This window comes from Parashewanella tropica (genome assembly GCF_004358445.1).
GTDB classification, from domain to species: Bacteria; Pseudomonadota; Gammaproteobacteria; order Enterobacterales; family Shewanellaceae; genus Parashewanella; species Parashewanella tropica.
This window is the reverse complement of sequence record NZ_CP037951.1, coordinates 3,292,672-3,350,342: the sequence shown is the minus strand read 5'-3', so window position 1 is coordinate 3,350,342 and position 57,671 is coordinate 3,292,672. Positions and strand designations below refer to the sequence as shown.

The window sequence follows — 57,671 nt, the reverse complement described above, 5'->3', positions numbered from 1 at the left end:
AAGCATCGAAGACAGCGTAAATTGGTCACTTCTGCTACGTTATCGTTTATTTATGTGGAGCAACCACACCGCACAAACTCTGCCTTGCATAAGATGACCAATTTATCGCTGCAAAAATAAACACGAAAGATTAACAGGCCCTAGAATTTATTTTTTTCATTTTTATGTAATCAACATATCGCTATTAATCGTATTGTCATAAGAAATGAACAGCCTAGATATATGGTGTGTCATTCTGTATTGTTGATTTGACAGTTTTGGCTATTACTTCGCTTTTATTAATAAAAAAGCCAATGTAACAATTACTAATGAGTAAATTACCTTTAAAAATAGTGGATTACCCTAAATTTATTTTTGTGAATGTTGGTTTTTTAAACTGAAAAATAGGCGTATAGTGAGCAAAATCTAATATCAGCTGGTGTTTCTTCGCTAATGCAAATTGGTAATTAGAAACAGGAGTTTTCAATGATCCTTGATGAAGTTGTCGAGCTCTCTCGTTGGCAGTTTGCAATGACTGCTATGTATCACTTTCTATTTGTCCCTCTGACCTTAGGTCTTTCCTTTATTTTAGCCATTATGGAGTCACTGTATGTGATGACGGATAAAACCGTTTATCGTGACATGACGAAATTCTGGGGTAAGTTGTTTGGAATCAACTTTGCATTAGGGGTGACAACCGGTATTGCCATGGAGTTTCAATTTGGAACCAATTGGTCCTATTACTCTCATTATGTTGGCGATATTTTTGGAGCTCCGTTAGCACTTGAAGGCTTAATGGCGTTCTTTTTGGAATCTACCTTCGTTGGTATGTTCTTCTTTGGTTGGGAGCGCTTTAGTAAGCGTCAGCATTTAGCGGCGACATGGCTAATGGCACTGGGCACTAACTTATCAGCGTTGTGGATTTTGATTGCTAATGGTTGGATGCAAAACCCTGTAGGTTCGGTATTCAACTTTGAAACCATGCGTATGGAGATGACCAACTTTGCAGAGGTGATTTTCAATCCTGTCGCACAGGTTAAGTTTGTTCATACTGTGGCGGCGGGTTACGTAGCGGGCGCCATGTTCGTTCTGGCGGTGAGCTCGTATTACATCCTGAAAAAACGCGATTTACCTTTTGCACGTCGTTCATTTGCGATTGCAGCCAGCTTTGGTATGGCATCCATTTTGTCTGTCATCGTACTTGGAGATGAATCTGGCTACAAAGTGGGTGAGGTGCAAAGGGTCAAATTAGCCGCGATTGAATCCGAATGGCACACAGACACACCACCTGCTGATTTCACCGTAGTGGGGATTCCTAATCAGGAAAAGCAAGAAACCGAATATGCGGTCAAGATCCCTTATCTGATGGGGATTATTGCGACTCGAAGTATTACCGAAGAAGTGACGGGGCTTAAAGATCTCATGAAAGAACATGAGCATCGTATTCGAATTGGTATGAAAGCCTACGGATTACTAGAGAAAATTCGCAATGGTGATCGCTCCCCTGAAACCATCAAAGCCTTCAATGAAGTGAAAGGCGATTTGGGCTATGGCTTATTACTCAAACGCTTTACCGATAAAGTCACTGATGCGACAGAAGAGCAAATTCAAGCGGCAACGCGAGACAGTATTCCGAAAGTGGCACCTATCTTTTGGAGTTTCCGTGTGATGGTTGGGCTTGGCGTGATTATGCTCTTCGTATTTGCTGCGGCATTTTGGCAAAGCACTAAGCATAAAATTACCGAGAAAAAATGGGTACTTAAAGCCGCCTTATATAGCTTACCTTTGCCGTGGATAGCAATCGAGGCGGGTTGGTTTGTTGCGGAATATGGTCGTCAACCTTGGACCATTTCAGGCATTTTACCGACTCACATGTCGGCGTCTTCCCTCAACCCAAGTGACATTTGGTTCAGCATTATTAGTATTACCGTGTTTTATACCATTTTGTTGGTGGTTGAAATATTCCTAATGCGTAAGTTCATTTTAAAGGGACCAAGCAGTTTGAAGACAGGGCAATATCATTTTGAAACTCAAGAGCAGAACTAGATCAGGAGAATAATTATGTTTGATTATGAACTACTACGCTTGATCTGGTGGGCATTGATTGGAGTGTTATTCATTGGGTTTGCGGTTACCGATGGTTTTGATATGGGCGTCGGAGCGCTGCTTACCATCATTGGTCATGATGACACAGAAAGGCGCGTGATGATCAATACCGTAGCACCTCATTGGGATGGTAACCAAGTATGGTTGATCACAGGTGCTGGTGCCTTATTTGCGGCTTGGCCGATGGTATATGCGGTGGCTTTTTCAGGATTTTACATCGCCATGATGTTGGTATTGTTCGCCTTATATTTACGTCCTGTAGGCTTTGATTATCGCTCGAAAATTGAAGATCCACGCTGGCGCTCTGCTTGGGATTGGGCATTGTTTGTAGGAGGGTTTGTCCCTCCGCTGATCATCGGCGTAGCTTTTGGTAATTTACTGCAAGGCGTACCGTTCACTTTTGATGAGTATTTACGTGCCACTTATCACGGCAGTTTCTGGGCGCTATTAAATCCATTCGGACTGCTTGCGGGCATCGTTTGTGTCAGCATGTTTGTGACTCAAGGAGCAACATGGCTACAAATGAAAACCGAAGGTTTACTGAGAAACAAAGCCGAAATGGCAGCTCTGTTAAGCTCAGTCGTCTTCTTCGTGGCTTTTGCAGGGGCAGGCTGGTGGCTGCTTAATGGTTTTGATGGCTATGTGGTTAAATCAGGGTTATCGCCTGAAGGAATATCTGATCCACGTCTTAAGCAGGTTGCTGTTGAAGCTGGCGCTTGGCTAAACAATTATGAGCTGTACCCAATAACCAAACTGTTCCCTATTTTAGGTTTAGCATTGCCGTTATTGACTATGGTGTTCAGTAAGTTGAATCGAAGTGGATTAGCATTCTTTTCTAGTTCGTTAACCGTAGCCATGGTTATTTTAACTTGCGGGGCTTCAATGTTCCCATTTGTCATGCCGTCATCACTGATGCCAAATTATAGCCTCACCATGTGGGATGCTACGGCGAGCCAAATGACGCTAACCATAATGACCATTGCGGCTGGAATAATGGTGCCAATCGTTTTGGGTTACACCATTTGGACCTATAAGAAAATGTTCGGTCGGTTATCAAGAACCGATATCGAACAAAAATCAACGTCATTGTATTGATGAACTAAGGAGAAGCTTATGTGGTATTTCAGTTGGATTTTAGGAGTATTATTAGCCTGTGCCTTTGGGATCATCAATGCATTGTGGCTTGAGAATACAGAAAATATGGACCGTGAAACGGATGATGATTAGCATCTAGTTTTACTGTTAGTCGTCATTATTTTTTATGAGCCAGCAGATTCAGCTGCTGGCTTTTTAGTTGGTGAAAACTTACTCAGACAGTGCGCTTTCAATGTATTTTTTACGTTTTTTGGGCTTCAATGACTGTAAATCAACGAGAACGACACCATCAATGCAGTAGCCAAAGTCGTCATCGACACCAAAGTCTAAAAACTTCACTCCATCGCTTTCACACAGCTCACTGTACTGCTTGTATAACGTTGGGATAGCAACCCCGAGTTCTGCCAAAGATTGTTTGAGTACTTTAAAATTAGCAGAGTAGTTTTCTTTGCTGTTTAGATCGTAAAGGTTATCCAGCTGGGTTTGACGTTGCTTACCAATGACAAAAGGTTGGTTTGAATAAGCTAACGGTTCTGTTGGTTTGAACTGGTTTTGATAAAAATGTACCAGCATTTCTTTAGCGTCTTGTGGCAGCTCACCTGAGATAGTGACAGGACCGAATAGGTAGCGATATTGGGGATTTTTAGCGATAAAGGCGCCAATGCCGTACCACAAATAATCTAGGCTACGTTTTCCCCAATATTTGGGTTGCACAAAACTGCGACCGAGCTCTAAGCCCTGTTCAAAGTAGGGAGTAAAAGCTTTGGTATAGGTAAATAAGGATTGGCTATATAAAGCTTCGCTACCGTGATTTTTGTGAACGTCTTTAACTGGTGCAAAACGATATGCGCCTACGATTTCTAGATCTTTTTGATCCCATAACACTAGATGTAGGTAATAAGAGTCGTATTTATCGGTATCTCGGCGTTGCCCTGTACCTTCGCCGACTGCGCGAAACGCAACTTCTCGCAGTCGTCCGATTTCACGCATAATAGGGTTCGATTCTTTATGCTCATAAAGATAAATTTGTTTACCATCAGCGGTTGAACCTAAAAGTTCGCATTGTGTTAATGCAGTTTGTAATTCGGAACGAGAGACGGGGTGGGCTATTGGGCTTAGTGTGGTAAATAGCCCCGGTCGGTTTTTAGCGACACGGTAAAGGTGATTCTTCAATAGTTTTACTTTCACTTTAAGAGGAAAGTTGTTGTTGGTTATGGCTGAGCTTGGGATCAACTCTCCAATTCGAACTGGCATGGTCTTTTTAGCTTGTTTGAACATTTCCTTTACTAATAGCAGAGTCGCTAACGGCTTATAAATCATCGATGCGCCGTAAAATGCGGCTGAGTTTTTGGCATCGGCAAACATAGGTAATAAAGGTGCGTCGCAGGCACTCGCCATTTTTAAAAAGCCTGTTTGCCATGCTGTATCTCTTACACCTTGTGGGCGAAGACGAGAAACTTCACCAGACGGGAAAATTAATAATGCTCCTTCATTTTTTAAATGCTGGTGGATGTTTTCTAAGTTTTGTTTAGGCGTACCGCCTGTCATATTACGAACAGGTAATAAAATGTCATGCATAGGCGTTAGCGCCATGAGGAGCTCATTAGCAACGACTTTTATGTCACTTCTTACTTCGCTAATGAGTTTGATCATCGCTAAGGCATCGAGTGAACCAATCGGGTGGTTGGCAAAAATCACCACACGACCCTCACAAGGAATATTTTCGATTTCATCACTTTTTACTGAGTAGCTGAAATTAAAACTTTCCAGTACTTTTTCAACGAAATCAATGCCTGATAAATGTGCATGTTCCATAGCTATTTCGTTGCATTGCTTTTCATTAAGCAGATAACGCAACATGGCTTTAGTGGGTTTGGCTAGCCAAGGTTTGTTTTCAATTTCTGGAAGGTTTTCTTTTACGACATTATCAACAGTAAAAATCATAGTATTGTCTCGTTAAGCTACTTTGGTAGGTCGTGACTGGTCTGTTTTTGGATTTGGGTGAAATTGGGCTATTGGAGAGGGGATGGTTTTAAGTATTTGAGTATTGTTGGATGCTTCATCCCATTGCAATAATTGCAGCTCACCAGCCTCAGTTTCGACAAGCAAGGTACAGTTTTCTATCCAGTCTCCTTGATTGCCATAGATGATGTCTGATTGTTCAATCAGTTCAGGCTGATGTATGTGCCCGCAAAAAATGGCATCGACCTTTTGAGCTTTGGCGTGATTTATTGCGGCATACTGATAACGTTCAATCGCTTGCTGAGCTTTGGTGACTCGACGCTTGATATAACCTGCTAATGACCAGTAAGAGTGACCAAATTTTTTACGGATAGCATGCAAGCTACGGTTGAGAAATAAAATAAAGTCATAAAGATGATCGCCAAGTTTGGCGTAGTAGCGAGAGACACACACCTGAGAGTCAAATTGATCGCCGTGCAGCATCAAGAGTTTTTTTCCAGCAATAGTGGTATGTAAGTATTGGGGCTGAATTTCAACATTGCAGAAATTGAAATAGTGGTAGCTTTTTAATAGCTCGTCATGGTTTCCGGGGATGAATACAACTTGAGTTTGGGTTTGGGCAATGGCGATGATTTTTTGCAGTACTTTATGATGTGATTCTGGCCAATGGAGTCGGTTCTTTAATGCCCAGAAGTCAATGATATCGCCGACTAAAAACAGTTTATCGCAAATCACATTGTCTAATAATTGCAGTAAAAATTCGGCTTTGCAGTCTTTACAGCCAAGGTGAATATCGGAAAGCCAGAGGGCATGATAACGTTGAGGAGTAGTTGATTTAGGTGATGCGGGGACTACGATATTTTGTATTGGCTGATCATCAGGCGTATTTACCGAAGCCATTGGTGTTCCTTCCAAGTCTAGGCTACTAGCTATGATGTAAGCCTAGTAACCTAAATTGAAATTCAAATGAATGTTTTATGACCAAATAATGACAAATGATGAACAAAGCTTAATCTTCATATTGAAAAATCGATTCAATGCTGACAGCAAATAATCTCGATAGTTTAAACGCTAAAGGCAGACTCGGGTCGTATTTTCCTTTTTCAATTGCATTAATGGTTTGCCTAGAAACTTCCAGTTTTTCAGCTAAATCAGCTTGCGTCCAGTCGTGTTCTGCTCGGAGTACTTTTAATCTGTTTTTCATGCGTAGCGTACTCTTCCTGCAATTAAGCTAACGACATAAGACAATGAGATGGTGATCATGATGTAAGAGGTTTTCAGCTCCTCAATCAGTTGTGCTTTTTCTAATATTGAACCCGCAGCAAATACGATAATAACCATTCCTACTGATATCGCTAATGCATCCAGTTGGATTTTCTTCTCCATTTCATCTAATGCATTAAGCATGCGTTTATATGAAACGACCATGGTTAATCCAATTGCAGCATTGGAAACTAGAGCGACAACGATAGAAAAGGTCGATGTAATCCATTGATTATCAATGGCAGCAATCACTAGCCAAAAGCTTAAAGCCCAAGCAAATCCCCATAAGTTAACAATATTGGCATTGCGAATATCTCTTTTGGGTAAACCACCGCAAGCAATGGCATTCAGTATTTTTCTCATGACTAGCATCCTTGTCATTTTGTAAAGTGTGATTTACTTTAGGTCGAAAATTATTCAGTGTCAAGCTAGGTGTTCAATAAGTAAAACTAACTTTACTTTTTGGGGAGTGCTCAAAATCTCCTAAGCAACACGTATGGATGTGGTTTTTGAAATAAGAAATATTACTCATTTTTATAAAGTGCGACTCCGTTAACATTTTTTATTTTCATTGTGAATTTGACATGGTTACGATGGTTGTTTTGACACTTGTGTTGTTATTTTGATTTCTTGTAAGTTATTGATTTTATTGTGGGTGCGTCATCTTGTCGCACTTTTGTAATTTGATTTTGCGGGTGTGTTTTTGTTCTGAGAAAATCCAGTTTCTACAAGTTATCAGGATGTAGTTCAATGAAAAAAGTACTTACTCTCTCCGTTGCTATTAGCACTGCTCTTTCCAATTCAGCATTTGCAGAAACTGACTTACTTGAACAAGATCATAAAGCTAAAAATGTTGTTGCTTCAAAACACCAAACCACTAAAACAGAAGATATCGAACATATTGTGGTGACGGGTGAATACATGCAGCAACCCACTACAGTATCGACCAACCCTAAACAACCAAGATTACCTTTACCTGCTTATGATGGCGCAGGATATTTAAAAACCATTGCTGGGTTCAGTATTGGGCGCAAAGGCGGTGCTGGTGGTGAGCCTTCATTGCGCGGTTTAGGTGGTTCAAGAATTAACATCATTGATGATGGTCAACATACCTATGGCACTTGTGGTGGTCGAATGGACCCACCAACTGCTTATGTATATCCAGAGTCTTATGACAGTATCGAAGTGATCAAAGGTCCGCAAACGGTTAAGTATGGTCCGGTAGGTTCCGCGGGAACCGTATTATTTGAAAAAGACCATGTCGGTTATACAGAACAAACCGCCGAAGGGCGAGTTACTGCCACGGGGGCAAGTTTTGGGCGTGAAGATTATCTTGCGGAATTTCGTGGTGGTAACAAAACAGCTTATCTCGATTTTGAATTGAATAGTTCTAGAAGCGACCACTATGAAGATGGTAGTGGTAATAAAATCCAATCCAAATATGACAGAAAAAATTCAAGTATCGCTCTAGGTTGGACGCCATCAGAAGATACGGTGGCAGAGCTTTCTTATTCTCGCTCTGACGGTAGTGCCGAATATGCGGATAGAGCAAATAAAGGGCGAGTGATCGAAAACAAAAGCACTAACTTGTTAATCCAGCATGATGTGAATGGCAAAGTGTTCGATAGCTTTGAATTCCAAGTTTATGCCAATCGAACCAACCATATTATGGATCAGTTTGATAAAGGAAAGGGCTTAGGGATCAATGTTCGTCGTGCTACCCAAGGCGGTCACGCTTGGTTTGATTTATCACTATCTGAAAGCTTTAGCTTGGTGACGGGTGTCGACTTTATGTTGAGTAAACATGAAGGGCGTGTCGTCAGACCAACGGATGAGAAAAACAGCTTAGATGACTTGCTGCAAAAGCCATTTAACGACAATGCAAAATACAGCTCTTATGGTGTATTTGCCGAATCTAACTATGAATTAGCGGGCGGTAATCTAATCTCAGGAGTTCGTCTTGATCATTGGAAGACTGAGTTGTTTGTGGCTCAAAAAGGGAAGCGCACCGATGATCTCTTCAGTGGTTTCACTCGTTATGAGATCTCAAAAGGCAATCATCAATACTATGCTGGTGTCGGTCACTCCAATCGTATTCCTGATTATTGGGAGATCATGAAAAAGAACCAGAGTGGTGCGGGCAAGGCATTTGATTTAGAGACTGAAAAAACCACTCAATTAGATATTGGTTGGATTTACGATGATGAAATGACAATTTCGACTTCACTGTATTTTGGTAAGGTTGATGATTACATCGCGATTAATGATAAGTATGTTGCTCGTAATGTCGATGCCACGATTTTCGGTGGTGAGCTTGCCATTAAATCACCAATTACCGAACACATTTCAACTCAGGTAATTGTGAGTTATAGCCATGGTCAAAACGATACCGACGATAAGCCGTTAGGTCAGGTATCACCGTTAGAAGGCAAAATTGCACTTGATTACAGTAAAGATGAATGGTCATTTGGCTTATTGTGGCGCCTAGTGGCTGCGCAAAATCGAGTTGCGATTGGTGATGGTAATATTTCAGGACGTGATTTAGCTAAGAGTAAAGGCTTCGGAACTCTAGCGGTATTTGGTGGTTGGAAAGCGAATGATGCGTTTTCAGTAAACTTTGGCATTGAGAACCTGCTTGATAAAACCTATGCCGAGCATATTAGTCGTCCTGCTGCGGGGAATGATATTCCAGGCAGTGAACCACTATTTCAAGTTAATGAACCAGGGTTGAATGGTTGGGTTAAATTGAATTATGCATTTTAAATCGTAAAGTCTTTGAAGATCATAGGGTAAATTAACGCTTGTCAAATAAGCGTTAATTTACCTGTTATCGTCAAATGTTCGACGGTATTAACTTAGTGATTACCAATACGTTAGCAATTAAAGATATATCTTATTGGCACAAATAGAGCATTTTTCTACAAATTGAATCTGATTTAATAATGCCTCCTGATTTTTAACTATTTAATTTAAAAAGAGTTTTAGAATTGGCTGCCCCTAGAACTCAAAATTCTTCTACGATTTTTCAGTAACTCATTAATAAAAATAAGAATATTTGCTCTGGTACGAACAGAGAATATTCTCTTGATACCTCTCTTAAACACCCGATAATCCCCCCATCAATAAGAGTGCATCTTATTTTTATTAACTTTTTATCTTAGATAAATGAGAGAATGATGAAAAAACTATTACTTTCGGCATTAATTGCAAGCGCACCAATTGTTAGCTTTAATTCTTCTGCGGCAACCATTGATGGATTCGGTTTCCCTTATAAGCCTCAGTTTGCCAATAGTAAGCCATGTAAAATATTTACTGATGGTGTTTGGGCTATTAGCGTTTTTGCAGACATCCTTCCAAAACAAGGTGTAAACCCAAGTGAAAGACGCCCTTATGATTATGTTTATAAGTATGACTCAATCATTATGGAAGGGTGTCGTGGTGGTCGCACATTCCAACTTTCAATGGGCTATCCGAATGATGGTAGCGGTCAAATTATATATGGTACATGGCGTACTGACCGTAGACACCACACCTTTATCAATGACTTGCCGAAAAATGAGCAAGATATACTAACGAAAGTGGCGGCTGACATCAGTTCAAAAATCCACTCTATCCCACAGTATTCAGATGTACTTGGGCGTGCTGCTATGCTTCATCAAAAATATTTTGATGAGCGTGGTGGTTTCGGTGAGTTAAGAACGAGAATTGGATTTTCTACTTCATTCAAAAGCGACATAGATGACTCGTGGGCGGCTCAAGCGCGTTTTGGTGATCACCAAACAAGCACTTGGATTGATGAAAAAATTGATGGAGCTAAGCATTTAATGCATGGTTATCTTCAACAAAACCCTAATATGAATGATTTGTTTGGTGACATGGATTATGAAATTGAAGTTCATGGCCAAAAAATTAAGTTAGCTACTGCGAAATTAAAAAGCCGTAGTTTTGCCTTAAAGACACCATCTCAGAATAATATGTGTTTAACTGGAACGGGTGGCAACAACGCCAACGTGATTGTTGCTCAATGTAATGGCTCTGATAACCAGCAGTGGGAATACATCGCCGATACACAGCAGCTTAAAAGAAAGAATAGCGATCAATGTTTGTCATTTAGTACCAGTAACGTACAAAATAATCCGATTCCAAACGGAACCAACATTAATACTTTCGCTTGCTTAAGAAAAGGGCATCCGAGTATTGGCAGGCAGCGTTTTGTTATTGATGGTAAGTTCATTAAGCCAGTGATTTTTAATACTAATCGAGTACTTGATATTCATGGTGGAAATAAAACTAACGTGATTTTATGGCAAAAACACGGTGGTGTTAACCAGCAATGGGTTCGCTAATGTATCTTCCTCATTGGGATTATAGCTAAAGCGAAAAAACAAAAAAACAAACCCTGCATTAAAGTGCAGGGTTTATTATTAATATATACCCTGATGTGTGAATTCAAAGGTATATGACAGTACCATAAAGTGATAGTTGTCTAATAAAGCATCTTATGGTTTGTTGGTCATGTCTAGTTTCGATTTTATTATTAGGCCTTCCTCTTAGATTGATAATCTATATATAGAGAAAATTAAAGATCCACTCCGTTCATCCGTCCATAATCCAAATATTTTAGAGCCTGCAGCCATCGCGATGGAAGTTATTGAAAAGTAGTATGGGTTTCATGAAGATAAGTCCAAATTGAGTTACTTTTCGCAACAATGGAATGAGCTATTGCCCAAATTTCTTGTACGTTAGAAAACTGAATATTTATATAATGTAAAGTAATAGATGCATGCAAATCTATGTCGAGCACTGAATGCCTAACTGCGTGATATCCACTTGATTAAAGCAAAGATGAATGGTCGTTTGGTGTACTGTATCGTTGAGTAACTGCGCTGAATAGCGTCACCATTGATGATGGAAATATCTCAGCTCTAGGTGAGCTAAGAGCATAGGGTTTAGTACTTTATTAGTGTTTGGTGGTTAGAATGTTAATGGTGTCTTTTCGATATAGTTCGGTATTGATAACTTCTTGATAAAACCTATACCGAGCATATGAGTCGTCCTGCTGCGGGTAATGATATTTCAAGAAGTGAATCATTGTTTCAAGTGAACCAAACGGGCTTTAATGGGTGGGTTTAATTGAATTACGTATTCTAAATATTTAGAAGTGTGTCTCGTCCTAAAATACGTTGACGGTTTTAATGTAAATCCAAGAGCATTTGCTCTTGGATTTTTTTATGCACTTGGTTCGGTGTTTTCATCTCTAAACTTAAATGCGGTCTCATATCGTTGTATATCGCTATTGATTCATCGATGAGCAACTTTAATTCATCAATATTTTTACATTGATATACAAGGAACTCCTGCTTCAGTATACCATTCACCCTCTCTGCGAGTGCATTTTGATAGCAGTCATAACCATCAGTCATTGAGGGTATTATATTATTTTGCTTAAGTTTATTCTGATAAATAGCAGAGCAATATTGTAACCCTCTGTCTGAGTGATGAATTGCGTTACGTCTATAACACCTATGGCTAACAGCCATATCTAGCGCTTTAACCACGTCTGTCGCTTTCATTCCATCACTTAATTCATAGCCCATTATTTTTCGACTATAAGCATCAGTGACAAGCGAGAGATAATGCACACCATCATCACTTTCCACATAAGTGATATCACTTACCAAGACTTCTTCAGCTCTTTGTGGCGTGTAATCCTTTAACAAATTCGGATGCTTTTTCATCCAATGCTTACTGTTAGTCGTTTTCCTATAACTACGCTTGGGTTGAATTAGCAGGTGTTCTTCCCTCAGATAGTCGAATAGGCCATCTCGCCCGAGCTTTATGCCTTCCTCCATAAGTTGAGGCTTCAGAAGATAGTACAGTTTCCTACCGCCTAATCGTGGCATAAATCGCCGTAACGCTAGCACCATATTTTTTACTGGAGCTAACATGATAGCCCGTTTTTTATCTCTATATTCCCTTTGATAAATTGATTGCCTCGTCATGCCAAGAAGCTTACAAGCCTTGCTTAAACTTACTTGCTTTTGTACCTGAAGGTTTCTTGCTCCTTGGCTATAAGCTTTTTTCGCAACCCTATACCATGTTCAGCATCAATAATATCGACGACTTCATTAAGTAATAGGTTACGTAACTTTTCATCCTTCAACTCTCGCTCTAAGCGCTTAATCTTTTGAGCTGGTGTTTCTTTGGCTTTAGGTGATTTAGACATGGTTATTTTCGGTGGTTGACACCAATCTAGCTTACCGTGTTTTCTCAACCATGTAAGTACTGTTGAGCGACCTTGGATACCATAGATTTTTTGAGCTTGCTTATAGGTCATATCACCTTTTTCAACAGCTGCAACAACCTGCAATTTAAAGCCTAATGAATAATCACGTTGTGTACGTTTTATATAGGTAGGATCTGGGTTTGTCATAATAAGTCCTAAATGTGTAAACACATTTCAGGACGGGACAGTGAAGTAATAAAAAAGGCTACTTAAAATGAAGCAGCCTTTTTCGTTTTTAGAGTGAAAAATTTACTGAGAGACTCTAACTGAGAATTTAGAACCATCTTTACACTCTGCGGCTCTATCTTCACCATCAACACCTTGAACTAAGTAAACGGTATTGCCTGGTTTGAAGTCAGCGTGTGCATCACTCGCACCTTCTTGAATACGTAATGTCAGTTTGTTGGCATTATTGGCATCAAAATCACCGACTTTGATCGCTGAATCATCCAAGTTACAGCTCATAAAATCTTTACGATTCACTGCAAATAACTCACCTGCTTTTTGAGCTTGGATGACATACTCATCACCTAAAGCAACAGGTTTTGAGTTGACGTCAATGAACGCTTTTTTATCAGATTGCTTAATGTCAGCAGTGTGTTCATTTTCATCGACGAGTTGAAGTGCAAATTTTCCCTTGCCTGTTCGACATAAATCACTAGGAATTAAACGAGTCTGAGCTTTATCAAAATCCCCATACACAAAGTAATACTTATTTTCAGGATGAGACTTGGTGAACTTATCACTTTCTAAGGAATAATCGCCAAGAATACTAATCGTTGGACCTTGTGGTAATAAAGGACCTTGGTTTATTGCGACAGTATTTTCTCGGTTACCCTTGAAGCCGAATTTACTGTAATCGGCAAATTGACAACGTTCATACATTTTTGGCGTAACTTGAAATACAGAGCCATCTCTAGTTTCATCACTGGTTACGAATTGGACATTTGCATTTTTTTGAATGGTAAGAGTGTTCCTGTGGCTAGAGTTAACTAAGTTAACCCCAACAATATTTAGTTTTGTTTCGTGCAGAGATACGTTATCAACTAGGGTATCTGGCCAAGATCTTGGGCTTTCTACACCAGTAATAGATATCGTTGAGGTGGCAAGTTCTGGCTTAAAGGTATATTGAGCAGTTTTCCATTGTTCATCACCTTTATTATCTACGGTAACTGTAATGGCGTTTACATGTGGAATACCAACCATGAGCTTTGTTGGACCATTATTTGCCATAGTGTGCAACGCATAATCAAAACTTAAGGTGTAGTTTTTGTTTGTGTCTAAATTATATAGTCGTTGATATACATTACTTGGGCTACCTACTGCGAGGTGTTGTGAGCCTGTCGCTCCAGCCAAACCAAAGCGATGCAAAATATTACGATGAACATAAACAGGAGGCCGTGCTAGACCTGTATACCATGCGCCAATTTGGTTTCTTCCATGAAATCCGCTATAGGCATTGAAACGGTGTGGATTGTTTAGCTGTACTTTTGGATATTCAAAGTCACCATCTCTAAGTAAGTTTTTCTTACCTAATGCTAAAGGCTCTGCTGAAACCATGCTAGAAGATAATGAAAGAGCAGCAAAAACTAAAGATAATTTAAATTTCTTATTCATGATAGGCACCTAATAATTATCCTTTAATTACCTTTTATTTAATTTAAGGTTTGAAATTAAGCGCACCCTAACTTATTTGATGTAGTTATTAAAGTTAAAAGTTGAAGCTAAAAAATGACGGGTGTCATAATTATTTTTTTAATTTCGCAATCTATTGTTTTAAATGGTTATTGTTGTTTTTTTGTAATTAGAGTAAAGCCACTTGTCGGATCAGTTATATGTTTTTTGTTTGATTTTAATTGGTAGTTTTTATTCTAATTTTAATATTTGTTTTTGTCAGTTAATAATCTTTATTTCTAAATGGATTATTTAAATAAATAAAAGTAATTACTCTGGTACGATCAGAAGATTTAAAATAGACATGGAATATTAAAAGCTTTACCTTTCCCCAAAATAAAGTGCGTTATTTGGAGAAGTTTTAAAAATGAAAAAACTTACAAAAATATTAACAGCTGTAGCTCTACTTTCTTCAACCCAGGCTGTAGTTGCAGGCCAAAACCCATTCCCTACAAGAGATATTGGCAAAATCGTTGACTGTAAAACTCAAGAGTGTCAGCCACTTGAGCAGATTTACGTTAATTTGAAGTATAAATACTATGATTATCAAAAGTTCTCAAGACCTCAGTTATCAATGGAATTTGCCGGTAATAACGCAAGTATAGGTCCGTATAAACTTCAGTTTGATGAGCAATATTGGTTAAGAAAAGATAGAAAGTTTATTTTTGAGCCAGGACCATATCAAAACTTAAATTACTATCCATTTCCTATTACAGGAACTTTTGAACGCGGCAGTTATACTTACGACCGTAATAATAATATACCCGTAGAAAAGTTTTTACAGGCTGATAAAATTCGTCAGCAAATCATTAATTACTTTATGACTAGCCCTTCTTTTTCAAATTATAGAGATTTAGCTATGGTTCGCTCTATTCAGAAAAAGCAAGATGTTTCAGTTCGAGTAGATTTAAGACAAGTGCCAGTTAAAAATAACCCAAGTAAAAACTACTGGGCCGGTTATGTCCAAGTTTGGAATAATACAACTAATCAAGATGTTACTGATGTTGGAGCATGGAGCTTAACGTTTGATCAAGGCATAGTAAATGGCATCTGGCATATGAGAGCTGATATTCCACTAACGGGTGGCTATCACGGAAACACACTTTATGGTCGAGACGACAGTCAAGGCGCACAACGTTTTGCTGAGTTTATTGAAAAGAAAACGGACTTTGGTGAATTCTTGAACTTTATGCACTCTAAATCATAAAGATATGCTTTAGAGTAAAGCAACTTAACTTAGGCAGTCTTTTAGATTGCTGACAAAGTCCTAGACCTAGCGCTAGGACTTTTTTTTATAGCACTATGGTTAACTCATTGGTTATTTTGAATAATACAATACTAGCTATTACTAGATCTGATAAGGTGAAATATCGATGATGCATAAAATCAGCAATGTAACCGTAAATTAAAGCCCCGATATCTAAAAATATGGGGCTTTGCCATTTTAGTGGTTAAGTAATAATTATTGCAGTTAAAGTACAGTGTTTATTTGCTTCACTTCTTTAAGCTTCTTTATCAAAATATAACTTAAGCAACTGAAGAAAATACCAATCACTAAAGCACCAATCCATTGAATCTCAAGAAAATTAAACTTAAACAATAAAGTTAAAGCGCTTAGAGCAACGATATTAAGTGCAATGTATTTTACTTTTCCTAATTTCGATACGGTTAAGCCCAAATTATCGGTATAAAGACGAACTAAAGAGTCTAGAGAGTTAATAACAAAAGTGATACCAACAAAGACCATGGCGATATTGTAAAAACCTGAAGTATCAATCTGATGTAAATGGTAGTAATACAATACGGTAAACCAAATAGCGATTGGCAATGATGGGAAGATTAGCATTGCAGCTAGTACTTGCCATGTTTTTAAACTGCCAACAAAACGAGAGGTAAATTGACCGATCATAATGCTCCACGCAAACCACCAATAAAGATAGAACTCATGGTAATCGTTAAGTGGGAACACAAACTTATCTAAGTTGGTGAAGTAATTTCCAATTAAACCAAAGGTTGATGCAAACTCTCCTAAACCATTTTGTTTGGCGAAGGCTCCAAACCACAATATGGCGATAAGAGCGATAAATAATCCCGTTGAGCCAAGGCTCAAGTAGCGTACGTAGATTAGACGAGTACTCGAATATACGGAAACAGCAATAGCAGCGAACACAATTAAATAGAAAGTTGGAATGATGGTTTCACCGTTGCCCATTTCTGGTAGGTACCAAGGCAAGTTGGTCAGTAATAAGTGGGCGGTAAAGGCACAGGTTCCAATAATTACAATGTTGTTTAACCATTTAATCATAGGAATTTCGAAGAACTTTACTTTGGGTTCGATAACGCAAAAGTAAAAGCAAGTTAAGAAATAGAATGCCCAAATTAAAAAGCCCCAGTAGCCAAATTCAATGGCAAGCGGATTACTGAAAGCATATTCTGGGCTAGCTCCAACATCTGCATAACCACCGAACTCTGTTAATGGAAACATAATCAAGCCAACATCAAGTCCTGAAGTAAACAAGATGGCAATGAAAGTGAAGGTTTTAACAGGAGTTACCCCTACACAACGTAAGTTTCCCCATTTCAATAAAATAAATAAGATACTAGCGAACGTAAAAATTATCCCAGCACTGAGCCAAGTAGTCATAAATAAAGCCTTTTTCTAGTTTTTGTTATCTGCTTGATTAGTTGTGCCAAAACGCTTTCTTGTAATATTTCTGGGACAAATAGAACATCCAAACAGGGTTTAACTCGCCATTCAATCAGAATGGCAAGTACGCTTTCACTGAGGGAGTGATGATCCCTGCAAAAGGATTTTTATCTTGATTTCTGTTTACTCTCCCAAACATCAGAAATAGTAACTTCGGCGTTAGATGCAGGGAGCATTGTGTTACCTAAAATCAAATCCGCCGCTCTTTCTGCCACCATAATAGTGGGTGCGTTTAAATTGCCGTTTGGAATGGTTGGGAAGATGGAAGAGTCAACAACTCGCAGCCCGTCAATGCCACGAATTTTTGTCTCTGGATCCACAACCGCCATGTCATCCGTTCCCATTTTGCATGAGCAGCTTGGATGATAGGCACTTTCAACCGAGCTACGGACAAAAGCATCGATTTCTTCATCAGTCTGAATATGAGTACCAGGCTGAATTTCATCTTCACGATATTCATTAAATGCATTTTGATTGATGATTTCACGTGTCAGACGTACGCATTGTCTGAAACCTTCAATATCATCTTGGTGTTGCATGTAGTTGAATGTGATCTCTGGATGAACCTTAGGATCGGCACTGACTACATGCACATGTCCACGACTTTTGGGTTTGTTATGCCCAATGTGAACTTGAAAGCCGTGACCATCAAACGCACTGCGTCCATCGTAGCGCATTGCCGCAGGTAAGAAGTGATATTGTAGATCTGGCCACTCAACTCCTGCTTTAGAGCGAATAAAGCCACAAGATTCAAAGTGGTTGGTTGAACCTAAGCCTTTCTTGGTAAAGAACCAACGTGCACCAATTTTGAATTTACTCCACAGATCTAACTCACCATTAAGCGTGATAGGTTGTTTACACTTAAATTGGAAATAGAACTCTAAGTGATCTTGTAGGTTTTCACCTACGCCATTGAGTTCGTGTTTGACTTCAATGCCCGCCTTTTCAAGCACAGCTTTATTACCAATACCAGATAGCTGCAAAATATGCGGTGAACCAATAGAGCCAGCTGAAAGGATCACTTCCTTATTACAGTGAGCTTCAATGGTTTTGTTATGTCGTTGATAGCGAACACCAATCGCTTTTTTACCTTCAAGTAGGACTTTTTCCACTTGGGCGTGAGTCACAACCGTTAAGTTTTGGCGAGGTAGGGCGGGCTTTAAATAAGCATTAGCCGTTGACCAGCGTACACCATCTTTAATGGTCATATGCATGGCGCCAAAGCCTTCTTGCAACTTACCGTTGTAATCTGGGGTTTCGAAATATCCCGCTTCAACACCAGCATTGATAAAGGCTTTGTATAACGGATTCTTCATTTCATTGCCGTTATTGACGGCTAGAGGTCCTGAATCACCTCGGTATTGATCACCCCCAAACGCCCAAGTTTCGGCTTTTTGGAAATAGGGCAGGCAATGGCTGTAATTCCAATTTGTGGCGCCGTGTTGTTGCCACTCATCAAAATCACGAGCATGACCACGTACGTAAACCATGCCATTAATGGATGAACTGCCGCCTAACACCTTACCGCGCGGGCAATGCATTTTTCGGTTATTGAGATAAGGCTCTTCGATGGTTTCGTATTGCCACGCATACTTTTCTGTATTCATGGGAATAGAAAGCGCCGTTGGCATCTGAATGAAAATGCTTTTATCACTGCCGCCCGTTTCAATGAGCAATACTTGGTTGTTACTGTCTTCAGAAAGGCGATTTGCTAACACGCAACCAGCAGAGCCTGCACCAACAATGATGTAATCGTAGTTTATGCTCATCTTAAAAAGGGCTCTCAAGTTTATTCATGCCCATATACACCGCTTTGACTTGGGTATAGTGTTTGAGAGTTTCTACGCCATTTTCACGGCCGATACCTGAAAGCTTGTAGCCACCCACAGGCATTTCAGCAGGGGAGGCACCATAAGCGTTGATCCAACAAATACCTGCTTGCATTTGGTGAATAACACGGTGAGCACGAGTAATGTCTTGAGTAAATACGCCAGCCGCTAAGCCAAGCTTGGTATCATTCGCACGGCCAATGACTTCTTCTTCGTCATCAAAGACTAAGAGTGCCATTACTGGACCAAAGATCTCTTCTTTAACGATGCGCATATCATCATTACAGTCGGAGAAGATGGTTGGGGCGACAAAACAGCCGTTTTCAGCACCTTGAGGCTTTAACGCTTCACCGCCACAAAGCAGCTTCGCGCCTTCATCACGGCCGATTTGAATATAATCCAACACTTTTTGCTGATGGTCTTTTGAAATCAAAGTGCCAAAGTTGACGTCTGGATTCATTGGATCGCCAGCAATAATGTTGTTTTGAGTACGTTCTAGCAGTTGCTCAACAAATTGCTCGTAGATATCACGCTGAACAAACACACGCGTTCCGTTGGTGCAAATCTCACCTTGGGTGTAGAAGTTACCTAGCATGGCAGCAGATACTGCATTGTCGATATCGGCGTCGTTGAATACGATAAGTGGTGACTTACCACCGAGTTCCATAGTGACATCTTTAAGCGTGCTTGCGGCCGCTTGCATCACTTTTTGTCCAGTAGAAACTTCACCAGTGAAAGAAACTTTAGCGATATCAGGAGAGTGAGTTAACCATTGTCCAACTTTTGCATCACCATGTACTACGTTAAACACACCAGCCGGTACGCCAGCTTCAATAAAGATTTCAGCCAGTTTTACCGCGCCCATTGGGGTTTCTTCAGATGGTTTAAAAATCATGGCGTTACCACATGCCAAAGCAGGAGCTGATTTCCAGCATGCAATTTGCAATGGGTAGTTCCAAGCACCAATACCCGCACAAATACCTAAAGGCTCACGGCGGGTATAATAAAAATCACCACCTAAATCCTGCTGATTCCCTTCAATAGACGGTGCAAGCCCTGCAAAGAATTCGATTGAATCTGCACCAGTCACAACGTCAACAACAGATGCTTCCTGCCAAGGCTTTCCTGTATCTTTAACTTCAATTTCAGCTAACTCGTCATTGCGTTCACGAAGTAAGGTGACAGCTTTATGCAGAATGCGAGCTCGCTCCATTCCTGTCATGGCTGACCAAGTGGCAAAACCTGCTTTAGCACTTTCGACAGCCGCTTGCTGGATATGCTCATCTGCTACTTCGACTTGATATATCACTTCCCCAGTTGCAGGGTTTGTTACGTCGAAAGTTTCACCTGTTTGGTTATCAAGGAGTTGGCCGTTGATAAAGTTTTTTAAAAGCATCATGGTAATTCTATTTTTCTTACTGATTAAAGCATCAAAAATGCTTTAAGGATCTATATTGATAGCGATATAATTTTTCCAGTTAAGTTCAAGAACATGAATCATGGAAAAACACGAAGAACTGTTTACATCGCTACGTAAAGTTATTAGAGCGATTGATTTACACTCTAAAGCCCTTAGTAAAACCGTTGGCCTCACAGGGCCACAATTGGTCATTTTGCAACAAATCGCACGAGTTAAAGGCATTTTAGCCAGTCAAGTTGCGCAAGATGTTAATTTAAGCCCTGCAACTGTGACGAGTATTATCGACCGCCTAGAAAACAGAGGCTTAGTGTTTCGGGTTCGAAGTAATGAAGATAAACGTCGTGTTGGCCTTTTCATCACTGAAGAAGGTCAGCAAGTGCTGATTACTGCACCTCAACCTTTACAAGATCATTTCATCGAAAAATTTTCGGCGCTTGCCGAGTGGGAACAATCATTATTGCTGTCTTCTATGCAACGTATCGCAGGTATGATGGATGCACAGAATTTAGATGCCGCTCCAATACTTGAAGTTGGCGCAATTGATCCCGTTTCAAGCAAAAAATAGGCAATCAACTGATTGCCTATTCAATTTATTCTCAGCTAAGACTAAAAATAGAAATCGATCGTTAGGTACAGTGCAGAGAAGTCACCATGCTTCACTTTACCGTCACGGTCGATGTCACCGTCTTGCTTTAAGTATTCAAGGTATACCCAGCCTGGACCATAGTTGTAGGTCACACCTGGCGCGATAGCATAAACAGAATCAGAGTTATTGCCTTTGGTTTCTGGCTTCGCAGTCATTAGGTCAACGTAGAAGTTCCATTTATCCATTTTATAGCCAAATTCAGCCGCGATGCGCTGGTTTTCAACTTTGGGCTCAACTTTAGATTTGGCAACGTAGGCGTTTGGTAAGTCACGAGACGTCTTCATGAACTCTGCATTGGCATAAAAGTTATTGATTTCAGTTTTGTAATAAATAACCCAAGCAGAATGTGAACCATCAACATCTTTACTCGGCGAGCTTAAGTCTTGCAATTTACCGCTTTGTGCAGAAAAACCTATGGTGTGACCTTTTGCGACTTCATAATTTAAATCAGCCACGGTTGTTTTCACTTTGCGATACGTTTTGCTGCTGCCCCAGTGACCGTTATCGTCCACAGTATCGGTAGAGTCATCACCAAAATCATCAGCAAGGAAGTAAGCCACAGAATAATTAAGCTTGTCGATATCCGATGTTAGCTTTGCGCCAACGTCCATTTGATCGCCATAACCACCTTGCAGCATATCGCCCGGCCAGAAGTTAACGGTTTTCCAACCAAAAGGAACTTGGCTTTTGCCCACAATGAGTTTGTATTTTTCTGCTAAATCAAATCCAACCCAAGCTTGGTGCATAGCCATAGCATCACCCGTTGAGTTGTTGGCTTTGTCAGTAAAGCTGCCAGGGCCTACACGAAACTCAGCGGCATAAGACCAGTTGCCTTTACCCTTTTCAGCTTCGCCATTGGCATAGAGCACAAATGCTTCATCACCGATTCGACCATTGGTTTTCTTGTTCGTCTTATCATCGGGCAGGTAGGTGTAGTTCAACCAAACTCCGCCAGATAAATTGTTAGATGCATGAGCGATGGGAGCGAGTAGCGTGAGTCCTAGAAGTAAACTGCTATGTTTTTTAAGCATTATTATTTTGTGTTGAAATTGTTTGAGAGCAAAGCATTCTAATGATGTTTGTGATCAATGTCTAATCAGAAGACAACTAGCAGTGTGACCCATGCTTGACTCTAATGTTGTAACTGATTGTTAATTAACATTTAGTTGTATTTTGTAAAAATCTGGGATTGGGGCGTGATTGATACTTGTGTAAAATGCTCAGCATTCATCAGTAATTAAAAATATTATGAGTACGAATTTTTTGTGTTCATACGAATAAATATTCGTACTCATAATATTTAAATATAAGAGAGGCAAGATGACCAAAGGAATTGATAAATACAGCATTGATAGTACTGACTATCAAGTTGGGCAAGATAATGTCCAGAAATGGGGGTTTGATGTTCATAACGCTGTTTTTTGTATCAGTGCAGGCATATTGATTTTATTTTTAGCAGCAACAGCTTTGATTGATGCAGGAACCATGAAATCGGCTTTGGACGGCCTTAAAACAGACATCATTAATAACTTTGATTGGTTATTTATGTGGTCGGGTAACTTTTTTGTCGTCTTTTGTTTGGGGATGCTTATTTCTCCATTCGGGAAAATCCGAATTGGGGGGACGAATGCCAAGACGGAATATTCTTACGTGTCTTGGTTAGCTATGTTATTTGCCGCAGGCATGGGCATAGGTTTAATGTTTTGGGGTGTCGCTGAGCCAGTGGCTTACTTTACGGGATGGTTTGAAACCCCTTTAAATGTCGAGCCTAATACACCCGAAGCTGCGAAGTTGGCATTAGGCGCAACCATGTTTCACTGGGGACTTCACCCTTGGGCGATATATTGTGTTGTGGCATTATCGTTAGCTTTTTTTGCCTATAACAAAGGCTTACCGCTTTCAATGCGTTCAATTTTTTATCCCATTTTAGGTGACAAAACATGGGGTTGGCCTGGGCATATCGTTGATATTCTTGCTGTTCTGGCAACAATATTCGGTCTGGCGACGTCATTAGGTCTGGGGGCGCAGCAAGCGGCAAGCGGTATACATCATGTTTTTGGTATTGAATCAGGTTTCGGCTTACAAGTTGCTGTGATTTGTTTTGTTACGGCAATCGCTGCGATTTCAGTATTAAGAGGCATTGATTCTGGTGTTAAGCTACTCAGTAATATCAATATGATCATCGCTTTTGGATTATTGATATTGGTCGCGATCATTGGCTATCACGTTTCATTTAGTTCAATAGGGACAACGTTAGCCGCTTACATTGAAAATATCATCCCGCTAAGCAACCCTGTTGGGCGTGAAGATTCAGCTTGGATGCATGGTTGGACTGTGTTTTATTGGGCATGGTGGATTTCTTGGTCTCCATTTGTCGGTATGTTTATTGCCCGTGTTTCAAAAGGACGTACTGTTCGTGAATTCATTACTGCCGTACTGTTCGTACCCACAGCTGTGACTGTCATTTGGATGTCTGTATTTGGTGGCATGGCGATTGATCAAATCGTTAATCACATTGGAGAACTTGGGACGAATGGATTAACGGATGTGCCTTTAGCTATGTTCCAGATGTTTGATCAATTACCTTGGGGACAATTACTTTCTGTTGTGGCTGTAGTGCTTGTTTTAGTTTTCTTTATTACTTCTTCTGATTCAGGTTCATTGGTAATTGATAGCATTACTGCTGGTGGAAAGCTTGAATCTCCAGCTCCACAACGTGTGTTTTGGGCTGTATTGGAAGGCTTAGTTGCAATAGCATTGCTTTGGGTTGGTGGTAAACAGGCCATTGAAGCACTTCAGGCTGGAACCATTTCCACGGCATTACCCTTTACTCTTATTTTATTGGTTATGTGCGTAAGTTTGTTAAAGGGAATGAAGACAGAAAAGCTTTAAGCATTCTTTAAAGCCAAAAATCTTTAATGGGTTGCTTTGAGTCAAAATGATGCGAAATTTGGGCTTGAAGCAACTCTGCTGTGGCAATGGCATCTGTTAATGCATGATGTGGAGTATAAGCGGGTAAATCATAGCGTGCTCTGCATTTTCCTAGTCTCAATGATGGCGTTGGCTGTTTGTGTAACCAACGATTAAATCGTTTCATCCAATGATTTTGGTGCTGGTTTTCAATTAAAAACGTATCTACTATTGGAAATTCGATGTCTTCATTTAGCCTAATTTGCATTGCTCTTTTAAAGAACAGTCTCTCGATTTGATGAAAATGAGCGACGACGACTTTTCCCTTTAAGTGTTTTAGTACCTCAGGATATACCTCGATAAAGTCAGGTGCGCCAATGATATCGTCATGAGTAATCCCATGAATCACCACAGATTGATTCGCTAGAGGGATCCTTGGTTTCAGCTTCCACTGTTTTGCTGAATTTAACAATATACGTCGAAGGGTGAAAGGCACTAAACCGATTGAAACAATTCCGTCGCTTTCAGGGTTTAGCCCTGTGGTTTCAAAATCCATAGCAACAAACTCTATGTTAGCTAGAGATTCAAGGCTGTCAGGCAACTGAGCATCATAGAAATCTTTTAAAATAGGGTTGGATACTTGAGCGTGTCGTGTATGGAAATCATTGTGCCAATCGCGAGGTTTTGAAAAAACGCTCATGATTAGTTGACCGCTTGGTATCGGAATTTTATGAAATTTTGAGCATTACTGAGCACCTGAAAGGCATCCTTTAACGTTCGGCGTTCAAAGTCAGATAAGTTTTCAGGCTCAATGTTGTTATCTGGAATGATTCGATTTTCAATGTCTATAGCTTGGTGTCGAATCCGTACCATTGAAATAAACTCAAGCGCATTTTTTAGATCTTGTCCACGCCCCGAAGGCAATATGTTGGCTTCAATAATGTCGTCTAAGCGTTCGAGCGAGTTTTGAGCTCGGGAGCCGACGGCTAATGCATGTACTCTAATAAGGTCAACCAGTGGTGCAGTTCCACGACGCTTTAAATTGATTGAGTTATTATGGCGACCGTCTTTTTCCATCACGAAGCCTTTAAAAAAGCCCAATGGTGGAGTACGGTTTAATGAGTTTCGGGCTAAACAAGCTAAAAACTTTGGACTTTTTCTGGATTTTCGAACAATAAAAGCGTTCAATTGCTCAGCCCACTTTAGTCGTCCATAAACTCCATCCAGATCGAAAAAAATTGAAGCATTAAGTAGCGCTTTAGGATTTGGATTATCTATCCAATCTTCAAAGCATTGCTCCCATTCATTTTGAGTCATGCGCCACATAGAGCTTGTCGCCATGATACCTCCAGTGCAGTAACTGTATCCGCACTTAGCAAGTCCATCGCAGACAAATTGAGCTAGCTTTTCAAAATAGCTTTCGTGAATACTGGCGTTGTAACTATTATCTAAAATGATAGCGTTATCTTGGTCTGTAACAATCAATTGCTCATCGCGTCCCATTGAACCTAATGCCAGAAAACAGTATGGAATAGGGGGGGAACCCAGAGTTTCTTCGGCAAGTTCAATGAGCCTTTGTTTAAACGAACGCCCGATCACGGACATGGCACTGCCTATCATGTGTGAATTGGCATCTTCGTTAACTAAGCGATAAAAACAGTCTTTTACTTGCTCTGATAATGTAGCCAGATCATCAATAGTGGTTTGCTGAAAGATGCTGTTGACTAGTAATAATGAATTTTGTGATTCATTATGAACAATGTCACTGACACTCAATACCCCAATGGGATATTCACCTTTTAATATTGGCAGGTGGCTGATGTTATTTCTGAGCATGATCAGCATGGCTTCATGGACGTAAGCGTTATGATCGATGTGAATTAATTCATCACACATAATTGTGGTAATGGGTAATGACGGAGATAGTCCTTTGGCTAGTACTTTTGTACATAGATCTCGCTCTGTAACCATTCCTAGTAGTGGATACCCAGATTCTTCTGAATGAGTAACTAATAAATACGATGACAGCTCATCTGACATTTGAATCGCGGCTTGTTCGATAGAGCGGTTTTTATCGATAAAATTGGGCGCATTAGTGATCAAAGTTGTTACTTTGGAAGAGGTCAGAATGTTTTGTTCTTTGGTTTCTTTGACGGCTTGTTTCAGGCGAACGTCTTTTTCGGTTTCAACAAATGACGCGAACTTTTCGTCGTTATCGTAGAGGTTCTGAAATACAGATTCAGGTATGCAGTAAACCAAAGTATCTTCGATGGCTTTGGCTGGGAATTTTACTTTATTGTTAGAAAGTAACCCCATTTGCCCAAACATATCGCCTTCATCAATACGGTTATACAAAGCTCCGTTTCGTCGTGACACTTCGACAACGCCACTGCGGATCACATAGAGATCGTGTATATTTTCATCCAGTTGAATGATGTCTGAACCAGAGCGAAAATACGCAATTTCTACTTGATGGCTAATTTGGTTAAGAGTGGTTTCTTCGAGCTCATCGAAAGGTGGGGATAGCTCTAAAAACTTTTTTATTTCGACAAGTTCGGCTTCCATTATTCTTCCAGCATAAAAACATAGTTTAGAGGGGACGCCCTTGTGGTACGTCTCCTAAGCTCTCCAGCCCCCTTGTTTTCTGTAGGGGGGCTGGCTGCGGTGTGTTGCCCATGTTCTATCAAAGCTTTTCGGGTTGTTAGATAAACAATCTGTTAACACGAGATGAGCTGGTCGGCCTATCCCTGTTCTTAATCTTACTAGAAAGCTCGGTGTAAGTTCACAACATTTTCTCTCATTTAATCGTAATTCCATTTCGCCACTTCTTTTCAGTTTGATAGACAATTGCCCTGAAATCACTTGTAACTGTGATTGGCTTAATACTAAGGCTTGTTCAGAAGCGGTTTTTTTCCACGGTAAGGCTCGCTTGTTTTTTGTACCACTGATCAATCCTGCTCTTTGCGCTGTAGCATGGGTTGCTCTTTGAATGTCAGCCTTCATTTCTTCAGGGCTTAACCATAGTCGCCCTAACATTTCCTCTTGTAATACTGGAAGCAGGTTTAAAAATTTATGTTGTTGTTCCTGAAGTATGAGCATGGGAGGGTAAACCTTTTCATGTAAGGTGTTCATATAAATATGAAATAATGAAATTTCTTGTTCACCGTATGGTAGCTCACTCATGCTGTTCAAATTTCTATACTCTCTGGCGTTCGTCTGTAAGTTTGGTAGGTAATTATTTAGTGCTCTGGGGTACTCTGTTGGAGACGTTCTTAATAAATCAAAGATGATTTCGTAATTAATTTCAAGCATGCTCTTTTGTTTTTCAGTTAATGAATCGATTGGATAGTGATCCCGGATCCATTTAATGGTACTGAATGCATTTTTTGGCGCTGCTATTTGTACGATTCCCTCTTGTTGTTCTTTTGCTAAAGCCGTAACAACTACTCCATAGAATCCGTTTTCTTCAGTAGATTGCTGCGCAGGTGTAATTTTTAATCTTTGAAGCTGATTGAAAATAGGAAGAATGTAATTGTTTTTATCTTGATCAGAGAGTTGGCCTTGATTATCTAAAGTAAGCAGTTGTAGAACTGAGGTTTCTATGATTTTTAACGCTTTATCACTCTGGTTGACCTCATGAACTGTCGAGAATTTTTTTAGTTGCTCTAGACATCTAGAAAGAGAAGCAATTATTTCTGTAGGTAAATAAGATAGCCCAGTGGGATGGGATGATTTAGGAAACGCTTTTTCAGTGAGTGGTTGTAACTGAAAAAACCACTTTACTATGCAAGAGTCTGGCTGAGTTAAGCTTCTTATTCGTTCATTAAAGGGTATGTGGCTTAACAGGGTGAACATGGATTCTTTTAACTCACCTGTAGCACTGACAAAACTTAATTGAACTTGTGCTAAAGCCTCTGCTAATGTCTTAAACTCTTCTAGGTCTTCTGTTTCTCCTTTTATGGCATACCGCCGTAGTTTTCCAACGTTTTCAATCCACTGTCGGTGATAAGTTTCCAGCTGGTAAAGTTGCTCTTTTGTGATGAGGTATTGTTCGGTATCAGCGGCGTGAGTCATTCGAAACACTGTCCTTCCTTGGGAACTTCTATAGGCAGCTGGGTCTGGATTTTGAGATGCTATTTGCTGTGACACGCTGAAAATAAAATGAAGATACTGTTCAGTATCAAATAAAAAATCATCGCATTGACATGATTGAAGACTGAACCCTTCATATGTTGGCACTAAACGAAGTCGTGTTAAGTAGCCTACTTGTGTAATAGCTAATACTGAGCTTTCAGGTAAGGAGCCTAAGCAATCAGAGAAGGCGGTTTGGGCTATAGCATCGATAAACTGTTTGATCCGCCTGTGATATGTAAACTTAACGATTTTTTCACTGTCCTGAAACAGGTATAAGTGACTTTGATCACTGGTTACCAAGATTGGAGGTGTATTGCCTATGCATGGAAACTGACTTAGCAGTGACTCTAAGGAGCCGATTGTGCAAGTCAGATCAGGTTGTTGAAGCACAAATTGCTGACCATCGATTCGGTACGGGTCAAAAAATATCACTCTTCGATTTAACTTATTGGCCAATATTAGCACATTAGTGACATTAGCTGATGTTGATGTTGGCCAGGGAGTGGTTTGTGTTTTTTTTGCATCTTGTATTAGCACGCTCTTGGGGACTTGAACTGTATTGAGAAAACAACGATTTTTATGCCCTGTCGAGAGAAGTGAGTTGGCCATTAGCTGCTGTTCTGCATCGTATTCTCCACAAATATCGGAAATTGGCGTGCCTTCATAAATAGCGTCTGTATCTGTTGAAGTGGTCAATTTAGTGAATGTAGGATCCAAAATATTCCTCGAACCTTGGAAGATCTCACCCGGGTGGATAGGAGCGGCAGTAAATGTTATCCCTTTAGATTCTGCTTGTTGGGTTAGTAATGAGATTCGAGTGGATTGTCCTGAGCTAACTTGTGTTTCTAATTGAGCTAGCGGTGTTATTGCATACCGGACTAATCCCTTGCGGTATTCATCAGATAAGGTTGATTTAATAGGCGGTATGACAACGGTTTCATTTCTGTCACTTGAGGTAGGACTAGCATATGCGTAGCTATTTGTACGCGGAGGAGGATATTGAGGAATACCACCAGATGCCATTGAATATAATGCCTAGAATAGAGGACATAATATACAATCTACATTATTTGTTCTGAATAGAAGCTGAAAATGGTGATGGCTTGCCATCACCATGTATCATTTTTAGAAAACCAGATGAGATAAGCCAACAATCACTGGTAAACAGACTAATGTACGGAAAATAAAGATTAAGAATAGGTCAATGAAGTTTACTGGGATCTTACTGCCAATCAACAATGCACCAACTTCACTCATATAAATCAATTGTGTCACAGACAAACAAGCAATGATAAAGCGAGTCATATCCGATTGAATGCTTGATGCCAGAATCGCTGGTAAAAACATATCAGCAAAGCCAATCATAATGGTCTTGGACGCAGCTGCCGCTTCTGGTACATGCATCAGTTCAAGTAGCGGAATAAATGGCATACCAAGGTAATCAAACAATGGTGTGTATGTGGCTAATATTAAACCAATAGTACCGATTGCCATCACAACAGGGATGATACCTAAAATCATATCAACGACGTTTTTGATACCTTCTTGGAAGAAGGCTTTAACGCTTGGTGCTTTACTGGCTTTATCTAACGCTAATTCATATCCCCAAGATAAAGCGCTGCGCCCTGCTGGGATCACCTCTTTATCGTGTTCTCTGGCTTCACCGGTAATAAACAAGTCGGCTTTACGAGACAGTGGTGGTAATTTCGGTACGATGATCGCAGCCACAATGCCTGCCGCACATACAATTAAGTAAAAAGGTACAAACAAGTGAGCTAAGTTAACTTGGGTGATCACCACCAAACTGAAGGTAATTGAAACCGCGGAGAAGTTCGTTGCAATTACTGCCGCTTCACGCTTAGTGAAGGTATGGTTTTCATATTGCTTCGCGGTCATCAAAATTCCGACTGAGCCATCGCCCAACCAAGAAGTAATACAACCAATAGCGCTACGACCCGGTAGTTTAAATACTGGGCGCATGATCTTTGCCAGTAAAGCCCCCGCAATTTCTAGCAAACCAAAATTGAGTAATAGTGGTAATAACAGGCCTGCAATAATGAATACTGAGAACAACACAGGCAGTAAGTCATGAAAGACTAACCCCCCAGTATCACCCGAGCGGATCATTTCAGGACCTATTTCTAAGTAAGTCAAAACAATGAATAAGCCACCCACACATCGAGTTATTGACCAAAACCAATTAGGGTTCAGTAACTCATTGAGAAAGTGATTATTTAAAATTGCTTTGGGTTTAATGGCTTTTACTGTCAGAGTTAACACACTCATGGCAACCACACATATCACCAATAAAGGGTGAATAATATGGGTAAATTCACTTTGTAGAAATTTAGCAACGACCGCAATCGGAATAGTGATATTGCCATCGTATTGTACGGGAGTCATAAAAAACAATAACCCAAGCAGTGAAGGAATGGCAAAAGTAAGTATGGTTTTTATGTTGTGTTTTTGTTTTTGTTTTGACACTGGTTTTACACCTCAGTTCAAATAGGCTGTAACTGTTTTGTTTAAAGCTCTGAGTAGTTATGCAGCGGATTTTCCCTTTGGCAAAAAAATCAGGCTTTAAATTATGGCGCAAGCTTACCGAGTTATCATTACCCTGTAAATTATTAATATTGCAAATGGATTAAAAGTGCTACTTATGCTTTATTTTTGAATAAAAAATCCTTTTTGGTGTGTTAAATATGCGTAAAATAGGTTACCCAAAGGTATGTCTTAGGTTTTTGGCTTTATCAACTTGGTGCTTAACGTGTACTGATGCTTGCTCAATCACTTCGATGGCTTGAAAGTTATCTCGACTAAGAACCCTAATTTTTTGCATATTTTCAGAAAGCTCTGTTATCACTTGGTTTTGCTGAAGTGCGGCAACCGCATTATCTTTTGCAAATTCATTTATGGTATTCATGCCATGATAGATTTTGTCGATTTGTTGGGCTGATTCAGAGATCAAATTGACGCAATTGTTTGCCTCTTGTTCGCTTTGTTTCAGTTGAGTGACCCAATTATTCAACATGCCAAAGGTTCGTTCGATGCTTTCAGAAATGGTGCTAGTAGATTGTCTTGTTCGATTGGAAAGTGCTCGAACTTCATCAGCAACGACAGCAAAGCCGCGACCTTGGTCGCCCGCACGTGCGGCTTCAATCGCAGCGTTTAATGCTAGTAAGTTAGTTTGTTCAGCAATGGCATCAATTTCAGACATAGCACTGGCGACTTGCTCGGCTTCATTATTGAGAAGTACCGCATTGTTAGCTGCATCAGAAACTTCTTTTGATAGACGTTTAATATTCATTTTATTGTCATTGATGGATTGCTGGGAGCCCTGACACCAAGTGTTTGCTTGCTCTAACTGCTCAGAAGTTGAGTTGGCATTTTGGGCAACATCAGCAATAGTCGATTGCATTTGTTCAATCGCAGTGGCAATCGAAGACACTTTATGTTGTTCGTCTTCTAAACTGACGTGAACTTTTTGGGTTGAATAAACAAGATCATCGGCAATACTCTGTAACTGTTCGGCTTGATCGTGTGTTCGTCCTAACACGCCTTTAAGTTTGCTGTTCAGCATTGAGATTTGAAATGCCAGAGTAGACGAGGTGGTTTGTCCGCAATAAACCAAACGGCTTACGGGATCGAGTTCTTGTTGCATTTTCAATACGGTAGCTGGGACTCGAAAAGCTTCATCATAGAAAATGGCTAAATTAAACGCCATTAATGCTATACCAGTCGGTATTACCATCCAATCAATGAAATATCCCGCTAACAAAAGCCCAACAGTTGCAGATATCCCAGAAAATATTCTTTTTTGGGTTAAGGATATTCCTGTATTAAGGGCTTTCCCTTGATTTAATTGTTGAAAAATTTGACTGGCTTTGTTGATATGCTTTTGCTGAGGTTTAGTGCGAACGGACTGATACCCTTTAACTTTACCTTGCTCAAAAATTGGAGTCACAAAGGTGTCAACCCAGTAGTATTCCCCTTGTTTTGTCTGATTTTTTACAATTCCCCGCCAAGGCCTGCCTGCTTGAATCGCTTCCCACATACCTTTAAACGCGGCTTTAGGCATATCTGGATGACGAATAATATTATGGGGCTGCCCAATCAATTCTTCTTCTGAATACCCTGAGACCTCAATAAACGCTTGGTTAACATAAATGATGTTACCTTGTTCGTCTGTCGTGGAGATCAGTTCTAAGTCTTTAGAAAAGGTGGTCTCTGTATTTGTGCGGTTTAAGTGATCTGAAGATTGCGAATTCATTGTAGGGCTTAATGTTGTCTTTTTTACAAATAGGCCCGTATGCTATCAATCGTTTAGCGATGAACTTTGATTGAGATCAATAGTTTATGTGGATACTGTGTTGAGAACAATGTTGTCGCTATGACGAACAGCAAGTACCTGACCATAAGTTTCAAAGAACTTATCGACAGGCACTTAGATCATAGCGACGGTTAGATGATACCTATTATTAACTGTGATATTGCAAGCAAGCGTCCACCTCGTTACTTGAGCCCAAAATTACCGCGACACGCTGGTGGATTTCAGTTGGTTGGATATCCAAAATATCTTCATAACCTGTTGAAGCTTTGCCTTGTGCTTGTTCAACTAACAATGCCATAGGATTGGCTTCGTACATTAAGCGCAGCTTAAATGGTTTTACTGGGTTCTTAGTATCGGTTGGATAAGTAAATAAACCGCCACGAGAAAGCACACGATGTACATCACCTACCATGGCTGCAATCCAACGCATATTAAAGTTTTTACCACGAACGCCAGTATCGCCTTTTAGAAGATCGTCAATATAGTTTTGCATTGCTGGTTGCCAGAAGCGCTGATTAGACATATTGATGGCAAATTCTTTTGTGTCCGCAGGAATGGTGACATTCGATTCCGTCAACATAAATTCATTGCTATCAGGGCAAAGGGTAAACATAAATACGCCATTACCAGTGGTGAGCGTTAACATGGTTGATGGACCATAAAGCACATAACCAGCCGCTACTTGATTACGACCTGCTTGTAAAAAATGCTGCTGAGTCAATTCACCATCTTTAGCGGGTAAAACTGAAAAAATCGTACCTACTAACGAGTTAATATCGATATTTGAAGAACCATCAAGGGGATCAAAACTTACTAAAAACTCACCGTTAGTATTGGCTGCGACGACATCATCTTCTTCTTCTGAGGCAATGCCTTTTACCGTTGAATCTTCGGCTAATGCGTCCTTAAGCATGTCATTGGTAATAACGTCTAGCTTCTTTTGGGTTTCCCCTTGCACATTTTCTTGTTCGGTTGCTCCAAGTACGCCTGCCAAAGCACCATGTTGAACAGCATGGCTGATCTCTTTAGAAGTTATAGTAAGGGTATGAAGTAACTGGCTTAATGAGGGAGAAACTGACGTTTCTGCTAAAAACTGAGTAAAGGTTTGCATTGACGATCCTTAAAGCAAAAGAGGGGCTTTTGCTTGCGGATCATACATTAGCTTTAATGTAATTTCATTTTGAAAATGTTATTGATCAGGAATACTTTGTTTTATATGCAGAGGCAACAAAGAAATCTATTTCTACGCTGCCGATTTGGTGCGTCTTGTATATTGTGCAGTCTATTATTAGGGAGAAGTGGGGTTACTTCGTCGGCTCGCCCATTTATTTCTGTGACAATCGGGATCCCTTGGTCTTGGCTAGCTTTCAAATATTGACGTATACCCATCTTCTCAGGATCGAGGCCATTATGTGAATCGTCTTCTTGTTTATCAACTCTGTACTTTTTATTGTATTTTTCAAGACGTTCAGCTTTTTGGGCGACACAATCTTGTGGGTGTTGTTCTAGCATGCCGAGTAAAACCACACCATCGCAGGCCATACAAGAAACATTAATGTCATTCACTGTGGTTTGCGTATTTTTTTCTTCTATGAGCCTTTTTGCATCGGCGATAGGGACTTCTCTACGACAATTTGGACATGCACGTTTATCATCCCAATAAACACCTTCGGGTCTTGTGTCGATGTGTTTATCTATGCAAGGTTTACAAAAAAAATGCTTATCATTTTCACAGAAATTCAGTATAGCTGGGCGTGTAAGACAAATCCCACAACGACTAACACCATCCTGATGTGAAAACTTCCAACGTCTACCGTATCTTTCGAAAATATACCCTGTATCATCTTCTTGATCTTTTTGATTGGGATCCAGTTTAGGTAAAAAGATGGTATTTAAGACGATAGATGCTTCAGGAGTATGTGCAGTAGCCATGGTGTTATCCATCAATAAATAATACTCAATGTACCTTTTTATATAGAGATTTCGTACAGTTATGAAAAAAGCTTAATTCCTAGTTTACCCACTTTTACAGATTTCTCTTTTAAACCTGTTCTGGCAGAATAACGACAAATTCTAACTAAGGTTATAACGATGAAACCTACATGGCTTAAGACTGCACTTACGGGTGTAGCGTTATGTTTAAGTGCGCAATTGGTCTCTCCACAGCTTCATGCGTCTGAATCAATGCTAACAGGTGGTAAGGAATCACTTACCATCGAACGTATGAATGCCTCTCCTGCGTTAGCAGGTAAAAGCCCTAGAGGGCTAAAACTTTCCCCAGATGGCAGAAGAGTAACGTATCTTGCTGGTCGTGCTGATAACCAAAGCTTTTATGATTTGTGGCAAGTGGACGTTAAAACAGGAAAAACCAGTATTCTGGTTAACGCTGACAAATTAGCTTCTGGTGAGTTGTCTGATGAAGAAAAAGCACGTCGTGAGCGCCAGCGCATTTATGGCCAAGGGATCATGGAATATCAGTGGTCAGCGGATGGAAAGTTCGTACTGATCCCAGCTAGCGGCAAACTGTATTTATTCAGTTTATCTAGCGGTAAAGTTTCTTCGTTGCCAATCGGCGAAGGCTTTGCAACCGATGCCAAGCTATCTCCTAAAGGTCACTTTGTTTCGTTTATTCGTGATCAAAACGTATTCGTTCTGAATTTAGCCAATAAAAAGCTCACCGCGTTAACCAAAGACGGTGGCGGCGCGATCAAAAACGGTATGGCTGAGTTTGTTGCTCAAGAAGAAATGGGACGTTACACAGGCTACTGGTGGTCAGCGGATGAGTCTAAAATTGCCTTTACTCGCGTTGATGAGTCAGGCGTAGAGTTAGTAACACGTAATGAAATTTATGCCGATGGGATTAAGCTAACTCAGCAGCGTTATCCCTATGCGGGCAAAACCAATGTAGAAATTGCATTAGGTGTGGTCGAGGTGAAGTCAGGCAACACTCAGTGGGTTAATTTAGGTAAAAATAAAGACATTTACCTGCCTCGCGTGAAGTGGTTACCTGATAGTAAGCACTTGTCTTATCAATGGCAAAGCCGTGATCAACAAGACTTACAGTTACGCGTGGTTGATGTTACTAAACCTAAAACCTCAAAATTGTTGGTACAAGAGCGCAGTAAAGCGTGGATCAATCTTCATAAAAACCTACGCTTTTTGAAGCAACAGCCGGATTTTTTATGGACGTCTGAGCGCGATGGCTTTTCTCATATCTACCTTTACGGTGTTGATGGCAAGCTAAAGAAACAACTCACTCAAGGTCAGTGGGCGGTTGATGCCATTTCTCATGTAGCTGAAAAGTCAGGCTGGATTTATTTTACAGGTCGTAAAGATACGCCAGTTGAACGCCAGCTTTATCGTGTGAAATTAACGGGTGGCAAGATAGAAAAGCTGAGTAAAAAACACGGTATGCACAATGCGGTGTTTGCTAAGAAAAAGAGCATTTATTTAGACTACTTCAACAGTTTGACTCAACCACCGCAAATCAGTTTACACAACTCAACGGGTAAACTCATCTCTTGGATTGAGCAAAACAAAGTGGCGAAAGGTCATCCGTTATATCCGTATGCAGGCTTATGGCAGGTTCCGCAATTTAAAACTTTAAAAGCAGATGATGGACAAACCTTGTACTCGCGTTTATTTAAGCCAGTGCCGTTTGACGCTAACAAAAAGTATCCGGTTGTGGTTCGAGTTTATGGCGGACCTCACGCTCAGCGCGTAACCAATAGCTGGTCATCTCAAGACTATTTTACTCAATATCTAGTGCAAAATGGCTTTGTGGTTTTCCAGCTGGATAACCGTGGAAGCGCCAATCGTGGCACTAAGTTTGAGTTTCCAATTTATAAACACCTTGGTGAAGTTGAATTAAACGACCAAAAAGTGGGTGTTGATTATCTAAGAACCTTGCCGTTTGTTGATAAGAAAAACGTTGCGATTTACGGCCACAGTTACGGTGGTTATATGGCGTTGATGGGTATTTTCAAAGCGCCTGATTATTTTAAAGCGGCGATTTCAGGTGCTCCTGTAACGGATTGGCACTTGTATGATACTCACTACACTGAGCGCTATTTAGGTAACCCAAATACCAATAAAAAAGGTTATGAGCTCAGCAGCGTGATGCCATATGTGAAAGGCTATCAATCTGGACTGTTGATGTATCACGGTATGGCAGATGATAACGTATTATTTGAAAACAGCACTCGAGTTTATAAAGCGCTTCAGGACGAAGGTAAGCTATTTAAAATGATTGATTATCCAGGGTCTAAGCACTCGATGCGTGGTGAAAAAGTTAGAAATCACTTATATAAATCATTGGCTGATTTCTTAAATCGAGAGTTGAAGTAATACTCTTTCCCCCAGCTACATTTCTTGTAGCTGGGTACATTCCCAAGCTACACTTAAATTTATCTGAATCATTTTTCAATATTTTTGGACAAGGAATGTTCTATGAAAACGGCTTCTCTAGCACTTTTACTGTCGATCCTTTATATCCCTTTTTATGCTCAAGCGGATAGAAACTTAATAACCATAGCGGAATCCGCACTAAGGGAGTTAGAAAAGGGGGAGCAAGTTGGGCTCATCAAAGGCAAGCATGAGTATAAATGGCAGATAAAGTTGAGAGAGGCTCGCTTGCTAAACCCTGATCTTGTATCGAAGAAAAAGGCTTGGGGTGACTGGGCTAAGTTTTTAGAAACTAGATTGACAGACATACAAAAAGGCTATGAAGGCGGGACGTTATCCATGATTGATATTTTGGAAATGAAATATGAATTAGCCTACGCCAAAAAAATGTTGGAGTGAATCATCGTCTCTCACCGATTTTGTTAAGCCCGCATTACTAAAGCGGGCTTTCTTTTTGGTCATACGGTTACGATGTTCTTTTATAGTCCATTCATTTGTATGCTCAGGCTAACGACAATACAAACATAAGACAAAAAGCACCAGATATGGCACTATCCATCGCAGAGTTGTAACAATAAAAATAACGGTGGAAGCATGTCAGAGCCAGAAAGCAAACATAAGCAGCGTCAACAAAAACTCAAAGCAACGGTGGATGCAAAAATTGAAGCCGCCCAAGAAGAAAAAGGTATTTTGTTGGTACTTACTGGTAACGGTAAGGGCAAATCTACGGCTGGATTTGGCACGGTAGCTAGAGCCATTGGTCATGGAAAAAAAGCCGCTGTGGTGCAGTTTATTAAGGGCACTTGGGATTGTGGTGAGCGAAATGTGTTGGAAAAGCTGGGTGTTGAATTTCATGTAATGGGTACAGGATTTACGTGGGAAACTCAAGATAAGGAAAAAGACACGGCAGCTGCAGTTACTGCTTGGGAAGCGGCAGAAAAACTGCTAACGGATGAATCCATTGACTGCGTGTTACTTGATGAATTGACCTACATGCTCAGTTATCACTACTTAGATGTTGAACGAGTGATCACGGCGTTGAATCATCGCCCTAAAATGCAGCATGTGATCATTACGGGGCGTGCTTGTCATCGTAAAATTATTGAGCTTGCCGATACCGTTAGTGAAGTCAAACCGATAAAGCACGCGTTTGAGGCTGGGATAAAAGCGCAAGTTGGGTTTGATTACTGATGAAACTCCTTAAATGGATACTGTTGGCCTTGGTTTTCGTCACAGTATCAGCCATTGCTAAGCCTGCTGAGCGTATTATTGCGTTATCTCCACATGCTGTTGAATTACTTTTTGCCATTGGTGCAGGGGATTCCATCGTAGCAACGGTGGAGCATGCTGATTTTCCTGAACAAGCTAAACAAATCCCCTCTATTGGAGGATATCACGGTATTCAATTGGAACGAGTGTTAGAGCTTAATCCAGATCTAATTGTGGTATGGGGAAAAGGGAATAAACCTAAAGATATTCAGCGCCTCAAACAACTCGGATTTAAATTGTATGACAGCAGCCCAAGTACGCTGGTCGGCATTGAAACTGATTTACTTAAATTAGGGAAATTAACAGGGCATCAACAGCAAGCCAAAGCTGTAGTGACTAAGTTTCAACAGCAGTTGAGGAGCATTCGAACTTCAAATGCCAATAAACCTAGAGTCAAAGTTTTTTATCAACTGTGGTCAAAGCCATTAATGACAGTGGCCAAAAACAGTTGGATCCAACAACTTATTTCGGTGTGTAATGGTGACAACGTCTTTTATTCTGCCAGTAGTGATTATCCGCAAGTCAGTATTGAAAATGTGTTACTCGCAAAACCGGAAGTGATTTTACAAAGTCAAGACGAAGGAAATATTCAAGGGATTGACTGGAGTAAATGGCCGAGTATTCCTGCGGTCAAACATCATCAGATTTATCAGCTTGATGCTGACTTATTGCATAGGCCGACACCAAGAGCTATTGACGGTATCAAGCTTGTGTGCAGAACATTAGATAAAGCGAGAAGTCAGAGGTTTTAACTCTGACATCTTGATTTTAAAATAATTCTTGATGGATAAAAGGCACCATAGCTAAGGTTAACGCTTGCTCGTAGCTTTGCTGACGGCTGGATAATCCTTGTGTTAACAGCCCAATCGCTCCTCCTTTTTGCTTAATATTTTCAGTACCAAATAATTCATCCATTACATGGCCGAGCTCTTCGCCGTGAGTCAATTTTTGATAGACAACAGCTGGAAGTGGCAACATTGCACTTTGGTTTATTCGTTGCTGTTTTAGGTTATCAATGACGACATAAGCAAAGGTAAATACGCCATCTTGATTTTCTTCAACACCACCTTCAATCGCAACATAAAAATCGGCTTGGTGGTGCTGTTTACAATATTCCACTCGATTAATCGCCCCTAAGCGGGTTTCATTACTGGTCATGGGTTGGTCGGCCACTAAAGAAGGGGCGTCTACCCCTACCGTTACAATTTCAGTATTTGGAAAAAACGCTTGGATTGCTTGTTGGCTAGCATTGATTTTTACTGGGTTTTTAGAACCGACAATGACATTTAAGGCAGGCATATTTTTTTAGAAAATTTGAATGGTGGCTAAATTTTAAAAAACTCATCTGCAAAATCATATCGTTAATTTCAATATGTGCTAACTCTACAATCCTACGAGCTGTCAAATATTGACTACACTAAATTTAATGTATTTGTATTGCCGCTTTTTGTACTAGGGATAGGTCAAGATGCTCACCATAGATTCTTCCGCAAAGTTTGCCTTATCTGTTGACGACGTTTGTCAGATGTCTAGACACCAACTGAGTAACCCAAAAGCCTTTAAACAATTCCATCAAGGTGTAGAGCTTAACCCTAACGTTTTGTTATCTGAACGTTGGTCGAATATTAATTCGGGCGTATCTCAATCACTGGCTCATACTGTCAATTACATCATGCTTGAGATGTTGCCTAACTTTTACAGTTTGGAAGAGTTGGAAAAGCAGGGCGGAGTTATCGGTTTTCAAGTGCTCAATGTTGGGAGTTATACCCTTTATAGCCTTAATCAACGAGTCGTAGTGTTAAACGGATTGCCTTTCAATATTGAAACACAGAAGCCTAATATCGATATAGCTATTACCGCCGATATTTTTATTGCTTATTTAAGAGGGCTGTTACTCAGTATTTCTGACGACCTATTAGATTCTGATGATGAAAACGAAGATAGAGAATTAACCAATACAGAATTGCAACTTTACGGAATGCCTGCGGGGGGTATTGATAGTTTTATTGGTGGGCCTGATAGCTTTGGAGCAATGTCTCCTGGAATAGCTGGTGGTATTGGTGCAAGTGTTAGGGATGAGCTTGTGGCCGAAGCTTGCAGTATTGATAAGGCTGTTGGTTCGCATTGCGTTGCCGATGCAGATGCATGCGGTAGAAATTTTAAAGCGGGCTCTCTATGTACTGTAGATAGTGATGCTTGTGGTTCAGATACTGCGATAGGAACGGTTTGTGCTAATGATGCCGGTGCTTGTGGGGCAAATGTTGAGGCTGCTCATGCTTGTAATGGTGACGCTTCAGTATGTGGTGGTCATGCTAGTGCTGCTGAAGCTTGTATAGGAAATGTAGGTGGCTGTGCGGCTGATGCGAATGCTGCTTCAGCTTGTGCGGGCAATGCGGATGCTTGTGGAGGTCATGCAGGGGCGGCAAATGCCTGTGCCGGAGATGCAGATGCTTGTGCGGCTGCGGCAATGGCTGGAGATTTATGTGGCGGTAAAGCAGGAGCTTGTGCCGCTGATGCCGGAACAGGAACCTGTGGTGCGAACGCCGATGCTTGTGCCGTGAATACCCTAGAGTTATGTGGAGGTCATGCAGGGGTATGTGCAGTTGATGTTGACGATGGTGACATAGTGTCTTGCTGTGCCATTAATGTCATTCCCTTACTCCCGTCATGCTAGTCTACTAAACAGGAATTGAAACTTATGCAAACGGCAACTAAGCAACAAATTAAAAGCCTAGCCGAAAGAGTCTCAAAATATGATGTGCACATTGATGCTTCTCAGTTAGTGCTTTCTCAATACAATATTCCTGTGCTCTTAAAAAATGACGATTATTTATTATTTAATAGCCATACTCGTGCTCTGACAAAGCTAACCGCCAGTGAGTATCAGCTGCTCAATGACATTTCATCGCTTTCTCCCGCTCAAATAAAATACTATTTCGCCAATGGTTTCATGGTGTATAAAAACGCTAATGAGCTTGAGCAGCTAGAGATGCAATTTTCACGTATTCGCACCGATGACTCTTCATTACCCCTAACTCTTGCGCCCTCACTAGGGTGTAATCTTGCATGTGGATATTGTTTTCAAGGGGTGGAAAAAGCGCAAGATAAGTTTGATGCTAAAGTCAGTCAGGCCATCATTGATCATTTGGATGTTCAAAAAAATCATTTGAACAGCCTTTCAATCACTTGGTATGGCGGTGAGCCATTAATGGCGAAACCTGCTTTGTTAAAACTGGCCGATCGCATGATTGCTCTTTGCGATATGAATAAAATCAATTACAGTTCATCCATCATCACCAATGGCTATTTGCTAACGGTAGAAACTGCATTAGAGCTTTACGCGCGTCGATGTACTTGGGCACAGATCACGATTGACGGCCCACAAGAAATCCATGACCAAATGCGCCCCAAATTAAATGGTCATGGCAGTTATCAAAAAATCATCGAGAACATTCAAGCGGTAGTCACACAAACGCCAATGGCAATTAGCACTCGTGTTAACGTCGGTCAAAATAATATCGAGCATTGTGAAGCGTTACTTCACGAATTACATCAATTAGGTTTAGCTGAAACGGGACGTTTTAGTTTGTACTTTGCTCCCATTGATGCATCAACAGCCGAAAGTGGTGATGCGTTTAATCAGAGCCTTTCTAAAAAAGTCTTTAATCAAAAAATTTTAGAGTTTACTCGCCTAGGGCAAAAACTTGGTCTTATTCGACCTAAATCGGCGCCTAATTCATTCCTTGGTATGTGTGTCGCAGCCAAAAATAATGGTCTTGTAATTGCGGCAAATGGTGATTTACATAAATGTTGGGAAACCATGCATGATCCTGAGAAGAAGATAGGTACCATTTTTGACTACAACAAAGCATTAGAATCGAGGAATAATCAACTTTGGCGGCAGTGGTCTCCTTTTGATAATGATACGTGCCGTGCGTGTAAAATCCTGCCTCTATGTGGTGGTATGTGTAGTCACCGCTTTGTGTACCATGGTGAAGGCGATCAGCAATCTACACCTTGCCCTGATTGGAAATGGAGTACAGCTGAGAATATTTTTTCACGAGCACTCAATGCTGGAGTAGTAAAAAAAGAAGATTGGCTAGATTCTCAAGCGACGATTGATACAAAAGTATCGGGAGAACGACACAACACGACAAGTTTAAAAAAATCTCAGCAAATCTTGCGAACTAAACTTAACACGCTGGGCTACAAAGACGGCGCGATTATTCATATCCAATCGGCAGGGTAAGTATGGCAAGGTTATTTCGAAAGTCTTTTATAGACCAATATGAAAAACATCAATCCCTCTCGGTGATTTTGCCGGAAAGAGCATTTCGTTTCTTCAAACCTATCGCTTATCTCTTTTGCGGATTTATGACTGTGCTGGTGCTTTGGGTGTTATTTGCCAGAATCGAAGTTCATGTCAAAGCTAAAGGCATGATTTTACCCATTGGCGGTATTAGAGAAAGTGTTTCCCTTGGTGAGGGGAGGGTTATTGAATCTTTTGAATATGATGACGGTAATATTGAATCAGGAGATCCGTTACTAACATTAAGTGATCCTATTGCTGAAAAAGAGTACCAATCGGCAATGACGCTTTATCAAGCGCAATTTGATGTGATAAAGGCGGAAGAGAAAAAGGCACAGGCGAAATATGATGAACAAGTGAATTTATATCAGCAAAAAATCGCCAACAGCAAAGATAAAATCGATCGATTAAAAGAACTAAAGCATACCTTTGAAGCAGTATTAAAGAGTTACAAATTGGTTGGCAAGAGTTCTTTAAAAGACAGTAAAGCTGAATTAGCGAAAACCAAACAAATGTATAAGCGTTACATTAACAAATTAAAAGCCTTGCAATCAAAAGGCTACAGCAGTGAAAGCACTTTGATCCCCTTACTGAGTAAATATGAATCATTGGCACAATCGCTTTCAACACTTGAAGAAGCCAAACCAAAGCTCAATTTGAACATCACTCGTCAAGAGCAACAAATTGCGACCCTCAATGATGATATCACTCAGCAGTATCTTGAAATACAAACCGATTTAAACGCCATTGAGCAAGAAAAATTCGAGCATGAAAATGCACTAAACAAAATAGCACTTAAGCAGAAAAAGGCGGCGCAAGCACTCATCAAGCTTGAGCATAAGAACTGGGTTCAACAAAATATTTTTACCGAATACGACGGGAAACTGATCGATACCAAAAAGCGCGTTGGACAGATTGTTGCGAAAGGAGAAACCATCACTCTGCTTAGTGTCAAAGTGCAAAAAAAGAAAAAAATGCTGATTGTTTCCCCTCATGCCCGCCATGGCACTTTTGATTTTAAAGTCAACAAACAGCTCTCTTCATTGTTTGTAGAAGGAGAGAACCATCGTGCGTTACTCAATGATTTAAAACAACAACTCGAAGATATTGATGGCCTAACTAATGTAAAAGTCAAAGGTGATTCTGTTGTTTTCGAATTTAACGAGCAAAAGATACTGATAGAAAACTACCAATTACACTCTGACAACAACATTCCAGTATTCAGTAGCTTGGAAACCGTTGGAGAAAACTGGACAGATGATCAACTGGTGAATATTGCAATATTGCGTTATCAAGATGCCAAATTGGTCAATGAAGGGGATAAAGCGCTAATTCAACCTTTGTTTGAAAAAGCGATAATTGGTGCAAAGTTATCAGCTGAAATTCAGTCAATAAGCCCATTTGCTCTAACTAAAGTACAGTCTTATTCGTTAGTTGGGGATAAAGATTTAGCCAGCAAAATCATTGGAAATGTCCCTGGTGAGGTAGTGATTCTCAGTTTAGATAAAACTGCAAAAGGTGCTTACGACTGGGGAGGAAGAAAGCCTGTTAGGCCAATATCTCCCGGAGTACCTACCAGTGCAGTCATCACTATTGATGAATTAGCGCCAATAGAGGTGATCATTCCCTACGTTGCCAGAATTTTTATCGGTAAGGATTATTAACGGAGTTGATGATGGGAAACAAGGATGTGTTACAAGAGAAGGTAGAGCCTAGATTTGATTTAACGATTTTGAATCGGTTATCGAATACCAGCAGTATTCGTCGAACCTATGATGATATTCGAGCTTACTGGCAAAAAGATCCTGTGTTGAAAAGCTTGAGTTTATCAACACAAATTAAGTCATTAAAATTGTCAAAATCTGAGGACCAAAAAGCGGCCTTAAGTTGTTTGGATTATCACTTTGAACGCTTCTATTTGCCGACAATGAGTGTGACGCAAGCGGATGCTTATCTCAACCACATTACATCAGTCATTGGTTTTCCTGATGAAATCCCAAATTATGCTGGTTCAGTGATTATTGAATCAGTACACCATCAAAGTGTATTTTCTATTTTTTACTGTTTAACTCGTATGTTTCACCATAAAAGTGGTACATCTAATGTGATTATGATGTACCAGCAAAGCGTACCTGATCCTAGGTTGGTTTATATCAAAGATCTTTTAAGAACCCTTTATAAGATTGAGGTAGAGCTGATCCAATTTGATGGTGGTTCAAATTGGTACAAGCAGTTAAAGCGTTCAACAAAAGAAAACACCTTAATTGTTTATCTGGGTGATATGTCACCAAGCGTTTTTCAGGGGAAAGCCAGTAATAGCTCAGAATACAAGTTAAAGTTAAGTTTGGAAAATGGAAAGTCTATTGAAGTAAGTCGACTCAGTGTTGCAGAAAAGATCAGTGAAAAACTCGGCATTACCCATTTTATTGCCAATGTTGATGATGATCAGCTTTTGATTGAGCCTGCAAATAACTCAAATCAGCTGCTGATGTGCCCTCTACAATCTTGGGTTTTTTGGCCAGCAATTGGAACCGTTTATGGAGAGTAATCACCACTCTCTTAACTTAAAACGTTTGCAACATTTTATTGAGCCTGTTGCATACATTGATTGGTCATCGAAATCTAGGTTGTCGTTGCCAATCGGCAAAACGGACAAGCCGTGGCTTTCTACTTTTAAAAAATTAGGTTTTGTATCTACTACCTGTGAATTTGAATCTATAGAACTAATGAATGCGCCGCTTTTGTTTGGGGTGCATAAATCTTTTGGGCCTGTGTTAATCCGCTCAACGGCGAAAATACTGAGTTTATCCTCTACCCACGTTTTAGTATTAAATACTGGGGAAGAGTTCAGTGTTAGCAATACCGATGATCTGCTTAATCAACTCCAAAGCTTTCATCTACTGATAGATACTTTTTCATGGCATAAAGAGGTTAAAGCTGAATCGTTAGCGGATTACATCAATGCTCCAATACAGAGCTTTTTGTCGCAATTTATGAAGCTCAATTTTGCGGTAAGTTTGATGGTAAGTATGCTGTTTATGTCAGGTATGGATACATTAAAGTATATTGTGCCCACGCAGTCAGTAATGACTTATTTCAATGTGGGTTTTCTTATCTTCGCGGTAATTATTAGCTTTATCTTTGGTAAATATTTGATGCAAAGAGCGCAGAGTTGGATTGATTCTGTTTCTCAAGAAAGACTAACCTATCTTAGGCTGTCAATGCTCTGGTCTTTACCGGTAGATAAGCAGAGTGAAATCGCACAACTCTGTCGTAGCGCCCAACACCTTGCACAATTAAATATTTCATATCGGCAGATGTTGGGAAGCTGTGTTGCATTAGTTCCTTTGGCTATGTCAATCTTTTCACGAGCCCCAATTTGGTTAGTACTTGTGCCAATCATTTTGACATTTGTAGCGGCAATAATAAGCATCAAGAACAGGGAACAAATCACTTCACTAAAAGAGCAAACTCAACAGCAACTTATTTCAAGTCAACAAGCATTGAATAAGTTTGTTCAAAATATAAAGCCCGATCTTTACTATCAGCGAATTAATACAGCTATTGCCCAATATCAGCAACAGCATGTTGATTATTTAGCCAGTAGTAGAGAACTGAGCGAACATACTCAAAGCAGCTTATACCATCAACACTTTTTCCAAGGGTTAGCGTTAAGTGTGGCTATGTTGGTGAGTGCCCATTTAGTGAGTGATGATTTAAAAGGCTACAGCCTAAGTATCAGCAGTGCATATATGATTTTGTATTTGGTTAATACTGTATTCCGCTCTTTCCCAAAAATAGTGATTATTTTTGATTTAAAAAGAAGTCTCAATAATGACATCAAAAGTATACAGCAGCTTATGACGCCTATGTGCGAAGCCATTGAGCCAGAGACGCTTAGACTGACGGCTTTGACTGTAAGGTTTGAGCAGTTAAAACTTCCCCACGATTGCCACTTTAAAGACGGTGAGAATTTTTCAGCTGAATTTTTACCTCACTCAATTATTGATATTAGAGGAGCGTCAGGAGCAGGAAAAAGTACTCTGATCCGCTGTATTTTAGGTAGTGAGCGTCCTTATTCTGGAGAGATAAGGATCGCAGGTGTAGCCTCTCATTTACTAACTGAGCCTGAAAGAAAAAGCCTATTTTCCTATTTAGGACAAGAGTCTCGTTTATTTGTTGGCTCATTAAAAGATAATTTGTCGCTTTTTACTCAAGAAAATATTTCAGATCGCAAGCTTTGGGATGTGTTAGAAACGGTTAAAATGGACGAGAAAGCCAAACAGCTTCCCTTAGGGTTGGATACACCCATTATGTCGGCTGCTGCGTCATTTTCCACGGGAGAGTGCCAACGAATTTTATTAGCACAGTTACTGTTTAAACCATCAAAAATATTGATTTTGGATGAAGCACTATCAGGTATTCCTGAGCAGATGGAGTTGGAGATCCTCTCTGAGCTGAAATCAAAATATGAATACATTATTAGAGTTAGCCATAGAGTTGAGCTGCAACATATCGCTGATGAAGTGATAGAGCTTGGGGTGACAAAATGACAGATAAACTCATCACTGAAGTTCGATTACAGCAACATCCAGCAGAGTGTGGAGCGGCATGTCTTGGTATCGTTTTGGAATGGATGGGGAATTACCAGTCAACCAGTCATTTAAGAACTTTATGTGGGGTAAATCGAGATGGCGCCACCGTTGCACAATTGCAAAAAGGTGCCTTTCGACTTGGCTATAAATCGGTCGTGAAAAAGAAAGGCTTAAATGCGCTTAGAAAGCTAGAGCGTCCAGTAATATTACACTGGAATTTAAGTCACTTTGTGGTATTGGAACGGGTTGTAGGGGAAAAGGCATACATTAACGATCCTGCAAGGGGAAGGCGGATATTATCCATTGATAAGCTGGGTGAACACTTTACCGGTATTTGTATCGAAATTGAGGATAAGTTAAGTAATGAGCAAGAGGAAATCAACAAGTCGTCATTTTATGACTTCTTATTGCCTGTCTTTAAGCAAAGAGCTCTCAAGTTTGTACTATTACCCGGTATTATCTTCATGGTGTTGGAAGTGATATATGCCGGACTTTTTCACGCCTATTACGACATCGCGATTGCCAATAACCTCAAAGGTTGGGTGGCAATAATAGGGTTGTCTGCAATCGTCACTATTCTTTTGAGTTGGCTGATTAATCGCATTAGTTTACGAATTCAACTTTACCTCAATCAAGATGCCGAATATCGGTTTAATCAGAGTTTAGTTCAAAGTCTCAGCAGCAAAAATATCGACTTTTTTGATTCTCACTATGAAGGAGAAATCAGTAATAAAATTTCTGGCTTAAGAAGTTTATCCAGTAAGCTCGGACAAGCTGTGTTTACTTTTTTTGATTCTATTAGCTTTGCAGTCATATCACTTTTGCTGATTTTATTGATTAACCCTCCTCTTTTTATCGTAACCATCATTCCCTATTTGTTGTTACTGCTTTATAGAGTCAAAATTAAGAAGCAAGTGAAAGAGCTGACCATTGAAAAGGCACGAGTTGAAACTCAATTTAATGGTCACCTCAATCAAAGGTTATTCGATTTAAAACGCTTTGCATTAATGGGAATGCGATTTGAAATCCTTTCCTCGATGATGGGGCGAGTATTTCCTCAATTCACACCAGATTTTGAATTAAAAAAATTCCTTTTTCGTTATCAAACACTTTCACAAACCATAGACTCAGTTACGCCAGCCCTGATGTTGTTTTGTTCTTGCTACTTATTGATAAAAGGCGAGTTGAGCTATGGGGCTTACTCATTCACCTACATGTTGAGCTTGACGGTTTTACCTAAAATCAAACAGTTTCAAGGGCATGTTGATGATTACTTAAGTAACAAAGATACTGCGATAGATTCAGCCACATTTTATGAGGTTGAAACAGAAGCTGTAGATGAAGCAGTTGAAATTGAAGCTAAAGACGATCAGGCGGTGTTTCAGTTAATTGATATGGGGTTTGGTTACAACGGTATTGATTGTGATTTGTTTCAGCGAAAGAACTTAATCATTTATAAGAATGATATATTATGTTTGGTTGGTAATAGTGGCTCAGGCAAAAGCACTTTGTTTGATATTTTGTCAGGTCAAAGAAAACCAATAACTGGTCTCGCACTTTTCCAAGGTAAGCCTGCTTATAAAAATGTCGATGTCGGTTTTGTTTTTGCCAACGAAGAAATATGTGGTTCATTGACGGAGTTTTTATTTTCGGGACGTAAACCTAATATCGAACAAATGAAGCAAATATTAGAGCTGGTTGAACTCGATAGAAGGCTTGGATTTCATGCAGAAAATAATAGCAATACGCCATTAGAGCCTGAACAATTTAGTGCAGGTGAGTTACAAAGGTTAAGTTTAGCACGAGCCTTATGTTACAACTCAGAAGTGCTCTTTTTTGATGAAGCGTTTAGCCATGTTGATGCAGACACCAGTAAGCGCATTATCGATCGCTTAAAGCAACAGGGTATTACTTTAATTATGGTTTCACACCGAAGTGAAATCAGTCAATTAGCAGATTATCAATTTGAAGTCTGAATATGGCATCTTTAAAGCCCACGTTCAAAATCACACTGTTAATTTTATTTTTATAAATTAAGATAATGAAAATTTAGCTTATTGAGTCTGGTATGAAACAAGTTTGGGCTTTTTGGTTGGTCGCTATTTTTTCACACAGTGCCTATGGTTTGAGTTATGACTTACCTCCTAATGGCGATAGGCTTGTTGGTCGCAATGATATTTATGTCGTTCCTCAAGGTAAGCAATCATTAGAGAACATTGCTGCTCAATTTAGCGTCGGATTGACCAATTTGATGCAAGCGAACCCAAATGTTGATCCTTTTCTACCTCAAGCTGGGCGAGAGCTGATTATTCCTCACAAATTGATCCTTCCAAATACAGTTCACCGAGGAATCGTGATTAACCTTGCTGAAATGCGGCTGTATTATTATCCAAAAGGTAAACCTAAAGTTGAAGTGTATCCAATAGGCATTGGTGAGGTAGGTAAGGCGACTCCAGAAAACTGGATAACTAAAGTTTGGCGTAAAAAAGTCAATCCGACTTGGACGCCAACGGCCAAGATGAAAGCGGAATATTTAGTTCAAGGAGTAACACTACCAGACGTATGGCCAGCAGGCCCAGATAATCCAATGGGACCATTTGCACTCTATATCGGTGATATGTACGCCATTCATGGGACTAATGCCAATTTTGGAATTGGGCTTAGAATAAGTCATGGTTGTATTCGGTTACGTAATAAAGACATTGAGCGTTTATTTAATGCAGTACCAACTGGTACCAGAGTCCAAATCATTGACGAGCCAATCAAAGTAGCGGTTTTGGCCAACGGTGAACGTTATATTGAAGTACATCAGCCGCTGTCAGAAAATCAGCAAGAGTTTGAATCAAACAAGACTTCACCAATCCCAATATCCGAATCCGTGATGCGATTTATTGCGAATGCTGTAACCGATTCATTGGTGTTAAAAAAGGCATTAGAAAAGCGAAGTGGGATTCCTGTAGTAGTTGGAAAAAGCAAGAAAAAAGCCATCTAAAGCTACCTATTCGTATGAGTTTTTAAATTTATAGATAGTAATCAAGCTGCATTACTCAGTGTTGTAACTGTCAGTGTTAAATTTTATTCTTTGGTGACTAAAATTAATATAAATGGAGATTATATGATTGTTAGTAGAATAACTTACATTGCAGCAATGTTTGTAATCGTTGCTTGCCATGGGGACAATAAAGAAAATCAAAATCATGTTGAAATACAAAAGTCACAGGTGAACTCGGTAGAATCATTAAACAAATCACAGCCAATACTTTCTTTTGATTCGTATAAATTCAATGGGTCGGTATTTAAATTACAAGGTTCTGAGCTGAAAGCAGGATCTGTTGTTTTTGATTCAATGATTGGGGAGCATGGAGTTGTTAAAGGAAGTATCGTATTTGTAACTAATAAAACAGTTGTTCAAGAGTTGTTTTTAGATAATAAGGTTACATTACTTGCAAATAATACATGGGAGTATTATCCCAACCCAAGTATTAACATCTGGAGAGAATATAAGAGAATTAAAGCTCATAGCGGTGTAAACACAGTTGAAATTACGATTGATTACTCACCAATAAAATCAAATCATTCAATGTAAAAAATAGGGGCTTCATTGAGAAGCCCCTGATCTTACAATAGCAAATAACTAACAGAGCTATTTAAGTTTACGTCTCAGTCCTAACAGAGGTAGTAAAATCAGAGTAATAATACCTAAACTACCACCAGACTTTTTCTTTGGTTCTGGAGCGGGGGCAGGTTCAGCTTTTGCTTTTACATCAATTGAAGATTTAGAAACAACAGATCCTTTACCATCGCTTACAGTTAACTCAAACACTTGCTTCTCGTCACTGGAGATATCCGCAGTTGTAATAATGAGTTTATTTGTATCAACTCCTTCAAGTTTAGCGTTAGCTCCTTCTAGCTGTTTCCAAGAGTATGTAAGCTCATCTTTGTTTGCATCAATAGCAGTTGCTGTAAGAGTAACTTTTTCACCCTCGGTGACACTGGTTTTGTCCGCTACAATCGAAACATTTGGTAAGCGGTTATCACACGCAAAAGAGTTACCCGCAACAATGTCATTGAATATTGGTGTGGTTGCATTTTTAACCTTGATGTTATCAATCCACCATCCCAAGTCATTAGTATTTCCGTCAGTCGCGATTCTAAAACGCATCTTAACTTCGTTACCATTTAACTTTTCACCAAAATTGATCACTTCTACACCACCAAAGTTACCATTTTGGATGAAACGACCATGGTAAACAGGTCTTTCTGAAAGAGGTTGTGAGTCTTGTTTCTCTACGGAGCCTACATAGCCATACTTGAATTTACCACCGACACTCGCGGCATCAACCCAGTCATCACCATTTATGCTAATTTCAACAACGCCTGCGTCAAAACCTCTTTCAATGGCGTAGAAATGCCAGAAACTGAATTCAAAGTCACCGTCATATCCAACTGTAAATGTTTTAGATTCAACCGTAACATCTGATTCAAACCCATTGTTTTTTAGATGAATCGTTTGTTTTCCAAGGTCATGACCTCTTGAAAATAGTCCGATTAAACCACCATCATATGCGCCATATGTTGATTCTGCTCTCTCTCCACCTTTGAGCACTTTTTGAGTTAAATCCTTCTCCCAAGTAACGCTTTCCATATCAGTAGAAGTGGATGAACCATTTAATGGCTTTGTTTTAAACCCATAATTAACAGTTGTAGATATGGTGTAGTCTTCTGGAACTTCCACACCTTCAACTTCATCGAAGCTAATTTTGAATTTTACTTCATCAGCAGCTGATGCTTCTTCTAGAGTAAACTCTAGAGGGCTGCTTGTTACAGATTTGAAAACATCCAATTTATCAAACGTTATTTTCCCTTCATTGGCAAAAGTAACTTTATGATCACTCATTACTTCAACTTTAGCTTTAAGCCCTTCTAAAGACTTGTTACCTGAGTTTTTAAGAGCAAAAGTAACAGTACCTGTTTCACCTTTGTCTAATACTCCATCTTTAGTGCAATAGCCATTGGTTAATCCTTCGAAGTCATTTTCGAATTGATGACTAGCAACATTAAATGCTGATAACTCTGTTTTAGTTGATTCGACAACACCTTTATGATCTCTAGAGAATCTTGATGGAGACACCGCACCTAAGCCCATTCCGCGTTTCGCAAATGCTGATAAAATGAGTTTATAGTCCTCAATATCGTTGGCATAAGCAGCAGCTAGCAGAGCATCTCTAGCCTCTGTATATGTTGGAGATACTGGGGTCATCTTATAACCAGCTACAAGATAATCTTTCATGCGACTTTGAGCTTCTTTAAAGCTATGGCGCTCATCGTTAATCAAAGCAACATATGAATCCCAAAGCATAGATGCCCATACTTCGCCAGAAGCATGAACTTGCGGGTTACCTTCGATTGCTTTAAAGGTATGATTGTTAATTTCTGTATTTGTAGAGTACGGCATTCTTCTGATGCCACGTTGGAAGTTTGCAACATAAGAAGTTGCGGCATAGGCTGATTCAAACTTTTCATTTCCAGCAATCATGGCATCACTAGCTTCAGTTAAGAGTAGTAATGCATGGAAATCACCCCAGCCTTCGCCCAATGAACGACCTTGGTTATTACTTAAGCCGGAACCGTTACCCACTAATCGGTTACTAATGTAATGTCCCCATTCATGAGCAACAATGCCGTTATCCCAAGAACTGGCTTTGAAGTCTCTTGGTTTTTGTTTACTGAATAAAGAGACTATTACATCACCATCAGCCATCATTTTATATATGTTCTTGCCATCATTTTGGGAAATCATGATGTTTGGAATGGTAATGCCTTCAGCATTATCACCGCCCATTCTTAAAGTTGCATCGCCGTCCTTGTTATTCGCAACAATCACTGCAATAGCACCAGCAGCTTGAGCGTGTTCAATTTTTAAAACAAAGTTACAAGCACCGCGATCAATAATAGCAATGTTGCCTTTAATAGCATCAGCGTTTGTTAAAGCAGTACAGCCATCGTTTTTGGTTTCAACTGCATCTTCTGCACGCACCAATTTTGCTGTAACTTTTTCATATGCTGAAGGGCCTAAGGCTGATAAAGTTACAGACTGTATCAGTGTTTCCTTATCATCATCTTTTATGTATGCGCCATAGTCTTCACCTTTGACAGCGGCTTTATCCCATAAATACATCTGCATACGTGGAGAATGACCATCTGCAGGGGTTCGCATATTTGCGTTATTAAACCCAGAGCTATCTTGCACCTCAACAAGTAGTGGATCACCTTCTTCTCCACCACGACCATAGTTAACCTCTTGGGCATTTCCTGCTTTTTCATCAAAACCATGGTTATAAAAATCATCATGTAAATAGTTATTTACAACGAAAAGGTTAACAATGGCCGCTTCACGGTTTTTACGTGAATATTCAGGGCTATCGGTATCATAAGGATAATCAAACGTGTTTGCGCTAGTGACCTCAACGGTGTAGTCACCATTGGTGAAACCGTCAGGAGCAACTACATCTGCGTATGATCGAACATTGTTACCAAATACTTTCGTCGCACCTTCAGCAAGCCAAGGATCGTTTGTTTTAATTGGGCCGTGAGCGAGTTCTACTAACGGCGCATCTAAGTATTTCGCAGTTATAAAGTCAGTTGGTTTACTGTCTGGCTTGGCTGGGATTACATTTCCATGAGGGCTGTCCCATGGTTTACCATCTGCATCTAAGTAAGCTCTATAATTAAATTTTGAGGCGTGACTAATTAGATTATTTTTGAATAGAACTTTACCTTTGTTATCGATGACAAAGCTCATGTATTCTGAATCTACGGAGTCAACGTGGTTTGTTTCAACTTCTACATAATGTGCAGGAATTAAAGTTCCGTTAGCTTCAAAAAAAACCTTTTTGGCTCTTGGCTCGCCTTTTAATTGAAGTTTGTCCACTTGAGATTCAGCAACGAAATGATCATATTTAGGTGAATCCGATTTAGTTACCAATAATTGTAGTGATTCAGAGTTGCCGCCCATTTTATTGAAAGCAACTTTGATCGCATCTTCCGCGCTGCCAAATTGTTGCTTTGCAATAGCACTAAGTTGAGAAGTATTGGCTGACGGTTCTATCGCTAAATAACCAGAAGATGCAACTAACTTGTGCTCTGAATCCATCATGATATTGAGTTCACGATTGAAAATTTCAACACCTAAAATATCTTGCTTATATTTTGCAATTTTTGCGCCCTTTTCAGGGTTATGCATACTGACCATAGATACATTCAATAGGCCACTTTTGGCAGGAGTAACGCCAGCTAGTTTATTTAAATAAAAATCTGCTGCCGCAGAAGCTCTAAATTGTTTATCCAGTGGTGCAATTGGAGGAAGTTCATCATCAATACTTGCCCACTGGAACGTCGTTCTTTTCATTTCGGCATCGAATTGAGAGGGCATTCCAGTTTTGGAGTTCGTATTTTTTTTAAAGTGAGATTGAATTGATCGTGTCTTTACTTGTTCTTTAGTGATTATTTCAGTTTGTTCTGCGTTTACTGCGCTAAATGCAAGTGCACTTGAAATAGCCAGCGCTATTTTGGTTTTCATTAGTATTTACCCTGGTAAGTTAATTTTATAGTCACATTTTTACCAACAAAGATTTTTTTAGTTTTTCTCTATTTTGAAGAGTCCATTCTATGCTTGGTACAAAATGATATGTTTTTGTAACGCTAAAACTATATTTACGCAACAAAAAATTAACGCTTTTGGGGCGTAAAAATTAGGTTTTTAGAATTTAAATTCTGCATTTCTGTTTTTTTATGCAGCAAATTAGAGTTTTGTACTGTTTTTTGTGCTAATAATGAATTAAAAGTTGAGTTGGGTGACTTTGGGTTTGTTACTGAAGTTTGTTAGGCGAGATAAATGGAATGCCATTTGTAAAACTCATCAACTCTTGAGAATAAGGCTGTTTAAACGTCAAACTTTGTGCATGAAGCAGTAATCTTGAGCTAAGACTTTTGGCTAGTGGATCGGCATAAAAGCCATCACCTAGAATAGGGTGACCGATAGCCATCATGTGAACTCTAAGTTGATGTGAACGACCAGTTATTGGGGTAAGTTTTACTAAGGTTGAACGTTTACCGTAACTCATCACTTCAACATAAGTTAAAGAAGGCTTACCCACTTGATGACAGACTTTTTGTTTTGGGCGATTTGGCCAGTCACAAATTAATGGTAATTCGACCTTTTCAATCTTTTTAGAAACATGACCTGCGACGCGAGCGTAATAGATCTTTTTCGTCTCTCTATCTCGAAATTGACGTTTAAGCTCACTTTCTGCTTTTTTTCTTAGTGCTAGAACCATGATCCCAGAGGTCGCCATGTCTAAGCGATGAACGATTTGGGCGTTAGGGTGGAGTTGTCTTACGCGGTGATAAATACTATCAAAATGAGCAGGATCACGTCCTGGTACCGACAGTAAGCCAGAAGGTTTGTTGACGACAATCACATCTTTATCTTGGTAAATAATATCTAACCAAGGTACAGAAGGCGGTGAGTAAATAAAGTCGTCTGACATATCGGATAATGAGCTCGAAAAAAAGGCCGCTCAAGATAGCGATTCGATACTTAAAATTCAAGTGTTATCTTGGTGAGTATACACAGAAGAAAATGAGTATCTCATTAAATCCAAATACATAGTGAATCAAGTTCACAGCACTTGCATATTTTTGAAGTAGAGCGATTACCTTAACTTCAGCTGAATTAATGAGTCCTTGATACGGAATAAAGCTATATTTTTCGTGGCGATGCGTCACCAATTGGGGTAAAATGCGCGCGACCAACGTGATAGTGATCGCATTTTGACAATTGTTTTTCGTGAATTTAGTGCTAAGAAATAGTACTAAATTCTTGTGCTTATTGCTTAATGTGGCGCTTTTGTATTTCCCTCAAACGTAGTGCTTGTGGATATGATTACAATTAAGAAAGGATTGGATCTGCCCATCGCTGGTGGACCAGAACAAGTTATCCATAATGGCCCAGCCATTAAACAGGTGGCTACCCTAGGTGAAGAGTATATTGGCCTTCGCCCGACCATGAAAGTTCGTGTCGGTGATAAGGTTAAGAAAGGTCAGGTGATCTTCGAAGATAAGAAGAATCCTGGCGTTGTATATACGGCTTTTGCTAGTGGTACTGTTACCGAAATTAACCGTGGCGCCAAGCGTGTCTTACAGTCAGTTGTGATTGATGTTGAAGGTGACGAGCAAGTTACTTTCGCTAAATACGATACAGCTGAGTTAGACGGCTTAACGTCAAGCCAAGTTCGCGAAAATCTGATCGGTTCAGGTTTGTGGACGGCTTTACGTACTCGCCCATTCAGCAAAGTACCTGCCATCGAATCTGATGCGGCAGCTATCTTTGTAACTGCTATTGATACTCAGCCTTTGGCTGCGGATCCTGCGGTAGTGATCAACGAACATAAAGACGATTTTGCTAACGGCCTTAAAGTGCTAGCGAAATTGACTGAAGGCAAAGTGTTCTTGTGTAAGGAGGCGGGTAAAGACATTCCTGCTGCAAACGCACAAGTTGAAGAATTTGCTGGAAAACACCCTGCTGGGTTAGTTGGCACTCATATCCATTATTTGCTTCCGGCTTCTGTTAACCGTACGGTTTGGCACATTGGTTACCAAGATGTAATAGCCATTGGTCAGCTATTTATTACCGGCGAATTACACGTTGAGCGTGTTGTTGCAGTAGGTGGCCCTAAAGCACTACAACCTCGTCTACTGCGCACTGTTATTGGTGCAAGCACGACTGAGTTAATGGCAAAAGAAGTTCAAGAAGGCGATAACCGTATCGTTTCTGGCTCTGTGCTTAACGGTCGTACGGCTAATGGCCCTCACGCATTTTTAGGTCGTTATCACAACCAAATCAGTGTACTTGAAGAAGGCACTGAAAAAGAATTCATTGGTTGGGCAATGCCAGGTGCGAACAAGTTCTCAGCCACTCGTGCATTCTTAAGCCACTTGTCTCCATCTAAGCTGTTTAACATCACAACCAGCACTGGCGGTTCTGATCGTTCAATGGTGCCAATTGGTGCTTACGAGCGTGTTATGCCGTTAGACATTCTTCCAACTATGCTGCTACGTGACCTGCTTTCAGGCGACGTTGATGGCGCACAATCATTAGGTGCGTTAGAGCTAGATGAAGAAGATTTAGCATTGTGTACTTTCGTATGTCCAGGCAAGTATGACTATGGTTCATATCTTCGCGACTGTTTAGATACGATCGAGAGGGAAGGCTAATGAGCTTGAAGAATTTTTTCGAACGTATCGAGCCTGATTTTGAAAAAGGCGGGAAATACGAAAAATGGTATGCCCTGTTTGAAGCGGTATACACGGTATTTTATACCCCAGGTAAGGTGAACCGTGGACGTACTCACGTTCGTGATAACATCGACCTAAAACGTATCATGATCACCGTTTGGGCGTGTACTTTCCCTGCAATGTTCATGGGTATGTACAACGTTGGTCTACAAGCGCAAGATGCCTTAATTGCTGGTTTTGGTACGCCAGACGTATGGCAAGTAGACTTATTCGGACTGTTCGGTACTGAACTGACTAAAGATGCTGGCTGGACCACCCTCATGTGGTATGGCGCCTGTTTCTTCCTACCTATATATGCCGTGACTTTTATTGTCGGTGGTTTCTGGGAAGTATTGTTTGCATCAGTTCGTGGACACGAAGTTAACGAAGGCTTCTTTGTTACCTCGGTGCTTTTCGC

Annotated in this window: 42 protein-coding genes (1 of these 42 running past the window's edge); 22 read left to right on the top strand and 20 right to left on the bottom strand. The window is 40.0% G+C overall.

Going from position 1 to position 57,671, the window contains the following annotated elements; genetic code table 11:
* Positions 1 to 465: 465 nt before the first annotated feature.
* Genes E2H97_RS14765 through cydX form a run of 3 tightly spaced genes read left to right on the top strand, consistent with a single transcriptional unit; the run spans position 466 to position 3,312 of the window.
* A complete protein-coding gene (locus E2H97_RS14765) occupies positions 466 to 2,025 on the top strand; it encodes a cytochrome ubiquinol oxidase subunit I (RefSeq protein ID WP_133407842.1) in 1,560 nt (519 codons plus the stop codon).
* Between the two features lie 15 nt (positions 2,026 to 2,040).
* Complete coding sequence (gene cydB, locus E2H97_RS14760) at positions 2,041 to 3,180, top strand: cytochrome d ubiquinol oxidase subunit II (protein WP_133407841.1); 1,140 nt, start codon at positions 2,041 to 2,043, stop codon at positions 3,178 to 3,180.
* Between the two features lie 18 nt (positions 3,181 to 3,198).
* Complete coding sequence (gene cydX, locus E2H97_RS14755; protein ID WP_121840473.1) at positions 3,199 to 3,312, top strand: cytochrome bd-I oxidase subunit CydX; 114 nt, start codon at positions 3,199 to 3,201, stop codon at positions 3,310 to 3,312.
* Between the two features lie 78 nt (positions 3,313 to 3,390).
* Here cydX and olsF read toward each other — a convergent pair whose 3' ends face one another.
* From olsF to E2H97_RS14735, 4 genes are all read right to left on the bottom strand, one after another.
* Positions 3,391 to 5,124: a bifunctional ornithine lipid synthase OlsF gene (olsF, locus tag E2H97_RS14750; protein WP_133407840.1), complete on the bottom strand. Its 1,734-nt coding sequence runs from the start codon at positions 5,122 to 5,124 to the stop codon at positions 3,391 to 3,393.
* 12 nt (positions 5,125 to 5,136) lie between these two features.
* Positions 5,137 to 6,042, bottom strand: a complete 906-nt coding sequence (locus E2H97_RS14745) for a UDP-2,3-diacylglucosamine diphosphatase (protein ID WP_133407839.1) — start codon at positions 6,040 to 6,042, stop codon at positions 5,137 to 5,139.
* Positions 6,043 to 6,151: 109 nt separating this feature from the next.
* The gene (locus tag E2H97_RS14740) at positions 6,152 to 6,346 is read right to left on the bottom strand and encodes a helix-turn-helix transcriptional regulator (protein ID WP_133407838.1); all 195 of its coding nucleotides are present in this window, start codon (positions 6,344 to 6,346) and stop codon (positions 6,152 to 6,154) included.
* A complete protein-coding gene (locus E2H97_RS14735; protein ID WP_133407837.1) occupies positions 6,343 to 6,768 on the bottom strand; it encodes a hypothetical protein in 426 nt (141 codons plus the stop codon). Before E2H97_RS14735 ends, E2H97_RS14740 begins: the two co-directional genes overlap by 4 nt.
* A 387-nt stretch (positions 6,769 to 7,155) precedes the next feature.
* Between E2H97_RS14735 and E2H97_RS14730 the strand changes: the two genes are divergently transcribed.
* Together E2H97_RS14730 and E2H97_RS14725 are read left to right on the top strand one after the other, a co-directional pair.
* Positions 7,156 to 9,168, top strand: a complete 2,013-nt coding sequence (locus tag E2H97_RS14730) for a TonB-dependent copper receptor (RefSeq protein ID WP_133407836.1) — start codon at positions 7,156 to 7,158, stop codon at positions 9,166 to 9,168.
* A gap of 410 nt (positions 9,169 to 9,578) precedes the next feature.
* A complete protein-coding gene (locus E2H97_RS14725) occupies positions 9,579 to 10,751 on the top strand; it encodes an RICIN domain-containing protein (protein WP_133407835.1) in 1,173 nt (390 codons plus the stop codon).
* An 846-nt stretch (positions 10,752 to 11,597) separates the two neighbouring features.
* On the opposite strand, the gene E2H97_RS14720 is transcribed toward E2H97_RS14725, so the two are convergent.
* A protein-coding gene (locus E2H97_RS14720; RefSeq protein ID WP_133406468.1) for an IS3 family transposase occupies positions 11,598 to 12,838 on the bottom strand; the annotation gives its coding sequence in 2 pieces (ribosomal slippage) (positions 11,598 to 12,478 and positions 12,478 to 12,838; 1,242 coding nt in all).
* Positions 12,839 to 12,940: 102 nt separating this feature from the next.
* Positions 12,941 to 14,308, bottom strand: a complete 1,368-nt coding sequence (locus tag E2H97_RS14715) for a DUF642 domain-containing protein (RefSeq protein ID WP_133407834.1) — start codon at positions 14,306 to 14,308, stop codon at positions 12,941 to 12,943.
* Between the two features lie 424 nt (positions 14,309 to 14,732).
* On the opposite strand from E2H97_RS14715, the gene E2H97_RS14710 reads away from it, so the two are divergent.
* Positions 14,733 to 15,572: a hypothetical protein gene (locus E2H97_RS14710; RefSeq protein ID WP_133407833.1), complete on the top strand. Its 840-nt coding sequence runs from the start codon at positions 14,733 to 14,735 to the stop codon at positions 15,570 to 15,572.
* A 264-nt stretch (positions 15,573 to 15,836) separates the two neighbouring features.
* Here the strand turns inward: E2H97_RS14710 and E2H97_RS14705 are convergent, their stop codons facing one another.
* From E2H97_RS14705 to betB, 3 genes are all read right to left on the bottom strand, one after another.
* Positions 15,837 to 17,009, bottom strand: a complete 1,173-nt coding sequence (locus E2H97_RS14705) for a BCCT family transporter (RefSeq protein WP_133407832.1) — start codon at positions 17,007 to 17,009, stop codon at positions 15,837 to 15,839.
* A gap of 170 nt (positions 17,010 to 17,179) precedes the next feature.
* Entirely contained in the window at positions 17,180 to 18,841 is a 1,662-nt protein-coding gene (gene betA / locus E2H97_RS14700) for a choline dehydrogenase (RefSeq protein WP_133407831.1), read from the bottom strand.
* A 1-nt stretch (position 18,842) separates the two neighbouring features.
* Complete coding sequence (betB, locus tag E2H97_RS14695) at positions 18,843 to 20,300, bottom strand: betaine-aldehyde dehydrogenase (protein WP_425466794.1); 1,458 nt, start codon at positions 20,298 to 20,300, stop codon at positions 18,843 to 18,845.
* Positions 20,301 to 20,400: 100 nt separating this feature from the next.
* Between betB and E2H97_RS14690 the strand changes: the two genes are divergently transcribed.
* Complete coding sequence (locus E2H97_RS14690; protein WP_133407829.1) at positions 20,401 to 20,886, top strand: MarR family winged helix-turn-helix transcriptional regulator; 486 nt, start codon at positions 20,401 to 20,403, stop codon at positions 20,884 to 20,886.
* A gap of 41 nt (positions 20,887 to 20,927) precedes the next feature.
* On the opposite strand, the gene E2H97_RS14685 is transcribed toward E2H97_RS14690, so the two are convergent.
* Entirely contained in the window at positions 20,928 to 21,998 is a 1,071-nt protein-coding gene (locus tag E2H97_RS14685; protein WP_133407828.1) for a porin family protein, read from the bottom strand.
* 289 nt (positions 21,999 to 22,287) lie between these two features.
* Between E2H97_RS14685 and E2H97_RS14680 the strand changes: the two genes are divergently transcribed.
* Positions 22,288 to 23,859 (top strand): BCCT family transporter, encoded by a 1,572-nt coding sequence (locus E2H97_RS14680; protein WP_133407827.1) that lies wholly within the window; start codon positions 22,288 to 22,290, stop codon positions 23,857 to 23,859.
* A gap of 7 nt (positions 23,860 to 23,866) precedes the next feature.
* Here E2H97_RS14680 and E2H97_RS14675 read toward each other — a convergent pair whose 3' ends face one another.
* From E2H97_RS14675 to E2H97_RS14645, 7 genes are all read right to left on the bottom strand, one after another.
* Positions 23,867 to 24,577: a 3'-5' exonuclease gene (locus E2H97_RS14675; protein ID WP_133407826.1), complete on the bottom strand. Its 711-nt coding sequence runs from the start codon at positions 24,575 to 24,577 to the stop codon at positions 23,867 to 23,869.
* Between the two features lie 2 nt (positions 24,578 to 24,579).
* Positions 24,580 to 26,442 carry a DUF294 nucleotidyltransferase-like domain-containing protein gene (locus tag E2H97_RS14670; protein WP_133407825.1) on the bottom strand — a complete coding sequence of 621 codons (1,863 nt, stop codon included), beginning with the start codon at positions 26,440 to 26,442 and terminating at the stop codon, positions 24,580 to 24,582.
* A 54-nt stretch (positions 26,443 to 26,496) separates the two neighbouring features.
* The gene (locus E2H97_RS14665) at positions 26,497 to 29,034 is read right to left on the bottom strand and encodes a hypothetical protein (protein WP_133407824.1); all 2,538 of its coding nucleotides are present in this window, start codon (positions 29,032 to 29,034) and stop codon (positions 26,497 to 26,499) included.
* Between the two features lie 102 nt (positions 29,035 to 29,136).
* Positions 29,137 to 30,495 (bottom strand): YjiH family protein, encoded by a 1,359-nt coding sequence (locus E2H97_RS14660; RefSeq protein ID WP_170308320.1) that lies wholly within the window; start codon positions 30,493 to 30,495, stop codon positions 29,137 to 29,139.
* Between the two features lie 232 nt (positions 30,496 to 30,727).
* Positions 30,728 to 32,281: a methyl-accepting chemotaxis protein gene (locus E2H97_RS14655; RefSeq protein WP_133407823.1), complete on the bottom strand. Its 1,554-nt coding sequence runs from the start codon at positions 32,279 to 32,281 to the stop codon at positions 30,728 to 30,730.
* Positions 32,282 to 32,489: 208 nt separating this feature from the next.
* Positions 32,490 to 33,452 carry a class 1 fructose-bisphosphatase gene (locus E2H97_RS14650; RefSeq protein ID WP_133407822.1) on the bottom strand — a complete coding sequence of 321 codons (963 nt, stop codon included), beginning with the start codon at positions 33,450 to 33,452 and terminating at the stop codon, positions 32,490 to 32,492.
* Between the two features lie 101 nt (positions 33,453 to 33,553).
* Complete coding sequence (locus E2H97_RS14645) at positions 33,554 to 34,273, bottom strand: RING finger protein (RefSeq protein WP_133407821.1); 720 nt, start codon at positions 34,271 to 34,273, stop codon at positions 33,554 to 33,556.
* A gap of 159 nt (positions 34,274 to 34,432) precedes the next feature.
* Between E2H97_RS14645 and E2H97_RS14640 the strand changes: the two genes are divergently transcribed.
* The 4 genes from E2H97_RS14640 to E2H97_RS14625 all read left to right on the top strand — a co-directional run bounded on the left by E2H97_RS14640 (position 34,433) and on the right by E2H97_RS14625 (position 38,766).
* Positions 34,433 to 36,688 (top strand): S9 family peptidase, encoded by a 2,256-nt coding sequence (locus E2H97_RS14640; RefSeq protein WP_133407820.1) that lies wholly within the window; start codon positions 34,433 to 34,435, stop codon positions 36,686 to 36,688.
* A gap of 102 nt (positions 36,689 to 36,790) precedes the next feature.
* Positions 36,791 to 37,144 carry a hypothetical protein gene (locus tag E2H97_RS14635; protein ID WP_133407819.1) on the top strand — a complete coding sequence of 118 codons (354 nt, stop codon included), beginning with the start codon at positions 36,791 to 36,793 and terminating at the stop codon, positions 37,142 to 37,144.
* Positions 37,145 to 37,339: 195 nt separating this feature from the next.
* The gene (gene cobO, locus E2H97_RS14630) at positions 37,340 to 37,936 is read left to right on the top strand and encodes a cob(I)yrinic acid a,c-diamide adenosyltransferase (RefSeq protein WP_133407818.1); all 597 of its coding nucleotides are present in this window, start codon (positions 37,340 to 37,342) and stop codon (positions 37,934 to 37,936) included.
* Positions 37,936 to 38,766, top strand: a complete 831-nt coding sequence (locus tag E2H97_RS14625; RefSeq protein ID WP_133407817.1) for a cobalamin-binding protein — start codon at positions 37,936 to 37,938, stop codon at positions 38,764 to 38,766. Before cobO ends, E2H97_RS14625 begins: the two co-directional genes overlap by 1 nt.
* Positions 38,767 to 38,782: 16 nt before the next feature.
* Here E2H97_RS14625 and yjjX read toward each other — a convergent pair whose 3' ends face one another.
* Positions 38,783 to 39,313, bottom strand: a complete 531-nt coding sequence (gene yjjX / locus E2H97_RS14620; protein WP_133407816.1) for an inosine/xanthosine triphosphatase — start codon at positions 39,311 to 39,313, stop codon at positions 38,783 to 38,785.
* 169 nt (positions 39,314 to 39,482) lie between these two features.
* On the opposite strand from yjjX, the gene E2H97_RS14615 reads away from it, so the two are divergent.
* The 8 genes from E2H97_RS14615 (at position 39,483) to E2H97_RS14580 (ending at position 50,504) form a co-directional block, all read left to right on the top strand.
* Complete coding sequence (locus E2H97_RS14615) at positions 39,483 to 40,688, top strand: hypothetical protein (RefSeq protein ID WP_133407815.1); 1,206 nt, start codon at positions 39,483 to 39,485, stop codon at positions 40,686 to 40,688.
* Positions 40,689 to 40,712: 24 nt separating this feature from the next.
* Entirely contained in the window at positions 40,713 to 42,263 is a 1,551-nt protein-coding gene (locus E2H97_RS14610; RefSeq protein WP_133407814.1) for a radical SAM/SPASM domain-containing protein, read from the top strand.
* 2 nt (positions 42,264 to 42,265) lie between these two features.
* Positions 42,266 to 43,987: an HlyD family secretion protein gene (locus tag E2H97_RS14605; protein ID WP_133407813.1), complete on the top strand. Its 1,722-nt coding sequence runs from the start codon at positions 42,266 to 42,268 to the stop codon at positions 43,985 to 43,987.
* 8 nt (positions 43,988 to 43,995) lie between these two features.
* A complete protein-coding gene (locus E2H97_RS14600; protein WP_133407812.1) occupies positions 43,996 to 44,871 on the top strand; it encodes a hypothetical protein in 876 nt (291 codons plus the stop codon).
* Complete coding sequence (locus E2H97_RS14595; RefSeq protein WP_133407811.1) at positions 44,861 to 46,876, top strand: ATP-binding cassette domain-containing protein; 2,016 nt, start codon at positions 44,861 to 44,863, stop codon at positions 46,874 to 46,876. Before E2H97_RS14600 ends, E2H97_RS14595 begins: the two co-directional genes overlap by 11 nt.
* The gene (locus E2H97_RS14590) at positions 46,873 to 48,894 is read left to right on the top strand and encodes a cysteine peptidase family C39 domain-containing protein (protein WP_133407810.1); all 2,022 of its coding nucleotides are present in this window, start codon (positions 46,873 to 46,875) and stop codon (positions 48,892 to 48,894) included. Before E2H97_RS14595 ends, E2H97_RS14590 begins: the two co-directional genes overlap by 4 nt.
* Before the next feature lie 92 nt (positions 48,895 to 48,986).
* Complete coding sequence (locus E2H97_RS14585) at positions 48,987 to 49,910, top strand: L,D-transpeptidase family protein (RefSeq protein ID WP_133407809.1); 924 nt, start codon at positions 48,987 to 48,989, stop codon at positions 49,908 to 49,910.
* A gap of 123 nt (positions 49,911 to 50,033) precedes the next feature.
* Positions 50,034 to 50,504, top strand: a complete 471-nt coding sequence (locus tag E2H97_RS14580; RefSeq protein WP_133407808.1) for a hypothetical protein — start codon at positions 50,034 to 50,036, stop codon at positions 50,502 to 50,504.
* 57 nt (positions 50,505 to 50,561) lie between these two features.
* Here the strand turns inward: E2H97_RS14580 and E2H97_RS14575 are convergent, their stop codons facing one another.
* Together E2H97_RS14575 and rluA are read right to left on the bottom strand one after the other, a co-directional pair.
* Positions 50,562 to 54,497 carry a rhombosortase-dependent M36 family metallopeptidase gene (locus E2H97_RS14575; protein ID WP_133407807.1) on the bottom strand — a complete coding sequence of 1,312 codons (3,936 nt, stop codon included), beginning with the start codon at positions 54,495 to 54,497 and terminating at the stop codon, positions 50,562 to 50,564.
* Positions 54,498 to 54,786: 289 nt separating this feature from the next.
* Positions 54,787 to 55,467: a bifunctional tRNA pseudouridine(32) synthase/23S rRNA pseudouridine(746) synthase RluA gene (gene rluA, locus E2H97_RS14570; RefSeq protein WP_133407806.1), complete on the bottom strand. Its 681-nt coding sequence runs from the start codon at positions 55,465 to 55,467 to the stop codon at positions 54,787 to 54,789.
* A 391-nt stretch (positions 55,468 to 55,858) separates the two neighbouring features.
* On the opposite strand from rluA, the gene E2H97_RS14565 reads away from it, so the two are divergent.
* Complete coding sequence (locus E2H97_RS14565) at positions 55,859 to 57,193, top strand: Na(+)-translocating NADH-quinone reductase subunit A (protein ID WP_133408661.1); 1,335 nt, start codon at positions 55,859 to 55,861, stop codon at positions 57,191 to 57,193.
* Positions 57,193 to 57,671 carry the 5' end (the start) of an NADH:ubiquinone reductase (Na(+)-transporting) subunit B gene (locus tag E2H97_RS14560; protein ID WP_133407805.1) on the top strand. 721 nt of this gene lie beyond the right edge of the window, so only the first 479 of its 1,200 coding nucleotides appear in the window; its start codon is at positions 57,193 to 57,195; the stop codon falls past the right edge of the window. The genes E2H97_RS14565 and E2H97_RS14560 overlap by 1 nt, the downstream gene beginning before the upstream one ends.

Coding starts and splice junctions, on each gene's coding strand:
- E2H97_RS14615 (WP_133407815.1), top strand. CDS start 39,483: ATGCTCACCATAGATTCTTCCGCAAAGTTTGCCTTATCTGTTGACGAC.
- cydB (WP_133407841.1), top strand. CDS start 2,041: ATGTTTGATTATGAACTACTACGCTTGATCTGGTGGGCATTGATTGGA.
- E2H97_RS14690 (WP_133407829.1), top strand. CDS start 20,401: ATGGAAAAACACGAAGAACTGTTTACATCGCTACGTAAAGTTATTAGA.
- E2H97_RS14705 (WP_133407832.1), bottom strand. CDS start 17,009: ATGACTACTTGGCTCAGTGCTGGGATAATTTTTACGTTCGCTAGTATC.
- E2H97_RS14640 (WP_133407820.1), top strand. CDS start 34,433: ATGAAACCTACATGGCTTAAGACTGCACTTACGGGTGTAGCGTTATGT.
- E2H97_RS14645 (WP_133407821.1), bottom strand. CDS start 34,273: ATGGCTACTGCACATACTCCTGAAGCATCTATCGTCTTAAATACCATC.
- E2H97_RS14605 (WP_133407813.1), top strand. CDS start 42,266: ATGGCAAGGTTATTTCGAAAGTCTTTTATAGACCAATATGAAAAACAT.
- E2H97_RS14565 (WP_133408661.1), top strand. CDS start 55,859: ATGATTACAATTAAGAAAGGATTGGATCTGCCCATCGCTGGTGGACCA.
- E2H97_RS14765 (WP_133407842.1), top strand. CDS start 466: ATGATCCTTGATGAAGTTGTCGAGCTCTCTCGTTGGCAGTTTGCAATG.
- E2H97_RS14740 (WP_133407838.1), bottom strand. CDS start 6,346: ATGAAAAACAGATTAAAAGTACTCCGAGCAGAACACGACTGGACGCAA.
- E2H97_RS14745 (WP_133407839.1), bottom strand. CDS start 6,042: ATGGCTTCGGTAAATACGCCTGATGATCAGCCAATACAAAATATCGTA.
- olsF (WP_133407840.1), bottom strand. CDS start 5,124: ATGATTTTTACTGTTGATAATGTCGTAAAAGAAAACCTTCCAGAAATT.
- E2H97_RS14715 (WP_133407834.1), bottom strand. CDS start 14,308: ATGAATAAGAAATTTAAATTATCTTTAGTTTTTGCTGCTCTTTCATTA.
- E2H97_RS14600 (WP_133407812.1), top strand. CDS start 43,996: ATGATGGGAAACAAGGATGTGTTACAAGAGAAGGTAGAGCCTAGATTT.
- E2H97_RS14580 (WP_133407808.1), top strand. CDS start 50,034: ATGATTGTTAGTAGAATAACTTACATTGCAGCAATGTTTGTAATCGTT.
- E2H97_RS14650 (WP_133407822.1), bottom strand. CDS start 33,452: ATGCAAACCTTTACTCAGTTTTTAGCAGAAACGTCAGTTTCTCCCTCA.
- E2H97_RS14585 (WP_133407809.1), top strand. CDS start 48,987: ATGAAACAAGTTTGGGCTTTTTGGTTGGTCGCTATTTTTTCACACAGT.
- E2H97_RS14735 (WP_133407837.1), bottom strand. CDS start 6,768: ATGAGAAAAATACTGAATGCCATTGCTTGCGGTGGTTTACCCAAAAGA.
- rluA (WP_133407806.1), bottom strand. CDS start 55,467: ATGTCAGACGACTTTATTTACTCACCGCCTTCTGTACCTTGGTTAGAT.
- E2H97_RS14675 (WP_133407826.1), bottom strand. CDS start 24,577: ATGAGCGTTTTTTCAAAACCTCGCGATTGGCACAATGATTTCCATACA.
- E2H97_RS14590 (WP_133407810.1), top strand. CDS start 46,873: ATGACAGATAAACTCATCACTGAAGTTCGATTACAGCAACATCCAGCA.
- E2H97_RS14670 (WP_133407825.1), bottom strand. CDS start 26,442: ATGGAAGCCGAACTTGTCGAAATAAAAAAGTTTTTAGAGCTATCCCCA.
- E2H97_RS14710 (WP_133407833.1), top strand. CDS start 14,733: ATGAAAAAACTTACAAAAATATTAACAGCTGTAGCTCTACTTTCTTCA.
- E2H97_RS14685 (WP_133407828.1), bottom strand. CDS start 21,998: ATGCTTAAAAAACATAGCAGTTTACTTCTAGGACTCACGCTACTCGCT.
- E2H97_RS14730 (WP_133407836.1), top strand. CDS start 7,156: ATGAAAAAAGTACTTACTCTCTCCGTTGCTATTAGCACTGCTCTTTCC.
- E2H97_RS14665 (WP_133407824.1), bottom strand. CDS start 29,034: ATGGCATCTGGTGGTATTCCTCAATATCCTCCTCCGCGTACAAATAGC.
- cobO (WP_133407818.1), top strand. CDS start 37,340: ATGTCAGAGCCAGAAAGCAAACATAAGCAGCGTCAACAAAAACTCAAA.
- E2H97_RS14635 (WP_133407819.1), top strand. CDS start 36,791: ATGAAAACGGCTTCTCTAGCACTTTTACTGTCGATCCTTTATATCCCT.
- yjjX (WP_133407816.1), bottom strand. CDS start 39,313: ATGCCTGCCTTAAATGTCATTGTCGGTTCTAAAAACCCAGTAAAAATC.
- E2H97_RS14625 (WP_133407817.1), top strand. CDS start 37,936: ATGAAACTCCTTAAATGGATACTGTTGGCCTTGGTTTTCGTCACAGTA.
- betA (WP_133407831.1), bottom strand. CDS start 18,841: ATGAGCATAAACTACGATTACATCATTGTTGGTGCAGGCTCTGCTGGT.
- E2H97_RS14725 (WP_133407835.1), top strand. CDS start 9,579: ATGATGAAAAAACTATTACTTTCGGCATTAATTGCAAGCGCACCAATT.
- E2H97_RS14610 (WP_133407814.1), top strand. CDS start 40,713: ATGCAAACGGCAACTAAGCAACAAATTAAAAGCCTAGCCGAAAGAGTC.
- E2H97_RS14575 (WP_133407807.1), bottom strand. CDS start 54,497: ATGAAAACCAAAATAGCGCTGGCTATTTCAAGTGCACTTGCATTTAGC.
- E2H97_RS14680 (WP_133407827.1), top strand. CDS start 22,288: ATGACCAAAGGAATTGATAAATACAGCATTGATAGTACTGACTATCAA.
- cydX (WP_121840473.1), top strand. CDS start 3,199: ATGTGGTATTTCAGTTGGATTTTAGGAGTATTATTAGCCTGTGCCTTT.
- E2H97_RS14595 (WP_133407811.1), top strand. CDS start 44,861: ATGGAGAGTAATCACCACTCTCTTAACTTAAAACGTTTGCAACATTTT.
- E2H97_RS14655 (WP_133407823.1), bottom strand. CDS start 32,281: ATGAATTCGCAATCTTCAGATCACTTAAACCGCACAAATACAGAGACC.
- betB (WP_425466794.1), bottom strand. CDS start 20,300: ATGATGCTTTTAAAAAACTTTATCAACGGCCAACTCCTTGATAACCAA.